This window comes from Pseudonocardia wallangbongensis (assembly GCF_054486945.1).
This window is the reverse complement of the sequence record NZ_JBRERS010000018.1, coordinates 1-55,509: the sequence shown is the minus strand read 5'-3', so window position 1 is coordinate 55,509 and position 55,509 is coordinate 1. Positions and strand designations below refer to the sequence as shown.

Annotated in this window: 56 protein-coding genes, 1 tRNA gene and 1 pseudogene (1 of these 58 only partly in view); 22 read left to right on the top strand and 36 right to left on the bottom strand. The window is 72.8% G+C overall.

Annotated elements, in window-relative coordinates; translation table 11 throughout:
• Together ACU436_RS38610 and ACU436_RS38605 are read right to left on the bottom strand one after the other, a co-directional pair.
• Window positions 1-741: the 5' portion of a carboxymuconolactone decarboxylase family protein gene (locus tag ACU436_RS38610; RefSeq protein ID WP_459032075.1), read on the bottom strand. 39 nt of this gene lie to the left of the window's left edge; the window shows 741 of its 780 coding nt (coding positions 1-741); the start codon lies at window positions 739-741; its stop codon lies off the left edge, out of view.
• A gap of 22 nt (window positions 742-763) precedes the next feature.
• Entirely contained in the window at window positions 764-1,558 is a 795-nt protein-coding gene (locus ACU436_RS38605; RefSeq protein WP_459032074.1) for an N-acyl homoserine lactonase family protein, read from the bottom strand.
• Between the two features lie 128 nt (window positions 1,559-1,686).
• Between ACU436_RS38605 and ACU436_RS38600 the strand changes: the two genes are divergently transcribed.
• The gene (locus ACU436_RS38600) at window positions 1,687-2,352 is read left to right on the top strand and encodes a GntR family transcriptional regulator (protein ID WP_459032073.1); all 666 of its coding nucleotides are present in this window, start codon (window positions 1,687-1,689) and stop codon (window positions 2,350-2,352) included.
• Here ACU436_RS38600 and ACU436_RS38595 read toward each other — a convergent pair whose 3' ends face one another.
• The 4 genes from ACU436_RS38595 to ACU436_RS38580 all read right to left on the bottom strand — a co-directional run bounded on the left by ACU436_RS38595 (window position 2,353) and on the right by ACU436_RS38580 (window position 5,605).
• On the bottom strand, window positions 2,353-3,609 hold the full coding sequence (locus ACU436_RS38595; RefSeq protein WP_459032072.1) for a GAF domain-containing protein: 1,257 nt from the start codon (window positions 3,607-3,609) through the stop codon (window positions 2,353-2,355). It abuts the gene before it with no gap.
• 21 nt (window positions 3,610-3,630) lie between these two features.
• A complete protein-coding gene (locus ACU436_RS38590; RefSeq protein ID WP_459032071.1) occupies window positions 3,631-4,533 on the bottom strand; it encodes an EamA family transporter in 903 nt (300 codons plus the stop codon).
• A 96-nt stretch (window positions 4,534-4,629) separates the two neighbouring features.
• A complete protein-coding gene (locus tag ACU436_RS38585) occupies window positions 4,630-5,019 on the bottom strand; it encodes a VOC family protein (RefSeq protein ID WP_459032070.1) in 390 nt (129 codons plus the stop codon).
• A 19-nt stretch (window positions 5,020-5,038) separates the two neighbouring features.
• Window positions 5,039-5,605: a TetR/AcrR family transcriptional regulator gene (locus ACU436_RS38580; protein ID WP_459032069.1), complete on the bottom strand. Its 567-nt coding sequence runs from the start codon at window positions 5,603-5,605 to the stop codon at window positions 5,039-5,041.
• On the opposite strand from ACU436_RS38580, the pseudogene ACU436_RS38575 reads away from it, so the two are divergent.
• Window positions 5,604-5,945: pseudogene (locus tag ACU436_RS38575) on the top strand (NmrA family NAD(P)-binding protein); the annotation flags it as partial. The gene ACU436_RS38580 and the pseudogene ACU436_RS38575 overlap by 2 nt on opposite strands.
• Window positions 5,946-6,019: 74 nt before the next feature.
• A complete protein-coding gene (locus ACU436_RS38570) occupies window positions 6,020-6,643 on the top strand; it encodes an NmrA family NAD(P)-binding protein (protein ID WP_459032068.1) in 624 nt (207 codons plus the stop codon).
• Window positions 6,644-6,823: 180 nt separating this feature from the next.
• Here ACU436_RS38570 and ACU436_RS38565 read toward each other — a convergent pair whose 3' ends face one another.
• The 3 genes from ACU436_RS38565 to uvrB all read right to left on the bottom strand — a co-directional run bounded on the left by ACU436_RS38565 (window position 6,824) and on the right by uvrB (window position 10,667).
• Window positions 6,824-7,033: a hypothetical protein gene (locus tag ACU436_RS38565; RefSeq protein WP_459032067.1), complete on the bottom strand. Its 210-nt coding sequence runs from the start codon at window positions 7,031-7,033 to the stop codon at window positions 6,824-6,826.
• On the bottom strand, window positions 7,030-8,307 hold the full coding sequence (locus ACU436_RS38560) for a glycosyltransferase 87 family protein (protein ID WP_459032066.1): 1,278 nt from the start codon (window positions 8,305-8,307) through the stop codon (window positions 7,030-7,032). Before ACU436_RS38560 ends, ACU436_RS38565 begins: the two co-directional genes overlap by 4 nt.
• A 176-nt stretch (window positions 8,308-8,483) precedes the next feature.
• Entirely contained in the window at window positions 8,484-10,667 is a 2,184-nt protein-coding gene (gene uvrB, locus ACU436_RS38555) for an excinuclease ABC subunit UvrB (protein WP_459032065.1), read from the bottom strand.
• Window positions 10,668-10,716: 49 nt separating this feature from the next.
• On the opposite strand from uvrB, the gene ACU436_RS38550 reads away from it, so the two are divergent.
• Window positions 10,717-11,250 (top strand): DUF402 domain-containing protein, encoded by a 534-nt coding sequence (locus ACU436_RS38550; protein WP_459032064.1) that lies wholly within the window; start codon window positions 10,717-10,719, stop codon window positions 11,248-11,250.
• A 424-nt stretch (window positions 11,251-11,674) separates the two neighbouring features.
• Here ACU436_RS38550 and ACU436_RS38545 read toward each other — a convergent pair whose 3' ends face one another.
• The 5 genes from ACU436_RS38545 to rpsA all read right to left on the bottom strand — a co-directional run bounded on the left by ACU436_RS38545 (window position 11,675) and on the right by rpsA (window position 16,651).
• A complete protein-coding gene (locus ACU436_RS38545) occupies window positions 11,675-12,343 on the bottom strand; it encodes a hypothetical protein (RefSeq protein ID WP_459032063.1) in 669 nt (222 codons plus the stop codon).
• Entirely contained in the window at window positions 12,340-13,023 is a 684-nt protein-coding gene (locus tag ACU436_RS38540) for an RNA polymerase sigma factor (protein ID WP_459032062.1), read from the bottom strand. The genes ACU436_RS38545 and ACU436_RS38540 overlap by 4 nt, the downstream gene beginning before the upstream one ends.
• Before the next feature lie 101 nt (window positions 13,024-13,124).
• Window positions 13,125-14,318 (bottom strand): dephospho-CoA kinase, encoded by a 1,194-nt coding sequence (gene coaE / locus ACU436_RS38535; protein ID WP_459032061.1) that lies wholly within the window; start codon window positions 14,316-14,318, stop codon window positions 13,125-13,127.
• Window positions 14,319-14,336: 18 nt separating this feature from the next.
• A complete protein-coding gene (locus tag ACU436_RS38530; protein ID WP_459032060.1) occupies window positions 14,337-15,032 on the bottom strand; it encodes a hypothetical protein in 696 nt (231 codons plus the stop codon).
• Between the two features lie 143 nt (window positions 15,033-15,175).
• Complete coding sequence (gene rpsA / locus ACU436_RS38525) at window positions 15,176-16,651, bottom strand: 30S ribosomal protein S1 (RefSeq protein WP_459032059.1); 1,476 nt, start codon at window positions 16,649-16,651, stop codon at window positions 15,176-15,178.
• Between the two features lie 335 nt (window positions 16,652-16,986).
• Between rpsA and ACU436_RS38520 the strand changes: the two genes are divergently transcribed.
• Entirely contained in the window at window positions 16,987-17,787 is an 801-nt protein-coding gene (locus ACU436_RS38520; protein WP_459032148.1) for a class I SAM-dependent methyltransferase, read from the top strand.
• A gap of 323 nt (window positions 17,788-18,110) precedes the next feature.
• A complete protein-coding gene (locus tag ACU436_RS38515; protein ID WP_459032058.1) occupies window positions 18,111-18,530 on the top strand; it encodes a hotdog fold thioesterase in 420 nt (139 codons plus the stop codon).
• A 10-nt stretch (window positions 18,531-18,540) separates the two neighbouring features.
• Here ACU436_RS38515 and ACU436_RS38510 read toward each other — a convergent pair whose 3' ends face one another.
• The 6 genes from ACU436_RS38510 to ACU436_RS38485 form a co-directional block, all read right to left on the bottom strand.
• Window positions 18,541-19,263 (bottom strand): ABC transporter ATP-binding protein, encoded by a 723-nt coding sequence (locus tag ACU436_RS38510; protein WP_459032057.1) that lies wholly within the window; start codon window positions 19,261-19,263, stop codon window positions 18,541-18,543.
• Window positions 19,250-20,107 carry an ABC transporter ATP-binding protein gene (locus tag ACU436_RS38505; protein WP_459032147.1) on the bottom strand — a complete coding sequence of 286 codons (858 nt, stop codon included), beginning with the start codon at window positions 20,105-20,107 and terminating at the stop codon, window positions 19,250-19,252. The genes ACU436_RS38510 and ACU436_RS38505 overlap by 14 nt, the downstream gene beginning before the upstream one ends.
• A gap of 74 nt (window positions 20,108-20,181) precedes the next feature.
• Complete coding sequence (locus tag ACU436_RS38500; protein WP_459032056.1) at window positions 20,182-21,324, bottom strand: branched-chain amino acid ABC transporter permease; 1,143 nt, start codon at window positions 21,322-21,324, stop codon at window positions 20,182-20,184.
• Window positions 21,321-22,322 (bottom strand): branched-chain amino acid ABC transporter permease, encoded by a 1,002-nt coding sequence (locus ACU436_RS38495; RefSeq protein WP_459032146.1) that lies wholly within the window; start codon window positions 22,320-22,322, stop codon window positions 21,321-21,323. Before ACU436_RS38495 ends, ACU436_RS38500 begins: the two co-directional genes overlap by 4 nt.
• A 94-nt stretch (window positions 22,323-22,416) precedes the next feature.
• Entirely contained in the window at window positions 22,417-23,643 is a 1,227-nt protein-coding gene (locus ACU436_RS38490; RefSeq protein WP_459032055.1) for a branched-chain amino acid ABC transporter substrate-binding protein, read from the bottom strand.
• Window positions 23,644-23,789: 146 nt separating this feature from the next.
• Window positions 23,790-24,422, bottom strand: coding sequence for an ANTAR domain-containing response regulator (locus ACU436_RS38485; protein ID WP_459032054.1), 633 nt, complete (start codon window positions 24,420-24,422; stop codon window positions 23,790-23,792).
• A gap of 139 nt (window positions 24,423-24,561) precedes the next feature.
• Between ACU436_RS38485 and ACU436_RS38480 the strand changes: the two genes are divergently transcribed.
• From ACU436_RS38480 to ACU436_RS38470, 3 genes are all read left to right on the top strand, one after another.
• Window positions 24,562-24,636, top strand: a tRNA-Leu gene (locus ACU436_RS38480).
• Between the two features lie 423 nt (window positions 24,637-25,059).
• Entirely contained in the window at window positions 25,060-25,437 is a 378-nt protein-coding gene (locus ACU436_RS38475; protein ID WP_459032053.1) for a hypothetical protein, read from the top strand.
• Between the two features lie 28 nt (window positions 25,438-25,465).
• Complete coding sequence (locus tag ACU436_RS38470; protein WP_459032052.1) at window positions 25,466-26,257, top strand: SDR family NAD(P)-dependent oxidoreductase; 792 nt, start codon at window positions 25,466-25,468, stop codon at window positions 26,255-26,257.
• 92 nt (window positions 26,258-26,349) lie between these two features.
• Here ACU436_RS38470 and ACU436_RS38465 read toward each other — a convergent pair whose 3' ends face one another.
• Together ACU436_RS38465 and ACU436_RS38460 are read right to left on the bottom strand one after the other, a co-directional pair.
• Entirely contained in the window at window positions 26,350-27,054 is a 705-nt protein-coding gene (locus ACU436_RS38465; RefSeq protein ID WP_459032051.1) for a DUF6319 family protein, read from the bottom strand.
• Between the two features lie 56 nt (window positions 27,055-27,110).
• Entirely contained in the window at window positions 27,111-27,938 is an 828-nt protein-coding gene (locus tag ACU436_RS38460; RefSeq protein ID WP_459032050.1) for an NAD(P)H-binding protein, read from the bottom strand.
• An 84-nt stretch (window positions 27,939-28,022) separates the two neighbouring features.
• Between ACU436_RS38460 and ACU436_RS38455 the strand changes: the two genes are divergently transcribed.
• The 5 genes from ACU436_RS38455 to ACU436_RS38435 all read left to right on the top strand — a co-directional run bounded on the left by ACU436_RS38455 (window position 28,023) and on the right by ACU436_RS38435 (window position 32,122).
• Complete coding sequence (locus ACU436_RS38455) at window positions 28,023-28,808, top strand: AraC family transcriptional regulator (RefSeq protein WP_459032049.1); 786 nt, start codon at window positions 28,023-28,025, stop codon at window positions 28,806-28,808.
• Window positions 28,809-28,877: 69 nt separating this feature from the next.
• Complete coding sequence (locus tag ACU436_RS38450; protein ID WP_459032145.1) at window positions 28,878-29,960, top strand: LLM class flavin-dependent oxidoreductase; 1,083 nt, start codon at window positions 28,878-28,880, stop codon at window positions 29,958-29,960.
• Window positions 29,957-30,568, top strand: a complete 612-nt coding sequence (locus ACU436_RS38445) for an FMN reductase (RefSeq protein ID WP_459032048.1) — start codon at window positions 29,957-29,959, stop codon at window positions 30,566-30,568. The genes ACU436_RS38450 and ACU436_RS38445 overlap by 4 nt, the downstream gene beginning before the upstream one ends.
• Window positions 30,565-31,578 carry a sigma-70 family RNA polymerase sigma factor gene (locus ACU436_RS38440; RefSeq protein ID WP_459032047.1) on the top strand — a complete coding sequence of 338 codons (1,014 nt, stop codon included), beginning with the start codon at window positions 30,565-30,567 and terminating at the stop codon, window positions 31,576-31,578. Before ACU436_RS38445 ends, ACU436_RS38440 begins: the two co-directional genes overlap by 4 nt.
• Before the next feature lies 1 nt (window position 31,579).
• Window positions 31,580-32,122 carry a dihydrofolate reductase family protein gene (locus ACU436_RS38435; RefSeq protein WP_459032046.1) on the top strand — a complete coding sequence of 181 codons (543 nt, stop codon included), beginning with the start codon at window positions 31,580-31,582 and terminating at the stop codon, window positions 32,120-32,122.
• Here the strand turns inward: ACU436_RS38435 and ACU436_RS38430 are convergent.
• Together ACU436_RS38430 and ACU436_RS38425 are read right to left on the bottom strand one after the other, a co-directional pair.
• The gene (locus tag ACU436_RS38430; RefSeq protein WP_459032045.1) at window positions 32,119-32,889 is read right to left on the bottom strand and encodes an SDR family NAD(P)-dependent oxidoreductase; all 771 of its coding nucleotides are present in this window, start codon (window positions 32,887-32,889) and stop codon (window positions 32,119-32,121) included. The two genes, ACU436_RS38435 and ACU436_RS38430, sit on opposite strands and share 4 nt — an antisense overlap.
• Window positions 32,886-34,079, bottom strand: a complete 1,194-nt coding sequence (locus ACU436_RS38425; RefSeq protein WP_459032044.1) for an MFS transporter — start codon at window positions 34,077-34,079, stop codon at window positions 32,886-32,888. Before ACU436_RS38425 ends, ACU436_RS38430 begins: the two co-directional genes overlap by 4 nt.
• Window positions 34,080-34,201: 122 nt before the next feature.
• Between ACU436_RS38425 and ACU436_RS38420 the strand changes: the two genes are divergently transcribed.
• Window positions 34,202-34,780 carry a TetR/AcrR family transcriptional regulator gene (locus tag ACU436_RS38420; RefSeq protein WP_459032043.1) on the top strand — a complete coding sequence of 193 codons (579 nt, stop codon included), beginning with the start codon at window positions 34,202-34,204 and terminating at the stop codon, window positions 34,778-34,780.
• Between the two features lie 23 nt (window positions 34,781-34,803).
• On the top strand, window positions 34,804-35,289 hold the full coding sequence (locus ACU436_RS38415) for a DUF309 domain-containing protein (protein ID WP_459032042.1): 486 nt from the start codon (window positions 34,804-34,806) through the stop codon (window positions 35,287-35,289).
• A 24-nt stretch (window positions 35,290-35,313) separates the two neighbouring features.
• Here the strand turns inward: ACU436_RS38415 and rnhA are convergent, their stop codons facing one another.
• Together rnhA and ACU436_RS38405 are read right to left on the bottom strand one after the other, a co-directional pair.
• Window positions 35,314-35,772 carry a ribonuclease HI gene (gene rnhA / locus ACU436_RS38410; protein WP_459032041.1) on the bottom strand — a complete coding sequence of 153 codons (459 nt, stop codon included), beginning with the start codon at window positions 35,770-35,772 and terminating at the stop codon, window positions 35,314-35,316.
• 188 nt (window positions 35,773-35,960) lie between these two features.
• Entirely contained in the window at window positions 35,961-36,800 is an 840-nt protein-coding gene (locus ACU436_RS38405) for an arylamine N-acetyltransferase family protein (protein WP_459032040.1), read from the bottom strand.
• 63 nt (window positions 36,801-36,863) lie between these two features.
• Between ACU436_RS38405 and ACU436_RS38400 the strand changes: the two genes are divergently transcribed.
• Window positions 36,864-37,979, top strand: a complete 1,116-nt coding sequence (locus ACU436_RS38400; protein ID WP_459032039.1) for a GNAT family N-acetyltransferase — start codon at window positions 36,864-36,866, stop codon at window positions 37,977-37,979.
• On the opposite strand, the gene ACU436_RS38395 is transcribed toward ACU436_RS38400, so the two are convergent.
• The 5 genes from ACU436_RS38395 to ACU436_RS38375 all read right to left on the bottom strand — a co-directional run bounded on the left by ACU436_RS38395 (window position 37,960) and on the right by ACU436_RS38375 (window position 42,467).
• On the bottom strand, window positions 37,960-39,099 hold the full coding sequence (locus tag ACU436_RS38395; protein ID WP_459032038.1) for an ABC transporter substrate-binding protein: 1,140 nt from the start codon (window positions 39,097-39,099) through the stop codon (window positions 37,960-37,962). The genes ACU436_RS38400 and ACU436_RS38395 overlap by 20 nt on opposite strands.
• A 16-nt stretch (window positions 39,100-39,115) precedes the next feature.
• Window positions 39,116-39,925, bottom strand: coding sequence for an ABC transporter permease (locus ACU436_RS38390; RefSeq protein WP_459032037.1), 810 nt, complete (start codon window positions 39,923-39,925; stop codon window positions 39,116-39,118).
• Complete coding sequence (locus ACU436_RS38385) at window positions 39,922-40,683, bottom strand: ABC transporter ATP-binding protein (protein ID WP_459032036.1); 762 nt, start codon at window positions 40,681-40,683, stop codon at window positions 39,922-39,924. Before ACU436_RS38385 ends, ACU436_RS38390 begins: the two co-directional genes overlap by 4 nt.
• Window positions 40,680-41,549, bottom strand: coding sequence for an ABC transporter permease (locus tag ACU436_RS38380; protein ID WP_459032035.1), 870 nt, complete (start codon window positions 41,547-41,549; stop codon window positions 40,680-40,682). Before ACU436_RS38380 ends, ACU436_RS38385 begins: the two co-directional genes overlap by 4 nt.
• A gap of 180 nt (window positions 41,550-41,729) precedes the next feature.
• Window positions 41,730-42,467 (bottom strand): SDR family NAD(P)-dependent oxidoreductase, encoded by a 738-nt coding sequence (locus ACU436_RS38375; RefSeq protein ID WP_459032034.1) that lies wholly within the window; start codon window positions 42,465-42,467, stop codon window positions 41,730-41,732.
• 42 nt (window positions 42,468-42,509) lie between these two features.
• Between ACU436_RS38375 and ACU436_RS38370 the strand changes: the two genes are divergently transcribed.
• Both ACU436_RS38370 and ACU436_RS38365 read left to right on the top strand, forming a co-directional pair.
• The gene (locus ACU436_RS38370; RefSeq protein ID WP_459032033.1) at window positions 42,510-43,331 is read left to right on the top strand and encodes a shikimate dehydrogenase; all 822 of its coding nucleotides are present in this window, start codon (window positions 42,510-42,512) and stop codon (window positions 43,329-43,331) included.
• A gap of 16 nt (window positions 43,332-43,347) precedes the next feature.
• Window positions 43,348-44,595: an ROK family transcriptional regulator gene (locus tag ACU436_RS38365; RefSeq protein WP_459032032.1), complete on the top strand. Its 1,248-nt coding sequence runs from the start codon at window positions 43,348-43,350 to the stop codon at window positions 44,593-44,595.
• Here the strand turns inward: ACU436_RS38365 and ACU436_RS38360 are convergent.
• Window positions 44,574-45,173, bottom strand: coding sequence for a class I SAM-dependent methyltransferase (locus ACU436_RS38360; protein ID WP_459032031.1), 600 nt, complete (start codon window positions 45,171-45,173; stop codon window positions 44,574-44,576). The genes ACU436_RS38365 and ACU436_RS38360 overlap by 22 nt on opposite strands.
• Between ACU436_RS38360 and ACU436_RS38355 the strand changes: the two genes are divergently transcribed.
• The gene (locus ACU436_RS38355; protein ID WP_459032030.1) at window positions 45,172-45,912 is read left to right on the top strand and encodes a DsbA family oxidoreductase; all 741 of its coding nucleotides are present in this window, start codon (window positions 45,172-45,174) and stop codon (window positions 45,910-45,912) included. The genes ACU436_RS38360 and ACU436_RS38355 overlap by 2 nt on opposite strands.
• Window positions 45,913-46,178: 266 nt before the next feature.
• Here the strand turns inward: ACU436_RS38355 and ACU436_RS38350 are convergent, their stop codons facing one another.
• The 4 genes from ACU436_RS38350 to ACU436_RS38335 form a co-directional block, all read right to left on the bottom strand.
• Window positions 46,179-47,534 (bottom strand): MFS transporter, encoded by a 1,356-nt coding sequence (locus ACU436_RS38350; protein ID WP_459032029.1) that lies wholly within the window; start codon window positions 47,532-47,534, stop codon window positions 46,179-46,181.
• 134 nt (window positions 47,535-47,668) lie between these two features.
• Window positions 47,669-49,405: a DEAD/DEAH box helicase gene (locus tag ACU436_RS38345; protein WP_459032028.1), complete on the bottom strand. Its 1,737-nt coding sequence runs from the start codon at window positions 49,403-49,405 to the stop codon at window positions 47,669-47,671.
• Between the two features lie 244 nt (window positions 49,406-49,649).
• Window positions 49,650-52,115 (bottom strand): Tex family protein, encoded by a 2,466-nt coding sequence (locus ACU436_RS38340; RefSeq protein ID WP_459032027.1) that lies wholly within the window; start codon window positions 52,113-52,115, stop codon window positions 49,650-49,652.
• A gap of 107 nt (window positions 52,116-52,222) precedes the next feature.
• Window positions 52,223-53,398, bottom strand: coding sequence for a macrolide family glycosyltransferase (locus ACU436_RS38335; protein ID WP_459032026.1), 1,176 nt, complete (start codon window positions 53,396-53,398; stop codon window positions 52,223-52,225).
• A 110-nt stretch (window positions 53,399-53,508) separates the two neighbouring features.
• Here ACU436_RS38335 and ACU436_RS38330 point away from each other — a divergent pair, with 110 nt between their 5' ends.
• Window positions 53,509-54,111 (top strand): TetR/AcrR family transcriptional regulator, encoded by a 603-nt coding sequence (locus ACU436_RS38330; RefSeq protein WP_459032025.1) that lies wholly within the window; start codon window positions 53,509-53,511, stop codon window positions 54,109-54,111.
• Window positions 54,112-54,120: 9 nt separating this feature from the next.
• Entirely contained in the window at window positions 54,121-55,320 is a 1,200-nt protein-coding gene (locus ACU436_RS38325; RefSeq protein ID WP_459032024.1) for an ROK family transcriptional regulator, read from the top strand.
• The last annotated feature ends 189 nt before the right edge of the window (window positions 55,321-55,509 follow it).

The following is a 55,509-nucleotide window of genomic DNA, read 5'->3' as shown; positions in this document are numbered from 1 at the left end:
GGCCTCCTCGAGCAGGATCGGCACCGCCGACGTCGCGGCGTGGATGCCGATCACCGATGCGATCTCCATGATCTCGAGGATCTCCTGGGGCGTGGCGCCGTAGCCGATCGCGTTCTCGATGTGCAGCTTCAGCCCCTTCACGTACAGGTGCGTCGCCGCCGTGTCGAAGGCGATGTAGACGAACTCCTTCACCTTCGGTTCGAGGGTGCCGCTCCGCCACGGGACGGAGCTGAACTCGGTGTAGGCGTCGAAGATCTCCGGGTCGAGCTCGAGCATCTCGTCCCAGAACGAGTGCCAGTAGCCGCGCGTCTTCGTGAACTCGGCCTTGAGCCGTTCCTGGTACTCGTCCAGGGCGGCCGGCCCGTCCCGCAGGCCCTTCTCCTCGAGCACCTCCACCAGGATCGGCACGCCGATGTTCATCGCGTGGATGCCCAGCGTGCTGGTCAGCTCGAGGACCTCCATGATCTCCTGCGGCGTCGCGCCGAACTTGAGCGCCGCCTTGATGTGCTGCCGGACGCCGGGCAGGTACATGTGGGTCGCCGCGGCGTCCACCGCGATGTACATGAACGCCTTGGTCTTGTCGTCGAGGTGGTTCTTGCGCCACGGGACGGCGGAGAACTCCAGGTAGGAGCGCAGGAACTCCGGATCCAGCCGGAGCATGCCCTCCCAGTGCTCGCCCCAGGTGCCGCGCACCTCGACGAACTCCTTCTTCAGCGCTTCCTGCTCCGCGGTCAGCGTCATCGGTCGTCTCCTCGTCGTCTGCTCAGCCGAGAACGGTGGCGATCTGCGCTGCCTCGCCGTCGACGGCGGGGAACCTGTCCCGCACCCGGCCGTCGTGACCCGGGACGACCGTCGCGCCGGTCTGGGCAGCGAGCTCGTTGATGAACGACAGCGCCGCGCGCATCTCCTGGAGGTCGGTGAACGCGAAGAACGGCCATTCGTTCTCGATCTGCTCGTAGAAGTGCGCCGCGTCCGCCGCCAGGATCAGCGGGCCGGAGCGGCCCCGGACCGTCGTCAGCAGCTCGCCCGGGCAGTGTCCGCCGACCGGGTACACGGTGATCCCGGGGTGGACGGCGGTCTCCTCGCCGATCAACCACAGCCGGCCCTCGTCCTCGGCGCGCTTCACCGGCTCGAGGTGCTCGGCGATGGTGAACTCGCCCTCGAGCTCGTCGCGCCGCCACTTGCCGAACCAGTAGTCGTACTCCGCCCGGCCGCTGACGACCCGCGCGTTGGTGAACAGCCCCAGGTAGCCGATGTGGTCGTAGTGGAAGTGGGACGTGATCACCATGGCCACGTCCGCCGGGTCGATGCCGAGCAGCGCCAGGCCGTCCGGGGTCGACACGACCGGGATCTCGCCGAGCCAGTCGCGCGCCGGGATGTCGTAGCCGGTGTCCAGCAGGATCACCGTCGGCCCGTCGCGGATGACCCAGAAGTTGTACTCCATGTGCAGCTCGGCGTCGGGCAGCCCGTACCGCGCGTAGTCGTGGAACACCACGCTGCGGTTGACCATCCGCTCGCCGTACTTGACCTGGACGACTTCGAGGCCGGCGTCGGACATCTGAAGCTCCCTCGGGTCGGCGGTGGCGCCCGACTGTAGGCTTGTCCGACAATCATCCGCAAGCGGGCATGGCCATCGGCCCGTTCGCGGATGGCTACGATCGTCGTCCACGCACGCCGGGAGGCTCCATGACGAACGCTCGGTCGTTGCGGGTGGAGCGCCACCCCGCGCCGGTGCGCACCCAGGTGCTCGAGAACCTGCGGCAGGCGATCCTCGACCGGCGGTTCGCCCCGGGCCAGCACCTGATCGAGCGCGAGCTCGTCGAGCTGACGGGCGTGTCGCGCACCAGCATCCGCGAGGCGCTGCGCGAGCTCGCCGCCGAGGGCCTGGTGACCACCGTCCCGAACAAGGGCACGGTCGTGGCGACGGTGAGCGCGGACGAGGCCCACCAGCTCTACCAGGTGCGGTCGGTGCTCGAAGGGCTGGCCGGCGAGCTGTTCGTGGAGAACGCCACGGAGGTCGACCGGCGCGCGCTGCAGAAGGCCATGACCACGATCGAGCGGCTCGCGGCCCGGGGCGCCTCGATCCTCGAGGCGAAGGACCGGTTCTACGAGATCCTGTTCGTCGGCGGCGGGAACGTCGCCCTCCAGCAGACCGCGAGCGGCCTGCACGCCCGGGTGCGCACGCTGCGCTCGCTCTCGCTGACGGTGCCGGGACGCACCGACGAGAGCGTCCAGGAGCTCCGCGAGATCATGGCCGGCATCGACGCGAACGACGCCGACCGGGCCGGACGCGCCTGCAAGCGCCACGTCGCGAACGCCGGCGCCACCGCGGCGAAGGCGCTCAGCGGCTGATCATCGACCCGCCACGAGACGGCGGACGCCCGGCGCCGTCGAGCGGTGCAGCAACGACGACGTGGCGGGGTCCGGCGCGGACACCTCGACGTCGGGGGCGATCCGGTAGGGCCGGGCGAGCAGCAGGCCGCCCAGCGACCGGCGCAGGCGAGACATCTCGGCGCGGACCGTGACGAGGTGGTCGCGGTCGCCGTAGAGCGCGACCGACAGCGCGCCGGCGTCCATGCCGGCGGTGCCGGCGGCGGCCAGCAGCACGAGCACCTCCACGTGCCGCGTGGACAATGGGTGCACCCAGCGGGACGACCCGGCCACGACGGCGCGGGGCGGGCGGGCGTCGAGGTCGAGGGTGAGCCGGATCCGGGCGGCGTCCTCCACGCGGAGCAGCCAGCCGCCGGGCACCGGCTCGGGCAGGAACACCCCGACCCCGTGCACCGAGATCGGCCGGTCCCCCCGCGGGGCGGCGACCCGTTCCACGCTCGGCATGCCGGTGACGGCCGCGACCCAGCCGTGCTCGTCCACGACGAGGCCCGCCCCCTGCAGGCGGGAGAGGACCGGCGCCGCGAGCCCGCGCAGCGTGTCGAGGCGGCCCTCGTGCTGACGCCACAGGCTCGCCTCGGCCAGCTTCACCGCGGTGCCGACGAGCGCCACCGTGGTGGGGTGCACGGTGTGCGCCGGCCCGCTGACGTCGACCACGCCCAGCAGCTCACCCGTGCGCGGGTCGTGCACGGGGCAGGCAGTGCAGGTCCAGACGTGGTGGGAGCGCACGAAGTGCTCGGCCGCGAACATCTGCACGGGCGCCGCCTCGGCGAGGGCGGTGCCGATCGCGTTGCTGCCGACGCTGCCCTCTGACCAGTCGGCGCCCTCGGTGAAGCCGAGCCGGTCGGCGCGGCGGCGCACCTGCACCGCACCCTCGCGCCAGAGCAACCTGCCGTCGGCGTCGGTGATGACCATGATGTGCGAGGCGTCGTCGGCCACCGACGTGAGCGCGGCGCGCAGCTCCGGCAGCACCCGCTGCAGCGGGCTCACCGATCGGCGCCGCTCCACCTCGGAGCCGGGCAACGGCCCGGCCGGGTGGCCCAGGTCGGGATCGACCCCGTGCGCCCGTACCCGCTCCCAGGACCGCGCGACGAGACGGCGCGGCGAGGCGGGCGGCCGATCACCCGAGAGCAGCGCGTCGTGGACGCGGGAGAGCATGCGGGCGTGGCGGCCGATGTCCGTGCCGGGCCGTACCGCGCAGACGCCTTCGTCCACCGTCATCCGCATCACCTGCGGACCAGACTAGGCAGCCACGGCACCCTTCGTCGATACGTCCGCCGGGGCCGGTCGCGGGGTGCCCAGCAGCACCCCGCCGACGATGACGGCCGCCGCCACCAGCTCCACCGGGCTCGGCCGCTCCCCCAGCAACAGGGCGGCCGACGTCATCCCGACCACCGGCGCGAGCAGCGAGTACGGCGCGACGATCCCGGCCGGGTAGCGGCGCATCAGACCGACCCACACCCCGGCGCCGACGAGGGTGGCGAGCACGGCGATGTAGCCGATCGCCACCACCCCCGGGAACCCGGCGAGGGTGAACGCGCCCCGCAGCGCGTCCCATCCGGCCGCGGGCCCCTCCCAGATCCACGACATCGTGAGCAGCGGCAGCGGCGGCACCACCGACATCCACAGCGTCAGGTGCAGCGGGTTGGGCGCGGCGGCGAGCCGGGTTGCGAGGTTGCCGACCGACCAGCCCAGCGCCCCGAGCAGGGTGAGCAGCACCGGGAGCACGGCCGCCACCTGCGCACGCGAGACCGCGATCGCGGCGAGGCCGACGAGCGCGACCCCGATCCCGAGCGCCTGCCGCAACGAGATCCGCTCCCGCAGGAGCAGCACGCCGAGCAGCACCGTGAACGGCGCCGAGGCCTGCAGCACGAGCGACGCGAGCCCGGTCGGCATCCCGATGTCCATCGCGATGAACAGGAACACGAACTGCGCGATCCCGAACCCGATCCCGTAGGTGAGCAGCCACCGCAGCGGCACCTGCGGGCGGGGCACGAGCAGCACGGTCGGCACCGCGAGCACGAGGAACCGCAGCGCGGCCATGAACAGCGGGGGGAAGTGCTCCAGCCCCACGTGGATGGCGATGAAGTTGCCGCCCCAGAGGGCGGCGACGAAGCAGGCGAGCAGGCGGTCGCGGGTGGTCACGTCGTACCAGTCTGCGGCCCGACGACCGCTCGGACCAGCGAATACTTCTGAAACGAGTGTTCAGGACGCCTTCATGGACGTGCAGCGGTCACATGGTCACTGCAGGCAGAATTCGTTCCCCTCCGGGTCGGTGAGCACGATCCACCAACCGCTCTCCTCCTGCATCTCCCGCACCACGGTGGCGCCCGCCGCCACGAGCTGCGACATGTGCGACCGGATGGCGGCCCGCCGGTCGATGGCGCCGTGCCCGGCGTTGACGTCGAGGTGCACGCGGTTCTTCAGCTTCTTCGGCTCGGGCACCCGCTGGAAGAGCATGCGCGGCCCGAACCCGGCGGGGTCGACGATCGCGGTGTAGTGCTCCTCACCACCGCCGACGAGGTATCCGGGCTGTGGCGGCTGCAGCACGTACCCGAGGACCACCGCCCAGAACGCGGCGAGGCGCCGGGGGTCGCGCGCGTCCACGGTGATCTGGAGGGGGATCGCCATGCCTGCATCCTGCCCCTTGTCACCCGTTGGGGCTCAGCCCCTCCACCGCCAGCCGGAACAGCCGGTGCGCCCGGGCGGCGTGGTCGGGATGCTGCTCGGTGGCCAGGACGACGCCGACGGCCAGCGTGACCAGGTCGGAGACAGTGACCTCCGCGGCCACGGCACCGTCCCGCGCGGCCCGGCGAAGCAGCGGGCCCGCCGCCTCTTCCAACGCCGCCGAGCAGGCGTTCTCGTGCACCGGATCGGATCCGGCACCGTCGTCGGCCAGCACGGCCGCCAGCCCCCGCGCCGAGACGCAGTAGGCGACGACCTCATCCAGCCATTCCAGGAGCGCGCCCCGGCTCTCGCCCGCACCGGCCAGCTCGTGGGCGCGGGCGGACAGCGCCTCGATCCGCTTCCGCGAGACGGCCTCCAACAGCGCGCGGCGGGTGGGGAAGTGCCGGCGCACGGTCGCCGAGCCGACTCCCGTGACACGGGCGATCTGTTCCAGGGAGGCGGCGGCGCCGTGGGTGGCGACCTCCTCCTCGGCCACGGCGAGGATCCGCGCGTAGTTGCGCCGGGCGTCCGCACGCTGGGGTGCGGGCATGGCGTCACCTCCAGGTTTGCCAAGTGGCGGGCCCCGCCATATCGTAGCCGAGCAGAAACGGCGGGCCCCGCCGTTTACTGGGAGGAGAACCATGTCCGCACACCCCGCGCCCGTCCTCGTCACCGGCGCCACCGGCCGGCAGGGCGGCGCCACCGCCCGCGCCCTGCTCACAGCGGGCATCCCGGTCCGCGCCCTGGTGCGCGACCCGGCCGGCGAGCGGGCGAAGGCCGTCGAAGCGCTCGGCGCCGAACTGGTCCCCGGCGACCTCCACGACCGCGACTCCGTCATCCGGGCCGCCGGCGGCGCCCGCGCGGTGTTCTCCGTGCAGATGCCCGGCATCACCGCCGGGGGGTTCGACTTCGCCGGGGAGGTGGCCCAGGGCGTCAACCTCGTCGAGGCACCAAGGCGGCCGGCGTGCCGCAGTTCGTGCACACCTCCGTCACCGGGGCCGGCCAGCACACCGAGCACCCCGCCTGGGCCGAGGGCCGCTGGGCGGTGGAACCCGGCTTGCGGGCCAAGAGCGCGATCCAGGACCGGGTCCGCGACGCCGGCTTCCCGCACTGGACGATCCTCAAGCCGGGCTTCTTCATGGAGAACTTCCTGCCGTCCATGGCGTTCCTGTTCCCCCGCGGAATCGAGGGAGGCCTGGTGAGCGTCCTGAACCCGGAGACCCGGCTGTCCCTCGTCGCGGTCGAGGACATCGGCCGGGCCGCCGCCGCGGCCATCGCCACGCCCCAGCGCTTCGACCGGGTCGAGCTGGAGCTGGCGAGCGACCACCTGTCGATGACGGAGATCGCCCAGGTCCTCTCCCGCGCCCTCGGCACGCGGCTCTCCGCACCGGACATGACCGAGGAGGACGCTCTCACCGCCGGCATGCCGGCGATGGGCGCCTCGCACGAGTGGCTGAACGTGGCCGGCCAGCCGGGCCGCCCTCGGTACGCGAGGGACCTCGGCATCCCGCTCACCAGCTTCGACGCATGGGCGCGGGAGCACATGCGGGGCCACGGCCCCGGAAGCACTGAACAACTCCGACCGTAGCGAGCGGCGTCCAGGTGGTGTCACCGCGAGGCGGACGATCGAGCCGACACCCCGGTCGCCGACGCGGCCTCGCCATACCCGTCGCGGGGGTCGCTGCCCGGGCGAGGCGGGACAAGACCACCTGGCCGGTCCCGCGGCTGGGTTCGCCCCCGCACGCAGCCGGCCCGGAGAGGGATGTGATCAGCGGATCCGTGACATGAACCGCACATCCGCGGTCCAAGTCACGATCGTGGCGATCAAGTCGCTCCCAGGGCCGCCGCGAGCAGCGATCCAGGCCCCCCAGGGGCGTAGCCGCTTCGGCAGCTTCGCGACGACGTCGCCCTTCCTGGACTCGTCCTCCGCGGCACCGGGCTTGGCCAGGCAGAAGGCGACGAGCTCGTCGTGGGTCACCGGGCGACGCTCGGCCAGGACCGGCGGGTGCACCACAGCAGGACGATCAGCAGCACCGTGAACCAGACGTAGGTGCCGTCGACGAACTGTTGCAGCGGTGTCCACGTCAGCTCCTGCTCACCGCCGCGCGGGTGGACGAACTGGTGGGGCGCGATCACGAACACCGCCCCCGTCGCGACCGTGACGGCGGTCCACACCGCCGACCGCTTCGCCCAGGCGGTGGCCGCGGCGACGAGCAGCGCGGGGGCGACCCACACCCAGTGGTGCGACCAGGACGTCGGGGAGACGAGCAGGCCGACGGCCGCGAGCGTCACCAGGGCCAGCGGGGCGGGCGCCCGCCGGATCGCGGGCACGGCGAGCGCGAACAGCGCGGCCGACAGCAGCAGCCAGACGACGGTGCGCGGCGTGCCGTCGACCCCGGCCCGGACGAGCATCGCCTCGAACGTCTGGTTGGTGTAGAACGGCGACCCGCTCACCCCGCCGGCCGGGTCGGACCAGAAATGCCAGGACTGCTCCGGGGCCACGACGAACCCGATCAGCGAGGCGACGGCCCCGGAGACCGCGGCCGTGGCGGCGGACCGGTAGTCCCTGCGCAGGAGGAAGAACAGCACGAAGACCGCGGGCGTCAGCTTGATCGCGGCGGCGATGCCGATCAGCGCGCCGCGCGGCCACTTCGGCTTGGCCACCAGGCAGTCGAGGGCGACCAGCGCCATCAGCACCAGGTTGATCTGCCCGAACTCGATGGTCTGCAGCACCGGTTCGAGCCCGAACGCCGGACGCCCTTCGATGGGATGGTCGAAGTTGATCGCCCGCCCGGGCTCCACCGCGAGCGCGAGCGGCAACGCGATCGAGGCCACCGACAGCGCCCCGCCGCGCCCGCCGGACGGCCACAGCCTCCGCGCGAACGCGTACAGCGTGGCGCCGAGCGCCAGCGCCGAGAGGCCCAGCAGACCCACCCACGCGACGACCCACGGCACCACCGCGAGCGGCACCATGACCAGCGCCGCGAACGGCGGGTAGATGAACGGCAGCGTGATGTGGTCCGAGGTCTCGGGCAGCGGCCCGTACAGGTCGCCGCCCGCCAGCCAGGCCTGCACCCCGAACCGGTAGACCTCCAGGTCGATGTGCCGACCGCCGGTGTGCACCACGACCGCGGCGAGAACCAGCGCCAGCAGCGGCAGCGCGACCGGCAGGACCCGCGACGGCGTACGGAGGACCTGGAGCAGCCGCGATGCGGCAGGCGTGGGTGCGGTCGATGCGCCGACAACCGCCACGCCGGCTCCCTCCCCTGTCGCCTCTCCCCTGCCACGGTAGCCCGGCCAGGGGCCTGCGCGACGCCCCACCCCTGTGGCCCCCTGATCTGCCGGACGAGCGGCACGTTCGTCCGATAGAGCTGGACGAGAGTGCCGTTCGTTCAACCCGAGGCCGCCGGCCTGCGATCGGAGGAGCCTCAGCGGATCCCCGCCGCGTCCATCCCCCGCAGCTCCTTCTTGAGATCGGCGATCTCGTCGCGGATGCGGGCGGCGAGTTCGAACTGCAGGTCACGGGCGGCACCGAGCATCTGGTCGGACAGCTGCTGGACGAGGTCGGCGAGCTCGGCGCGAGGCATGTTGGTGGTGTCGCGCCGCGCGACGATGCCCGAGCTCGCCGCGGCCGGGGCGCGGCCGGGCTCGCCGGCGGCCCGCTTGCCGCGGGACTGGTTGCGCCCGGACCCGCCGACCGGGACCTCCTCGGCCTCCCGGTAGACCTGGTCGAGGATGTCGGCGATCTTCTTGCGCAGCGGCTGCGGGTCGAGCCCGTTGGCCTCGTTGTAGGCGACCTGCTTGGCGCGGCGGCGGTCGGTCTCGTCGATGGCGTACTGCATCGACTCGGTGACCTTGTCGGCGTACATGTGCACCTCGCCCGAGACGTTGCGGGCGGCGCGGCCGATCGTCTGGATCAGCGAGGTGCCGGAGCGGAGGAAGCCCTCCTTGTCGGCGTCGAGGATGGCGACGAGCGACACCTCGGGCAGGTCGAGCCCCTCGCGGAGCAGGTTGATGCCGACCAGCACGTCGAACTCGCCGAGGCGCAGCTGCCGCAGCAGCTCCACCCGGCGCAGGGTGTCGACCTCGGAGTGCAGGTAGCGCACCCGGATACCCAGCTCGAGCAGGTAGTCGGTGAGATCCTCGGCCATCTTCTTGGTGAGCGTGGTGACCAGCACGCGCTCGTCGCGCTCGCTGCGCTCCCTGATCTCGTGGACGAGGTCGTCGATCTGGCCCTTGGTGGGCTTGACGACGACCTTCGGGTCGACCAGGCCGGTGGGCCGGATGACCTGCTCCACGAACTCGCCGCCCGTGCGGGACATCTCGTACGGGCCGGGCGTGGCCGACAGGTAGACCGTCTGGCCGATCCGGTCGGCGAACTCCTCCCACGTGAGCGGGCGGTTGTCGACCGCGGACGGCAGCCGGAACCCGAACTCGACGAGGTTGCGCTTGCGCGACATGTCGCCCTCGTACATGCCGCCGATCTGCGGGACGGTCTGGTGGGACTCGTCGATGACCAGCAGGAAGTCGTCGGGGAAGTAGTCGATGAGGGTGGCGGGCGCCGAGCCGGGGCCGCGGCCGTCGATGTGGCGCGAGTAGTTCTCGATGCCCGAGCAGAACCCGACCTGGCGGATCATCTCGAGGTCGTACTGGGTGCGCATGCGCAGCCGCTGCGCCTCGAGCATCTTGCCCTGCCGCTCGAACTCGGCGAGCCGCTCCTCCAGCTCGGCCTCGATGTCGCGGACCGCGCGCTCCATCCGGTCGGGGCCCGCCACGTAGTGGGTGGCCGGGAAGATGCGCACGTCGTCGACCTGGCGGATGACGTCGCCGGTGAGCGGATGCAGGTAGTAGAGCGCCTCGATCTCGTCGCCGAAGAACTCGATGCGGACCGCGAGCTCCTCGTAGGCGGGGATGATCTCGACCGTGTCGCCGCGGACCCGGAACGTGCCGCGGGCGAACGCGACGTCGTTGCGCGTGTACTGCACGTCGACCAGCGCGCGCAGCAGCGCGTCGCGCTCGACCGTGCCGCCCACCTCGAGCTTGACCGACCGGTCGAGGTAGGACTGCGGCGTGCCGAGACCGTAGATGCAGGACACCGAGGCGACCACGACGACGTCGCGCCGCGAGAGCAGGTTCATCGTGGCGGAGTGGCGCAGCCGCTCGACGTCCTGGTTGATCGAGGAGTCCTTCTCGATGTAGGTGTCGGTCTGCGCGATGTACGCCTCGGGCTGGTAGTAGTCGTAGTACGAGACGAAGTACTCGACCGCGTTGTTGGGCAGCATCTCGCGCAGCTCGTTGGCCAGTTGCGCCGCGAGCGTCTTGTTGGGCGCCATCACGAGCGTGGGCCGCTGGACGCGCTCGATCAGCCAGGCGGTGGTGGCCGACTTGCCGGTGCCGGTGGCGCCGAGCAGCACGACGTCCTGCTCACCGCCCCTGACCCGGCGCTCCAGCTCCTCGATCGCCGCAGGCTGGTCGCCCGCGGGCTGGTACGGGCTGACCACCTCGAAGTGGCCGCCGGTGCGGGGGATCTCCCCGACGGGGCGGAACTCCGAGTGCGCCACCGGAACGTCCGGGAGTGCCGCACTGCCGGGAACCTCAGTCGCGAATGCCACGCCGTCCAGGGTACGAGCCGCACCGACAGTCTCTGGGAGCATCGGGCGGGTGCACCCGCCGAAGACCGTGACCTTCGACGTACCGGCCCACGTCAACACCGACACCAAGGGCTTCCGACGCCCGGTCGACGAGTACCGCGAAGCGCCGTTCGGCCTCTACATGAGCCGCGCGATGGTCGACCGGCCCACGGCGAACTGGGTGGAGTCGTGGCTCCTCCCCGACCTGGGCCTGTGCGTCACCGACTGGTGGTGGAACCCGGGTCACGCGCGGGAGCAGGACTTCTACCTCGACGTCTGCGACATCGTCCGGGACGGCGGGCGCTGGGTGCTCACCGACCACTACCTGGACATCGTCGTGCGCACCGGGCACGACGCCACGGTGGTGGACGTGGACGAGTTCGTGGCGGCCGTCGCGCTCGGCCTGCTGGCCCCCGCTGCCGCCGAGTCGGCGATGCACGCCGCCTACCGCGCGGTCGACGGCCTCGCGAGCCACGGCCACGACCTGGACGCGTGGCTCGCCACCTTCGGGATCGCGCTCAGCTGGAAGGACCGCTCCGAGGGTCCCGAACGACTCCGGCCGTAGCGAGCGGCGTCCGGGCGGAGTCGCCGCCCGGCCGTCGCCGATCAAGGGCAGATGGCAGTCGATCGACCTCCGGGAGCGACCATCTGCCCTTGGTCACCAACCGGGAGCACGTCCACACCGCTCGGGCGAGCCGGGACAAGACCACCTGCCGGGTGCCGCGACTGGGTTCCCCCGCACCGAGCTCACGACGAGACCGCTTCGGCGCCGATCCTCGGGCGGCCGCCCTGCTTCGCCGAGAGCTGCTGATCAGCGGATCGGTGCATCCACGGCCACATACGGCCGCCGCAGCACCCAAGCCGCGATCATGCGAGCGAAACCGGCCTCCGGTGGCGCCGCGCGCCCCACCGGGCAGGCCCCGGCCCCATGGAGCAACTGGGCGATACAGGCGGAGGCGCAGTACGCCCGCGAGTTGGTCAGGGAGTTCCTAGGACGACGTCGGCGGGTCGTCGCCGTCGCCGGGCTTGGTGGGCCTCGTCGGCTCGTCGGGTTCCGTCGGCTCGGTGGGTTCCGACGACTCGGTGGGTTCGGTGGTGCGGGTCTTCGTCGTCGTGGGCCGGTCGGAGTGGTCGTCGTCATTGTTGTGGTCGTCGTCGTGACCACCCTCGTCGTTGTGGTCCGGCCGCTGCGAGGTGGTGGTGCGCTGCGGCGCCTCGGTGGTGGGGACCACGACGGGCGGTGGGGGGAGCGCGGGCGGCGGCGGTGCGGCCAGCCCGGGGTTGGGGGCCGGCGCGGGCGCCCGGACCGGCTCGTCGACCGGCGCCTCTTCCTCCGTGGTCGACTCGTCCGTCGAGGTGGGGACCTCCTCGACTACGGGCAGCGACGCGCCCGCCCCCACCCGGCTCGACGGCTCGGTGTCGGCGGAGACGGAGGCGGCCGGGTCGATGGCCTGGCTGGGCACGGTGAGCTGCGCGACCGCCGTGGTGGCGCCCAGGGCGCCGACCGTGAGGACGGCTGCGGCGGCCGCGGTGCTGGCCCGGTTGAGCGTGCTCGCGCGGCGGAGGACCGTGTCCACCGACGGCAGCGTGACCGCGGCCGACAGCTCGTCGTCGAGCCTGCGCAGCTCATCGGTGATGCGTTCGTAGCCGTCCGTCACCGACGGCCTCCCTCGTGGTCGTGGGCGTCGTCGAGCCCGTAGTCGTCGGAGTCCCCGGCACGGGAACCGTCGAGGCCGAAGCCCGGGGCGTAGCCGGTGGCGGCCGCGTCACCCAGTACGTCGGGGAGCACGTCGGCCATCCCCTCGGTGACGACGTGGCGGCCGCGGGTGAGCCGGGCGTGGACCAGCGCCTCGGACGCCTGCTCGATGGCCGCGATCTCCTCGATCGTGGCACCGGCCATGTGGAACAGCACGACCGCGCGCCGCTCCGCGGGCGACAGCCGGGCGAGGGACTTGAGAATGGCGCGCGTGCGCTCGTCGACACCGGCGCCGATCGCCCGCGGACGACCGACCCCGAAGCGGGCCAGCGCGCCCCGCCAGCTGCGGATGGTCGCCCGGACCGCCACCCGGCGGATCCACGCGCTCGGGTCCGGGGTGCGGCCGATCGCCACCCAGCTGCGCCACGCCCGCGAGTACGCGTCCTGCACGACGTCGTGCGCCTCGCCCGGATTGAGCGTGATGGCGTAGAGCTGCGCGACGAGGCGCTGGTAGTTGGCCTCGAGGTGGGCCCCGAAGTCGACGCGCAGCTCGGCAGGGGTGCTCAAGCCAGTGCGTTGCACCATTTGGGTGCCGTCCGACTCGTCGTCGAGATCGGCACGCCGGGAGACCGACGTGGTCACTCCTGGGTCCTCCCCGACAGCTCGACCTTCACCCGAATGGAGATCGCTCTGCCTCCTCCATCGCCGGACTACTCCGGTCTGTTACCGGCAGCATCGTCCGTTCAGTCCAACGACGGGACCCATGCGGAAGTTGCGGCCCATGCGTCAGCTCGGTCGGAAGCGGCGTCGAACCAGGGTTCCTTCACCTCGACGTACCGGTCGACGCCGGGATCGTCGGCGTAACGTTCAGCCGCCGTCCGCTTGATCCCCAAGTACTCCGCACGGACCGCCGCGTCGGCGCGGAGCCAGTCCCGGAAGAGCAGCGCGTAGCGCCATCCGGGCGAGCCGACCTCGCGGACGTGCAGGTTGACGACCCGGCCCGGGTCCGCACTGGCGTGGACCCGTTTGGGCCACACCGGGGAGCCGGGCGGTTTCGGGTTGTCGTGGTCGATGCCCGGGTGCCACGGGAAGCCCGCGTCCTGCAGGTCGTCGCGCACCGCGTCGGCGTCGGCGAGCGAGTCGACGCCGAGCTGCAGGTCGATGACGTCCTTGGCGGGGAGTCCCGGCACCGCGGTGGACCCGACGTGCGCCACCCCGCGACCGCGCTCCCCGACGGCCGCAGCGACGCGCGCCCGCAGGCGGGCGGCCGCGGCGGGCCACTCCGGGTCGGGGTCGACGAGCCGCGGCGCGCCGGCCGCGGACGGCCGCCGCTCCCGCAGGTTCGCCTCGAACGGGACGAGCCGGCGCTCCCACAGCGCGTCCACGGCCGCCTCGAGGTCGCGCTCCGTGCCGTCGTTGGGCAGCCAGACGTCGGCGGCCGCGCGCCGCGCCGCGTCGCTCGCCTGGGCGGCGATCCGTGCGCGGGCGTCCACCTCCGGCAGCCCGCGCAGCACGAGCCGCCGAACCCGCTCCTCCGCGTCCGCGTGCACCACGACCACCAGCGGGAAGAACGGCGCCATGTCGTTCTCGACCAGCAGCGGGATGTCCTGCACGACCACGGCGTCCGCGGGTGCCGCGGCGATCAGCTCGGCGGACCGCTCCCGCACCCGCGGGTGGATGATCGCGTTCAGCCGGCCACGCGCCTCCGGGTCGCCGAACACGACGGCCGCCAGCGCCGGCCGGTCCAGCCCACCCGAGGAGTCCAGCACCCCGGCACCGAACGCCCCGGCCACCTCCTCGAGCCCGCCGGTGCCGGGGGCGACGACCTCGCGGGCCAGCACGTCGGAGTCGACGAGGACCCCACCGCGGGCGACGAGGCGGCGCGCGACCGTCGACTTGCCCGATCCGATCCCCCCGGTCAGCCCCACCCGCAGCACGCGGGCGAGGCTACTGGATCAACCGGAGGCGCCCCCCGCCTGGGACTGCGGCCCGGGCTGTGGTGCCTGCTGCGGCGGGGCCGTGCTGCTCGGCATCACGGCGACGGCCGGGAGCACCCGCAGAGCGAGGTCGACCAGGGCGTCGGCGCGGCTCTTGTCGCCGGGCAGCGGCTGGTCCGGCAGCACGAGGGTGAGGTTGCTCGTGGCGTGGGCGACCATCAGCACGGCCTGACCGCGCTTCTCGAACAGCACGCCGGGCGCGCTGCCGAGCGGCATGTCGCGCCGGTCCCCGGACTCGGCCCGCACGTTCACCTCCCACTGCGCGGACGCCGCGGCGGCGTCGCGGTAGGCGGTGGCGTTGATGTCCAGCAGCGGCCGGCCTCCGCCGTCGCCGGCTCGGGTGTAGCGGCAGGTGACGCGCTCGGTGCGGCCCACGGCGGGCTGGGGAACCCCGATGGTGGTGCGCACGGCCACCGAGCCGAGCGGGAGCCCCATCACGGCCTCGAGGTCCGGGGTACCGAGGATACGACCGCAGTCGACGGGAATGACGCGGCCGTCGTCGGCGGGCGACGGGGCCGGCCCCGTCGCGTCGGCCGCCGGGAACGTGGGCACGCTCGTCGGATCGGCATTGGAGGTGCCGCACCCACCGACCGCCAGCGCGAGCGCGACGGCGACCAGCGCCCACGCGGCGCGCCCGCCTCCCGCCCTGCGCATGGTTCCACCGTAGATCGGAACTCCCGGGATATCACCCGACGCGCCCGCTCACTCACCGAACCGTGACAATGCTTCCCCCCGAACACGGGACGGCCCCGGTGACCGTTTGGTCACCGGGGCCGTCCCGTTCAGCTGGGTTGCGGTCAGGCGCCGCCGGACAGCTTCTCCCGCAGCGCGGCCAGCTGCTCGTCGCTGGCGAGCGAGCCACCGGACTCGGCCGGGGCACCCCCACCCTGGGACGAGTAGTTGGCGGCTCCGCCACCACCGCCGTCGGCGGCCGCCTCGGCCTCCGCCTCCGCGGTCTTGCGGATCTGCGCGATGTGCTGCTCGTAGCGGGTGTGGGCCTCGGCGTACTCCTTCTCCCACGCCTCGCGCTGCGTCTCGAAGCCTTCCTTCCACTCGCCGCTGTCGACGTCGAAGCCCTCGGGGTAGATGTAGTTCCCCTGGTCGTCGTACTCGGCAGCCATGCCGTAGCGGGTGGGGTCGAACTCCGTGTCGGCCGTCATGCCCTCGTTGGCCTGCTTGAGCGACAGCGAGATGCGGCGCCGGTCGAGGTCGATGTCGATGACCTTGACCATGGCATCGTCGCCGACCTGCACGACCTGCTCCGGGATCTCGACGTGGCGCTCGGCGAGCTCGGAGATGTGCACCAGGCCCTCGATGCCCTCCTCGACGCGCACGAACGCACCGAACGGGACGAGCTTGGTGACCTTGCCCGGCACGATCTGGCCGATCGCGTGGGTGCGGGCGTACAGGCGCCACGGGTCTTCCTGCGTGGCCTTGAGGGACAGCGAGACGCGCTCGCGGTCCATCTCCACGGACAGGACCTCGACCGTGACCTCCTGGCCGACCTCGACGACCTCGCTGGGGTGGTCGATGTGCTTCCAGGACAGCTCGGAGACGTGCACCAGGCCGTCGACCCCGCCCAGGTCGACGAACGCACCGAAGTTGACCACCGAGGAGACCACGCCCTTGCGGACCTGGCCCTGCTTGAGCTGGTTGAGGAACTCGCTGCGGACCTCGGACTGGGTCTGCTCCAGCCAGGCGCGGCGCGACAGGACCACGTTGTTGCGGTTCTTGTCGAGCTCGATGATCTTGGCCTCGATCTTGCGGCCGACGTACGGCTGCAGGTCGCGGACGCGGCGCATCTCGACCAGCGAGGCGGGCAGGAAGCCCCGGAGCCCGATGTCGAGGATCAGGCCACCCTTGACGACCTCGATGACGGTGCCCTCGACCGGCTCGTCGGCCTCCTTGAGGGCCTCGATCGTGCCCCAGGCGCGCTCGTACTGAGCGCGCTTCTTGGACAGGATGAGCCGGCCTTCCTTGTCCTCCTTCTGGAGAACGAGGGCCTCGACGTACTCACCGACCGACACAACCTCGGCAGGATCGACATCGTGCTTGATGGAGAGCTCGCGCGAGGGGATGACGCCCTCGGTCTTGTAGCCGATGTCGAGCAGGACCTCGTCACGGTCAACCTTGACGATGGTGCCTTCGACGATGTCGCCATCGTTGAAGTACTTGATCGTCTGGTCGATGGCGGCGAGGAAGTCCTCCTCCGACCCGATGTCGTTGACGGCGACCTGCGGTGTGGTCGGGGCGGCGGTGGTGTCGGTGGACATGTAGTGGGGTGCTCCGGTGGTGGATGGGCTGGTGGTGCGGTCTGTGTGGGGTACGTCTCGTGACGTGGTGCTGTCACCCTTACCTGTGGATCGTGGAGAACAACGCGATGTCTGGCCGGATCGAAGCGCGAGTCGTGCCCGCGACGTGGACCACACCGCGAGTATGATGCTACGCGCCGCCCGATCAGCTGGGCAATGCGGGTACCCCCTGCTCAACCCTCGACCTTCCTCGATGATTCCCAGGTGAGCGAGCGACAGCGAGCGAACCATCGGCACAGCGCCTGCGCGAAGCGCCGGCCGAGCGTCAGCGAGGCCGTGCGTTGAGCGCCGAGGAGATGTTGGGGACGGCCGGGGTGGCCCGCAGGGCCGCCGACGCGGCCGAGTCGGAGCGCGCCAGCCGGATGTGGTGGGACGCCGACGCCGACGACTACCTGGCAGAGCACGGCGGCGACATCGGCGACGCCGACTTCGTCTGGGGCCCGGAGGGCCTGCGGGAGGCCGACGCCGGGCTGCTCGGCGACGTGACCGGCCTGCGGGTGCTGGAGGTCGGGTGCGGGTCGGCGCCGTGCGCGCGCTGGCTCGCCGCCCACGGTGCGCACCCGGTGGCGCTGGACCTTTCCGCGTCGATGCTCCGCCACGCCGGCACCCTCGGCGTCGCCACCGGGCTCGCGGTGCCGCTCGTGCAGGCCGGCGCCGAGCACCTGCCGTTCGCCGACTCCTCGTTCGACGCCGCCTGCTCCGCGTTCGGCGCCGTGCCTTTCGTTGCCGAACCGCAACGCGTCATGCGCGAGGTCGCCCGGGTGCTGCGCCCCGGCGGGCGGTGGGTGTTCGCGGTCAACCACCCGATGCGCTGGATGTTCTCCGACGACCCGGGCCCCGACGGGCTCACCGTCCAGCAGTCGTACTTCGACCGCACCCCCTACGTCGAGGTCGATGCCGCGGGCCGCGCCACCTACGTGGAGCACCACCGCACGCTCGGAGACCGCATCCGCGACGTCGTGGCCGCCGGCCTGGCACTGGACGACCTGATCGAGCCGGAGTGGCCGGAGGACCGGGAGACGGTGTGGGGCCAGTGGTCCCCGCTGCGGGGCCGCTTGTTCCCCGGGACGGCGATCTTCGTGACGCACAAGGCGTAGCACGGCGGCTGTCGATCGCAAGATCGGCGATTCGCTGCACCCGCTGCTGCCCGGACGGCGATGAGCGCACCCGATCGGCGATCACCCGGTCATGATCGACGATTGGGCGCGTTCTCGTGTCGTTTCCGCCCGCTTTCGCGCCAAAGTATTGATCATGCCCGCGCACGGCGTCACCGGGGCGCAGATGCACGCGATCACCGTCCGCCCGTTCGCCCCGCTCCCCACGCCGGTCCGCGACGCAGCGCAGTAGCACGCGGCGCATTACCGCATCTTGCTGGGCGCCACCACCGTCCGCACCACCGGGACTGACATACAGTCCCGTGGTGCCGATCGACCCCGCTGACCTGACACTTCCCGACGCCCCCGAGCAGCTCCCCAAGCTGATGGGCATCGAGTTCGTCGCGCTGAGCCTCGACGAGGTGGTCGGCACGATGCCGGTGGCGGGCAACCGCCAGCCGTTCGGCCTGCTGCACGGCGGCGCCAACGCGGTGCTGGCCGAGACCCTCGGTTCCACGCTCTCGGCGCTGCACGCGCTCCCCGACCGGTTCCCGGTGGGCCTCGAGCTCGCCTGCACCCACCACCGCGCCGCCACCGAGGGCCTCGTCACCGGCGTGGCACGGCCGATCCACATCGGCCGCAGCACGTCGACCACCGAGATCGTGATCACCGACGCCGAGGGCAGGCGCACCTGCACGGCCAAGCTGACCTGCCTGCACCGCGACACCCGGCCGTCCGGGTTCTGACCCGGACGGCTCAGGCAACCCCGAGGTAGGCGTTGCGCACGGCCGGGTCCTCGAGCAGCTGACGGCCGGTGCCGTGCTGCACGACCCGGCCCGTCTCCAGCACGTACGCCCGGTGCGCCAGGGCCAGGGCCTGGCTCGCGTTCTGCTCCACCAGGAGCACCGTCGTGCCCTGCTCGGAGTTGATGTTCCTGATGATGCGGAAGATCTGCTGGATGATCTGCGGCGCCAGCCCCATGGACGGCTCGTCGAGCAGCAGCACCCGCGGCCGCGACATCAGCGCACGGCCGATGGCCACCATCTGCTGCTCGCCGCCGGACAGGGTGCCGCCCGCCTGGTCGCGCCGCTCCGCGAGGCGCGGGAACAGCTCGAACACCTGGTCCAGGTCCTCGCGGTACGCCGCCGTGCGCCGGTCCTTGCGGCTGTAGGCGCCCATGTCGAGGTTCTCCAGCACGCTGAGACCGGGGAACACGCCGCGCCCCTCGGGGGCCTGGCAGATCCCCCGCCGGACGCGCAGATCGGCCCGCAGGCGCGTGATGTCCTCACCCTCGAAGACCACCCGGCCCTCGCTCAGCGGGAGCAGCCCGGAGACCGCGCGCATCGTGGTGGTCTTGCCGGCGCCGTTCGCGCCGATCAGCGCCACGATCTCGCCGGCGTCCACGCTGACCGAGACACCGGCGAGCGCCTGGATGCGCCCGTAGTGCACGGCGATGCCGTCCAGCTCAAGCAGAGCCATCGTCGGGCACCCCCAGGTACGCCGCCACGACGGCGGGATCCTCGCGGATCGCGTCCGGCACGCCGTCCGCGATCTTCCGGCCGAACTCCAGGACGACGATGCGGTCGGTGACACCCATCACGACCCGCATGTCGTGCTCGATGACGAGCACGGTGTACCCGTCCTCCCTGATCTTGCGGATGAGGGCGACGAGATCGTCCTTCTCCGCGGGGTTGAAGCCCGCCGCGGGCTCGTCGAGGCACAGCAGCTTCGGCTCGGTGGACAGCGCACGCGCGATCTCCAGCCGGCGCTGGTAGCCGTAGGGCAGGTTGCGGGCCCGGTCGGCGGCGCGGTCGGCGATCCCGACGAACTCGAGCAGCGCCATCGACTTCTCGACGCCCGCCCGCTCCTCGGCGTAGTGCCGCGGGAAGCGGAGGAGCGCGCCCGGCACGCTCGTCCGGTGCCGGGCGTCGGTGCCCACCATGACGTTCTCGAGCGCCGTCATCTCGCCGAACAGCCGGATGTTCTGGAACGTCCGCGCGATCCCGAGCCGGGTGATGTCGAACCGCTTGCGACGGCTGATCGACTGCCCTTCCAGCAGGACGTCCCCCGACGTCGGGCGGAAGACCCCGGTCATCGCGTTGAAACAGGTGGTCTTCCCCGCGCCGTTCGGCCCGATCAGCCCGAGGATCTCGCCCCGGCGGATCGAGAACGACACGGCGTCGAGCGCGGTGAGGCCACCGAACCGCATCGTGAGGTCGCGCAGTTCGAGCAGCGTGTCGCCGACGCCGACGGTGATGTCCCGGTCGGTGGCGGCGGCCGCGGCCACCTGCTTCTCGTGCGCCGCCCGCTCCTGCGGTGTCATCCGCTGCAGCTCGGCGACCAGCCCGCCGTCCGGCGGGACGGCCCGGATCTCCTCGGTGGGCGGTTCCTGGGGGTTCACCGGACCACCCCGTCCGGATGGGTCTGCAGCGCGCTCTCGCTGCTGATCTGCTCCGGCTTGCCGATCAGGCGCTGGTAGGCCTGGCGCCCATAGGTCAGCAGCCGCTGGCGGGCGCCGAGCAGACCCTGCGGACGGAAGACCATCAGCACCATGATGGCGACACCGAAGATCAGGAACCGGTACTCGGCGATCACCTGGAACCGGTCCGGGATGTAGACGATGAGGAACGCACCCAACATCACCCCGACCTTGTTGCCCGACCCGCCGAGCACCACCGCCGCGAGGAACAGGATCGACGTGATGACGTCGAAACCCTGGCTGTTGATGAAGCCGACCTGCCCCGCGTAGATCGAGCCGGACAGCCCGCCGACGGCGGCGCCCATCGCGAAGGCCCACAGCTTGAACCGGAACGTCGGCACGCCCATGGCCTCGGCGGCGTCCTCGTCCTCCCGGATGGCCACCCAGGCCCGGCCCACCCGGCTGCGCTCCAGGTTCCCCACGAGCATCAGCACGACGATGATCACCGTGACGGTGAGCCAGTACCACGGGGTGCCGTCGGTGGAGTTGAACACCGCCGAGCCGTCCGCGCGGGTGGCCTCGGGTCCCGGAATGGCGGCGAAACCACGCTGACCGCGCAACGGGTCGAGGTTGTCGGCGAGCAGGCGGACGATCTCGCCGAACCCGAGCGTGACGATCGCGAGGTAGTCGCCGCGCAATCGAAGCGTTGGCGCCCCGAGTATCAGCCCGGAGACGGCGGTGACCGCCATGGCGATCGGGACGCAGATCAACCACGGGTAGCGCGAGTTCAGGAACGAGTCGGGGCTCGACAGCACCGCCGTGGTGTAGGCGCCCACGGCGAAGAACCCCACGTACCCGAGGTCGAGCAGACCCGCCTGGCCGACCACGATGTTCAGCCCGATCGCGATCAGCGCGATCCGGGCGGCGTTGAACAGCGTGATCTGGAAGTCCGTGCCCGGCTCGGTGGTGAGCAGCGGCGGGTTGAGCACCGGCAGCAGGTAGATCAGCACGACCGCGGGGATGATGACCGCCCACTGCTGCCAGCGGTCCAGCGATCCCCACCAGTCGCGCAGGCGGGTGCCGAACGGGACCTTCGTCATGGCGACGTCCGGGGCGCTCATGCGCGGGCCTTCGTGAGGGACTCGCCGAGGATGCCGGTCGGCCGGAACATCAGCACGATGATCAGCAGCACGAACGCGATGACGTCGCGCCATTCGCCACCGAAGAAGGACTGGCCGTAGTTCTCGACGACGCCCAGCAGCAACCCGCCGAGGAGCGCGCCACGCAGGTTCCCGATCCCGCCGAGCACCGCCGCCGTGAACGCCTTGATGCCGAGCAGGAAGCCGCCGTTGTAGATCGCGGCCGCCGGGATCGTCATCAGGTAGAACAGCGCCGCCGCACCGGCCAGCACGCCGCCGAGCAGGAACGTGAGCATGAAGACCCGTTCCCGGTTGACGCCCATCAGCGTGGCCGTGTCCGGGTCCTGCGACACCGCCCGGACACCCCTTCCGAGCCGGGTGCGGTTGACGAACGTCTCGGCGACGACCATCAGCAGGATCGCCGCGGCGAACGTCATGAGCTGGATGTTCGTGACCCGCGCGCCGAAGACCTCGAACACCTCGGTCGGCCGCAGCAACCGGATCGAGGGTTGCGCATTGCCGCCGAGGAAGATCAGGAAGATCTGCTGGATCGCGAACGAAGCCCCGATGGCCGTGATCAGGAAGACCAGTCGGGGGGCGCCGCGCTTGCGCAGCGGCCGGTAGGCGATCCGCTCCAGCAGCACCGCGGAGCCGCCCGACGCCACCATCGCCATCAACGCGGCGAGCAGCAGCGACCCGATCAGGGCGACGAGCCCCGGCTCGGCCGTCTCGCCGGGCGCGTAGCCGAGGCCGAGGAACGTGAAGTAGGCGGCGAAGATGCCGATGACGAAGATCTCGCTGTGGGCGAAGTTGATCAGCTTGAGGACGCCGTAGACCAGCGTGTAACCGATGGCCACCAGGGCGTAGATGGAGCCGTAGGACAGGCCGTCGATGGTGTTGTCCCAGAACCGGTCGATCAGCAACTCGAAGTTGAAGTCGACCAGCGGGTCCTGCGCGAGCACGCTCGTGACGTGGGTGATCACAGGGTGTTTCCCGTCTTCACGTGACAGAGGCGCGGTCCCGGGGCCTGGCCCGGGACCGCGCGTCCGCCACCACTTCCGTTGGTGCCTATTCCTAGTCGATCGGCGACAGCCGCTGGATCTGGCCGTCCTTCACGACGTAGCTCCACACCGGGGTCTCGCTCAGCTCACCGGTCTCGTTCCACTTGAAGTGCTTGGTCAGGCCCTGCCCGTCGTAGTTCTTCACGAAGTCGAGCAGCCCGGCGCGGTCGGCGATGCCCTGGTCGAGCCCGCGCAGCATGATCGTGGTGGAGTCGTAGGCCTCCGCCGAGTAGGTCTGCGGGTCGACGTTGAAACGCGCCTTGTAGGCGTCCGTGAACTCCGGGAACACGTCACCGGGCAGGCAGGGGCACGTCATGTAGACGCCCTCGGAGGCCTCTCCCGCGTTCTCGACGAAGATCGGGTCCTTGACCCCGTCCGGCACGACGAGGTCGGCCTCGACGCCCGCGTCGCGCAGCTGCTGCGTGAACGGGGCGCCCTCGGCGTAGTAGCCGGCGAAGAAGATCGCGTCGGGGGACGCCGACTCGATCGTGCCGATCGCGGCCGAGAACTCCGTCTGCCCGGTCTTGATCTCGTCGTCGCAGGTGGCCTTGTCACCGAGGGCCTTCGTCAGCTCGCTGGCCAGGCCCTGCCCGTAGGCGCTGTCGTCGCGGATGACGCAGACGCTCTGCGCGCCGAGGGTGTCGGTGATGAAGCGGGCGGCGGCCGGCCCCTGCACCGAGTCGTTGCCCAGGCCGCGGAAGAAGTGCTTCCAGCCCTTCGTCGAGAGGTCGGGGCGCGTCGCCGACGGGGTCACCCCGACGAGGCCCGCCTCGGACAGGGCCGGGCCGACGGCCTCGGACTCGCCGGAGAACGGCAGCCCGACGACCCCGAGGATCGACGGGTCGTTGATGGCGGCGACCGTGGGAGCGAGCGCGGTCTGCGGGGAGCCTGCGGTGTCGAACTCCTTGTAGGAGACCTGGCAACCGGCGTTGGCGTCGTTGTGCTCCTCGATGGCGAGCTCGACCGCCTGCTTGATCGCGATGCCCAGCCCCGCGTTCTGACCGGCGATCGTGCCGATGTACGCGATCGACGGGTCGCCGCTGCACTGCCCCTGACCGTCCCCGGCCGGGAGCTCGGCGTTCGCGGGCGGCGTGAACGGCGCCTGCGTCGGCTCTGCACGCTGCTCCTGTGTCGGGGCGGAACCACCGGTATCACCGCCACCGCCGCCGCCGCACGCCGAGAGCACCAGGGCTCCGGTCAGCGTCGCGGCGAGCGCGAGCACCTTCCGATTCCGACTCATGTCCATGTCCTTCCGTACCGCCCCCGGACTCCCCGCGGGACCGCTCCCCGTTCCGGGAGACGGGCGGACGTTAAGGGAAAGCGATGGACAGAGTCATCATCGGCGGCGCGTCCTTTACCGGACCGCAACGTTCATGGCTTGGGCCGTCAGGCCTTCGGAGCGGCCAGCCCGTCCACGATGGCCTCCGCCACCGCCTTCATCGTGGTCCTGCGGTCCATCGCCGTGCGCTGGATCCACCGGAACGCCTCGGGCTCGCTCATGCTCTGCCGCGTCATGAGCAGGCCCTTGGCCCGGTCGACGGTCTTGCGGGTCTCGAGCCGCTCGGTGAGCGTGGCCACCTCGTCCTCGAGCGCCCGCTTCTCCGCGAACCGGGACACCGCCAGCTCGATGGCCGGCACCAGCTCGTGCCGCGCGAACGGCTTGACCAGGTACGCCATCGCGCCCGCATCCCGCGCCTGCTCGATCAGGTCGCGCTGGCTGAACGCCGTGAGCATGACGACCGGCGCGATCTTCTCCTCGACGATCGACCCGGCGGCCGCGATGCCGTCCACCTTCGGCATCTTCACATCCATGATCACGAGGTCCGGCCGGAGCTCCCGGGCGAGCTCGACGGCCTGCTCGCCGTCACCGGCCTCACCCGCGATGACATAGCCTTCCTCGGTCAGCATCTCCGTGAGGTCGAGGCGGATCAGTGCCTCGTCCTCCACCACGAGCACGCGCAGACCGGCGGCCGGTCGGGCCTCGTCCGCGGACTGCTGCTCGGACACCTGCTGGCTCACAGGGCTGCTCTCCTTCGCCGGGGGGGTCGTGCCGGAAGGATTCAGAATACCGGCTGGTCGCGGTGCCGAACTGTGATCCCGCCGATCGTCACGGGTCGGCAGGCGACCGCAAACCCATCCACGATAGAGTTCGCCGACCGCCCCCGTAGCCCAATCGGCAGCAGGCAGCGCTCTCAAACAGCGTCCAGTGTGGGTTCGAATCCCACCGGGGGCACGGTGCGCGACCGAAATCGTCGGTGGCGGACGGGACACTGCCTACGTGTACGACGCCGAGGTGCGCCGAGCCGCACTGGCGGCCGTCCGCTCCGGCCAGAGCCTCTCCGCTGTGAGCAGAGCCACCGGGATCAGCCGCTCGGCGATGCGCAGCTGGCGCGACGGACTGCAGGGAACCCGGGCATCGGAGTGCCCACGCTGCGACCCGGCCAGGGAGAAGCCTGGTCCGGGTTCGGCATACGCGTACCTCCTCGGTCAGTACCTGGGTGACGGCACGCTCAGCCAGGGCCGAGGGAACGTGTGGTCCTTGCGAATCGCGTGCGCCGACGCGTGGCCCGCGATCATGGCGGAATGCACGCAGGCGATCCGCGCGCTTCGGCCGAACAACACGGTGAGTCACCTGCACCGACAGGGATGCACCTACGTGACCGCACGCTGGAAGCACTGGCCCTGCCTCTTCCCCCAGCACGGTCCGGGCATGAAGCACACCCGGTCCATCGTGCTGGAACCTTGGCAGGACGAGCTCGTCGATCAGCACACCGGGGCGTTCCTGCGCGGTCTGTTCCACTCCGACGGATGCCGGATCACGAACTGGGCACCCCGCAAGTCGGCCGGGGACGCGCGGCGCTACGAGTACCCCCGCTACTTCTTCACCAACAAGTCCGAGGACATCCTCGCCCTCTGCAGCGTTTCCCTCGACCTGCTCGGCGTCGCCCACCGCTTCCCGCGGCCCGACACGATCTCGGTGGCCCGCCGGGAGGCCGTGGCCGCGCTGGACGTGGTCGTGGGCCCGAAGAGCTGACCCGATCGGGCTCGCTAGCCTCCGGGGCATGCCTACTGCCCTCGTGACCGGTGCCAGCCGCGGGCTCGGATCCGCCTTCGCCGGACGGCTCGCCCGCGACGGCCACGACCTCGTGCTGGTGGACCGCGACCAGACCGGGCTGGAGCGCGTCGCGACGTTCATCCGCGGGACGGGGCGGTCGGTCGACGTCCTGGTGGCCGACCTGAGCAGCGAGAAGGGCCTGGCCGCGGTGCAGGCCCGGCTCGAGGACCGGGAGCGGCCGGTCGACCTGCTCGTGAACAACGCGGGCGTCAGCGGCGAGACCGAGTTCACCGTGGCCGACGTCGCGAAGCTGCAGGCCGAGATCGACATCAACATCACCGCGCTGATGCAGCTGACCCGCTCCGCGCTGCCCGGCATGATCGACCGGAACCGGGGGGCGGTGATCAACGTGTCGAGCTTCGCCGGGTACCTCGCCGGCCGGGGTGACGCGTACGCCGCGAGCAAGGCGTGGGTGCTGACGTTCAGCGACACGGTGGCGGCGTCGCTGGAGGGCACCGGCGTCCGCATGATCGCGCTCGTGGCGGGGCAGCTGCAGAATGCGATGTTCCCCGCGCCGGCGGACGCGTCGCGCAACGGGCTGGACCCGGCCGGCGTGGTGGACACCTGCCTCTCCGACCTCGCGAAGGGCCGCACCCTGTCGGTGCCGGGATGGCGCTACCGGGCCGTGGTGGACGTGCTCGAGCTGCCGCGCCGCACCCTGCGCACCGCGGCCAAGCTGGCCGGCAAGGGCCGCGCCCAGGCGGGCGTCCTGCGCAAGCCGGTGGGCCCGCACTCCTGAGCTCCGCGCTCACACACCAACTTCGGCGCTCACACACCAACTGCAGTTGGTGTGCCGGCACCACGGTTGGTGTGTGAGCGGCGGGGCGGGCGTCAGTTCGACAGGTCCTGCAGGGCCTGCTGCGCGGCGTCCAGCTCGGCGCGCAACCGCTCCACGCGCTCGATCTGCCGCTGCCGCGCCGCCGCGAGGGACGACTCGATCGCCGCCGCCACGGCGCCGGGCAGTGACCGGGCGGCCTTCGCGACCTCGGCGGGTTGCACGGGCGTGGGGCGCACGGTGCGCTTGCGGCCGGTGACGACCTCGACCGTCCACTCGCCGTCGGCGGTGCTGTTCAACGTGACGGTGACCTCGACCGGGCGGGCGGCGGGACGGGCCCGCGCCGGCTTCTTCTCCTCAGCGGGCGGCGCCGAGCCGTTGCGCGCCGGCACCTCCCGCGGCGGGGCCGGGGTCTCCCGGCGGGCCGGCGCAGGCGGCGGCACCGGCCGGGCGGCCGGTGGAGGGGCAGCCGGTGCAGGGACAGCGGCCTGCGCCGGGGCCTGCTTCGCCCGCCGCCGCGGCGGGCGCGTGCGGGTGAGCTCGTTGGGTGAGCAGAACACCGTGTCCTTGGTGCCGGTTGGCCGGATCTCGACGAAGTCGCCCTCGGCGGGCTCGCCGATCGACACGATCTTCGCCGAGCCCCCCACCGGGACACCGACGGCGGCGGCCGTGAACCACACCGGGAACGACCGGTCCTCCGCCAGCTCGGCGCGTGCCGCTGCCAGGTCCTGCTCCGACAGCGCTGCCGGTGCCTCCGCCATCCGTGGGCTCCCCTCACTCGATCGGTGCGCATCATGCCTGGACGCACCGACAGGGATCAGCCCGCCCACGCCCCCGTGGGTGCGATGTGCGCCACCCAGTCGGCGAACGAGCGCGGCGGGCGGCCCAGCACGTCCTCGACTCCGCTGGTGGGAGCGGCGAGGTGCCCGTCCCGGAGGACCTCGAACATGCCACCCAGCTCGGCGACCCACTCGTCCGGGAGCCCGGAGGCGCGCAGCTCGTCCGCGTAGGCGGCCGGGGTGAGCTCCTCGTAGCGGATCGGCCGGCCCGCGGCGGCGGCGATGGCAGCCACCGCGTCGGCGAAGGTGGGGGCGGTGGGCCCGGTGAGCTCGAGCGTCCGCCCCGCGTAGCCGTCGGCGACCAGCAACCGGGCCGCGACGGCAGCCACGTCGTCGACGTCGACGAACGGCTCGGGCACCCCGCCGGTGGGCAGGGCGAGCCGGCCGGCGAGCAACGATCCGTGCCACAGGTCCTCGGTGAAGTTCTGCATGAAGTTGCTGGCTCCCAGGATCGTCCAGCTCAGGCCGCTGCCGCGGACGACGTCCTCGGCCGCGGCCATGGCGTGCCCGAAACGGCCGTACCACACCTCGCTCGCCCGGCCCGAGAGCAGCACGACCCGCTCGACGCCGGCCTCCTGCACGAGGTCGACGAACGACGGGAGCGGGGTGGGGTCCTCCGGGGGGACGAGGTACAGCGCGCCGGCCCCGTCGGCCACGGCGGGCCAGGTGCGCGGGTCCGTCCAGTCGAACCGGACCTCCGCGGACCGGGACGCGGCCCGCACCTGGTGCCCGGTGGCGCGCAGCGCCGTGACCACGCGCCGGCCCGTCTTGCCGCTCGCGGCCAGCACCGAGATGTCTGGGTTCATGCCGCCCAGTGGATCTCGCGGCCACCGGCAGCGGCCATGTTCGCGCGTCCGCGGGGGATGTGGGGACGTCTATGCTCCGCAGGTGTGACGGTCCTGGAGACCCTGCTCCGTGGGATCCGGACCCACGAGGGTGCGGTGGTCCGCGCCCGGCTCGGCCCCGGGGAGGGGTACGCCGTTCCCGTGGATTCGCCGCTCGTGCTGTGCGGCGTGGTGGCCGGCGAGGTCACGGTGGCGGACGAGCCGCTCCCCGCCGGTGGCGTCGCGATGATCCAGCCGGGCGCCGCCGTCACGGTCCTGGCCGGTGACGCGGGTGCCTCCCTGCTCGTCTGCGGGTACCGGTCGCGCGCCGGTGGTGTCCGGCTGACGAGCGCGCTGCCGCCGTCCGCCGTCGTCCCGCCCGACGAGCCGGACTGCATCACGCTGCTCGAGCTGCTCGACCGCGGTTGCGACGGTCCGTCCGTGGTCCGGGACCGGCTGCTGGACTGGCTCCTCACCTGCACGCTGCACGCCTGGTTCGCCACGCGCGCGCCCGGGCGGCCGGGGTGGTTCGCCGCGCTGGCCGACCCGGTGGTCGGGCCCGCCCTCGAGGCCCTGCACGCCGAGCCGGCCCGCCGCTGGACGGTGGAGGAGCTCGCGGCGCGGGGCGGGGCCGGGCGGGCGGCCTTCGCGAAGAGGTTCCGCGAGCTCGTCGGGGACGCGCCGCTGTCCTACCTGCGGAGCTGGCGGATGACGCTCGCCGCCGAGTACCTGGCTGACCCGGACGTCACGGTCGGGGCGGTGGCGCGCCGCGTCGGGTACTCGGACGCCTTCACGTTCAGCGCGGCGTTCAAGCGGGAGCGGGGTGTGGCACCGAGCACGGTGCGGGCATGAACTCGGCGTCCCGCGCGTTGGGGCGGGTGATTGCAGACGCAACTACCGGAGGCAGGGATCGAGATGGGGATGCAGATCGGCGTCTTCTCCGTCGGCGACGTCACGCCCGACCCGACGAACGCCCGCACGCCCACCGAGGCCGAGCGGATCAAGGCGATGGTCGCCGTCGCGCTGAAGACGGAGGAGGTGGGCATGGACGTCTTCGCGACCGGCGAGCACCACAACCCGCCGTTCGTGCCCTCCTCACCCACCACGATGCTCGGCTACATCGCCGCGCGCACGAAGCGGCTGCAGCTGTCGACGGCCACCACGCTGATCACCACCAACGACCCGGTGAAGATCGCCGAGGACTACGCGATGCTGCAGCACCTGTCCGACGGGCGCGTCGACCTGATGCTCGGCCGCGGCAACACCGGACCGGTCTACCCGTGGTTCGGCAAGGACATCCGCGACGGCATCCCCCTTGCGGTCGAGAACTACGCGCTGCTGCGCAGGCTGTGGCGCGAGGACGTCGTCGACTGGGAGGGCAGGTTCCGGACGCCGCTGCAGGGCTTCACGTCCGTACCGCGGCCACTGGACGGGGTGCCGCCGTTCGTCTGGCACGCCTCGATCCGCAGCCCGGAGATCGCGGAGCAGGCCGCCTTCTACGGTGACGGCTTCTTCCACAACAACATCTTCTGGGACGCGGGGCACGTCCGGCGGATGGTGCAGCTGTACCGGCGCCGGTTCGAGCACTACGGCCACGGCTCGGCCGACCAGGCGATCGTCGGGCTCGGCGGGCAGGTGTTCATGCGGAGGAACTCCCAGGACGCCGTGCGCGAGTTCCGGCCGTACTTCGACAACGCGCCGGTCTACGGCCACGGCCCGTCGCTCGAGGACTTCTCCGAGCTCACCGCCCTCACGGTCGGCAGCCCGCAGCAGGTCATCGACAAGACGCTGACGTTCCGCGAGCTGGCGGGCGACTACCAGCGCCAGCTGTTCCTGATGGACCACGCCGGCCTGCCCCTGAAGACCGTCCTCGAGCAGCTCGACATGCTGGGCGAGGAGGTCGTGCCGGTGCTGCGCAAGGAGTTCGCGGCGCGCCGGGCGGCGGGCGTCCCGGACGCGCCGACCCACGAGAGCCTGAAGGCGGAGCAGGAGGTGGCGGTATGACCACGCTGACCGTCGTGAGCGCGGGCGTCGGCGTCCCGTCGTCCACGCGGCTGCTCGCCGACCGGCTCGCGGCCGCCACCACCGCGGCGCTGGCCGAGCACGGCGTGCACGCCGCGATCGAGGTCGTGGAGCTGCGCGAGCACGCGCACGAGCTGGTGGACGCCGTGCTCACCGGCTTCGTCGCGCCGGGCCTGCGCCCGGTCGTGGACGCGGTGGTGGGCGCCGACGGGCTGATCGCCGTCACGCCGACGTTCTCGGCGTCCTACAACGGCCTGTTCAAGCTGCTCTTCGACGCCCTCGAGGACGGCGTGCTCGACGGCAAGCCGACCTTGATCGCGGCGACCGGCGGCAGCGGCCGGCACTCCCTCGCCCTGGAACACGCGGTGCGCCCGCTGCTCGCGTACCTGCACGCGGTGGTCGTGCCCACCGCGGTGTTCGCGGCCCCGGAGGACTGGGCGGGCGGGGCCGCGGGTGTGCCGGCGCTGGACCGGCGCATCGCGCGGGCCGCGGGTGAGCTCGCCGACCTCGTCGCCGCCCGGCCCGGCACCGCCGCGCCCGACCCGTTCGAGGACCCGGTCCCCTTCGAGCAGCTGCTGCGCGGCGAGTGAACATCGAGCACGACTCGTTCGCGGCGATGGTGGAGACCCATCGCCGCGAGCTGCGCGTGCACTGCTACCGGATGCTCGGCTCGTTCGACGAGGCCGAGGACCTGGTGCAGGAGACCTTCCTGCGTGCCTGGAAGGGCATCGGCACGTTCGAGGGCCGCTCCGGCCTGCGCGCCTGGCTGTACCGGATCGCCACGAACGCCTGCCTCGACGCGCTCGGCGGCCGGGCGCGCCGGGTGCTGCCGCAGGATCTGCGGCCACCGTCGGACGCGGGCGTCGCGTTGGCGGCGCGCACCGACATCCCGTGGCTGCAGCCGTTCCTGGACCGGCTCGCACCCGACGACACGGAGCCGGGCGCCGCGGCCGTCGCGCGGGAGACGATCGAGCTGGCCTTCCTGGTGGCCATCCAGCACCTGCCGCCGCGGCAGCGGGCGGCGTTGCTGCTGCGGGACGTGCTCGGCTGGCGGCCGGGCGAGATCGCGACCGTGCTGGAGGGCAGTGTCGCCTCGGTCAACAGCGCGTTGCAGCGGGCGCGGGCGGCGCTGCGCGAACACCTCCCCGCTCGCCGGGCCGACTGGACGCCCTCCGCCCGGCCGACCGCGGAGGAGCGTTCGGTGCTGCGCCGCTACATGGCCGCGATGGAGAGCGCCGACCCCGACGCGCTGGCCGCGCTGCTCGCCGAGGACGTGCGCACGGCGATGCCCCCGTGGCCGATGTGGTTCCGCGGCCGCGACGCGATGGTCGCGGCGCTCCGCGCGAGCTGGGCCGCGGACGGGCTGGGCTACCGCTTCCGGATGCTGCCCGCCAGGGCGAACGGGCAGCCCGCCGTGGCGACGTACCTGCGGACGGGGGAAGACCCCGACCACCGCGCGTTCGCGATCTCGGTGCTGCGCATCGAGGACGGACTCGTCACCGAGGCCATCGCGTTCCACGACACGCACCTGTTCCCGGCGTTCGGGCTGCCGCTGCTCCTGCCCGCCGATGACGTTCCCGGCGCCGCGCCGTCTCCATGACATGGCAAAGCTCCTGTACTCGGCCACCATGTCGCTCGACGGGTTCATCGCGGGCCCGGGCGGGGACATGTCCTGGCTCACCCCCTACCTCGAACCGAACCCGGTCGTCGACGAGCTGATCACCCGAGTCGGGGCGGTCCTCGCCGGCGGCCGCACGTTCCGCGGTGACGACCCGCACGCCGGCACCGAGGCGGCGGGCGAGGTGTTCGGCGGCGGCTGGGAGGGCCCGCAGTTCGTGCTCACCCGCAAGCCCCCGCCGGACCCGGTTCCCGGCGTGACGTTCGTGACCGACGTCGGGGATGCGGTCGCCGCCGCGCGGGCCGCGGCGGGCGACGGCTACGTCGACGTGCTCGGCGCCGAGACGGCGCGCTCGTGCCTGGATGCGGGCGAGCTCGACGAGGTGCTGACGTTCGTCGCCCCGGTGCTGCTCGGCGACGGCGTGCGGCTCTTCGACCGTCCCGGGGGCACCCACGTCCGGCTGGAGCGGATCGACGTCGGCACCGCCCCGCTGTCGACGCACATGTGGTTCCGGGTGAGTTGCTAGGACGTTGCCGGCGGGCCGAGCAGCAACCCGCCGTTGACCTCCAGCGTCTGACCGGTCACCCACCGGCCGTCGTCGGAGGCGAAGAACGCCACGGCGTCGGCGATGTCGGCGGGCTGCCCGTGCCGGCCGAGCGCGACGATGTTCGCGACGCCGCGAGCGGCCTCCGGGCTCTCGGTCAGCCAGGCGTTCATGTCCGTCTCCGTGATGCCCGGCGAGACCGTGTTGACGGTGATCCCCCGCCGGCCCTCGGTCTGCGCGAGCGAGCGGGTGAGCACGTTCAGCGCACCCTTGCTCATGCTGTAGACGAGGTCGGGCGTGGCGAACCACGTCACGCCGGACGAGACGTTCACGATCCGGCCGCCGTCCGGCATCAGGGGCAGCGCCCGCTGGACGACGAAGAGCGGCGCGCGGACGTTCACCGCGAACAGCCGGTCGAAGGCGTCCGGGGTGGCGTCCTCGATCGTCCCCGAGGGGTCGATGACCGCCGCGTTGTTGACCAGGATGTCGAGCGGGCGCCCGGCGAGGCCGTCCCGCAGGGCGCTGAACAGGGTCTCCGGCCCGGCGGTCTCAGCCAGGTCTGCGCGCAGCGAGAAGGCGTGCCCGCCGGCCTCCTCGATCGCGGCCACCGTCCGCGCGGCGGCCGTCTCGTTGCTGGCGTAGTGCACGGCGACGAGCGCGCCGTCGGCGGCCAGCCGCTCGGCGATCGCGCGGCCGATGCCGCGGGAGGCGCCGGTGACGAGGGCGGTCCGTCCGGTCAGGTCGGTCATGCCGAGGCTCCTTCGGTCTGCGTGGCGGGGGTGGGACGGAGTGCCGCGGTGGCCCACGCGGCCGGCAGCGCCAGGGCGGTGACCACGAGTCCGGTGATCACGGGACCGCCCGCGCCGTAGGCGTCGAGCGTCCAGCCGCCGGCGAGGGCGCCGAGCGCGATCCCGGCGTTGAGGGCGGACGCGGGCAACGTGGCGGCGAGGTCGCGGCCGGGTCCGGCGAGCTCGAGGACGCGGTACTGCAGGGAGGGCACGAGCCCGATCCCGACGACCCCCCAGGCGACCAGCACGATCACGACGAGCACCGGGATCGCCGCGACGAAGTGCAGCAGCGCGAGCGCGACCACCAGGGCGGCGTTGCCGAACACGAGGGCCCGGGTGGCACTGCGGTCGGCCGCCCACCCACCGGCGAAGACCCCGATGGCCGTGGCCACGCCGTAGGCGAGCAGGAACGCGCTCACCGCGCCGCTGGAGACGCCGGTGCGCTCCTGCAGGAACGGCGTGATGTACGTGAGCACGGCGTACTGGCCACCGAGGATCAGCAGCCCGGTCCCGAGCACGGCCAGCACCCGGGGTGCGAAGGCGTACCGGGCCTGCACGGACGCGCGTCCGCCACCGGTCGCGGCCACCGCCGGGATGATGCGCAGCAGCGCGAGCAGCGCGCCCAGTCCGAGCACGGCGACCCCGACGAAACCGGCCCGCCAGCCCATCCCCTGCCCGACCAGCGTGCCCAGCGGGACGCCCACGGCCGTCGACACCGAGATCCCGCCGAGCACGATCCCGATCGCGCGCCCCGTGCGCTCCGGTGGCACCAGCGCGCCCGCGACGGCGAACGCGACGCCGATGAACAGGCCGTGCAGCGAGCCGGCGGCGAACCGGGCCGTGAGGAAGACCGCGGCGCTCGACGTGGCGAGCGGAGCGGCGGTGGCGACGACGTACCCGGCGAGCGCCCAGGCGAGCACCGCACGCCGGTTCGAGCGGATGGTCAGGGCCGTCAGGATCGGCCCGCCGATTGCGATGCCGAGTGCGTACGCGGTGACCGCCGCTCCCGCGGTGCTCACCGGCACCTCGAGGTCGGCGGCGATCAGGTCGATCACCCCGACGACGAGCAGCTCGGCGCTGCCCATCACGAACGCCGCCGCGAAGAGCGCGGCGAGGGCCGGGCCGGATCTGGTGTTCCCCGGGTCGTTCATGACCCCGCCTCCAATGTTAGGGATCGTTCCCTATCGGGAAGCTAGGCCGGTGTCCACAGCGGCGGCAAGGAGGTGTGACGCAGAACGCTAGGGAACGATCCCTAACAGGGTAGGGTGGTGCCATGGCCCGAGCGGGAACGGCGACGCGACGCAGCTCCGCGGAGACGCGCGAGCACGTCCTGGAGGTGGCGCACGACCTCTTCTACTGGCAGGGCATCCGCGCCATCGGAGTCGACCGGATCGCGGCGGAGGCCGGGGTGGCCCCCACCACCCTCTACCGGCTCTGGGCCTCGAAGGACGACCTCGTCGCGGCGTACGTCGAGCGGGCCGACCACGCCTACCGCGAGTGGTTCGACGCCGCGCTCGGCGACGGGAGCCCGCGGGAGCGGATCCTCTCGCTGTTCGACGAGCTCGCCGTGCAGACGCAGCCCGACCGCTGCCGGGGCTGCCCCTTCCAGATGGCGCTGACCGAGTTCCCCGCCCCCGAGGTGGCCGCACACCGCAACGCCGCCGCCAACAAGGCCTGGGTGCGCGGGCGGCTCGGTGAGGTCACCGCGGAGCTGCCCGACGGCGCGGCGCTCGCCGATCAGCTCGCGCTCCTCATGGAGGGGGTCTACGCGTCCGCGCAGGCCCTCGGGGCCGAGGGGCCCGCGCGGAACGCCCGGGCGCTCGCCGAGGCCATGCTGCCGCCCGAGTCCTGAGCGGTCGTGGCACGGTGTTCCTCGTGGACACCACGCGCGACCGCGACCCGTCCGGACGCCCCCGCAACTCCCGACCCCGCGACGCGGCGGGGCGGCCGCTCCCCCGCGGCGCCGAGGGCGTCGAGCGGGTGCCCGAGGACCTCGTGCTCAGCGCCGACGAGAGCGTCACCGAGGCGCAGCGCCTGCTCGACGCCGGGCTGCCGTTCCCGGCCCACGACGTGCTGGAGGCCGCGTGGAAGGCCGCGTCGGACGAGGAGCGGGAGCTCTGGCGCGGGCTCGCCCAGCTCGCGGTCGGGCTGACGCACGCGCAGCGGGGCAACGTGCGCGGCGCGGCGTCGCTGCTCGACCGCGCCGCGTACCGGATCGGCTGCTGGGCCGCACCCGCACCCGCCGGCCTGGACATCGCAGGCCTCCAGGCGCACGCCGAGGCCCTGGCCCGGAAGATCGAGCGGGACGGGCTGGGCGGCCTCTCCGACGCCGACCTTCGGCCCCGCCTGCGCGGCGCCTGACCCCCGGGCGCGGGAGAGCCGCGCTCAACCCGGCACGCGGCCGGCGGCCTCCGCCACGCCGCGCACGGCGAGCCGGTCGGCGCGCTCGTTCTCCGGGTGCCCGGCGTGGCCCTTCACCCAGTGCCACTCGACCTCGTGGCGCGCCGCGGCCTCGTCGAGCCTGCGCCAGAGGTCGGCGTTCTTCACCGGGGTCCTGGCCGACGTCGTCCAGCCGTTCGCCTTCCACCTGGGCAGCCAGCCGAGGATCCCGTTGCGCACGTAGGTGCTGTCGGTGTAGACGCGAACCGCGACGGGCCGGGTGAGGGTCTCGAGCGCCCGGATGGGGGCCATCAGCTCCATCCGGTTGTTGGTCGTCGGCCCGGCGTCACCGCCGTGGAGCTCCTTCTCGACGGTTCCGTAGCGCAGCACCGCACCCCAGCCGCCGGGACCGGGATTGCCGCTGCACGCGCCGTCGGTGTAGATCTCGACGACGCGGTCCGGCACCGGCACACGATATCGGCCTCGGCCAGGAGGGTCCTGAACGGCTCCGGCCGTAGCGAGCGGCGTCCAGGTGGTGTCATCGTAAGGCGGACGTTCGCGCCGATACCGCTGTTGTATCGGTGCGGACGTCCAACGCGGCGAGGGCGCCGCCTGGGCGTCGCGCAGTAGGCCCGAGTTGTTCAGGGCGCTCCTTAGGGCCCCTCGAAGAGCCGCCCGACCGCGGTCTCCAGGTCGGGGAGGCCGGACGTGTCGATCAGGAACGTCTCCTCGAGGACCTTGCGGATCTCGGCGGGCGACTCCAGCTCGCGACGCTCGGTGGGGCCGCCGAGGTGGTGCACGGCGAGGCTCGTGTTGCCGAGGGCGTACCGGCGGTCGGGCTCCGGCCGGGCGCTCATGATCCCGCTCAGGAAGTGCGACCGCGGGTGGTGGCACAGGTACCAGTTCGAGACCTCGTAGTCGGCGAGGAGCTGCTCGGTGAGGTCGAACCAGTACAGCGGCCGCCACTCGCCGCCCACCCGCGCCTGCATGACGTAGCCCGCCCGCTCGGCCGCCACCAGCCGGAACGGCTCGTGCGGGGTGTCCTGCTCGACGTCCGGTTCCAGCGCGAGCACGCCGGTGAGCGTCAGCCCGCCGAAGCCGACGTCGACGAGGTGGGGTCCCTCCGGCAGGTCGACGCGCACCAGCATGTGGCTGCGCGGTGTCGGCGGCGCGTCGACCGGGCGGCTCCACAGCACCCGGGCGGCGAGGCACGTTGTGGCGTAGCCGAGCGCGTCGAGGGCCCTGCTGAGCAGCAGGTTCTGCTCGAAGCACCACCCGCCGCGGCGGCCGTGCACGAGCTTCGCGGTGAGCGGGTCCGGGTCGAGGGCCACCTCGCGGCCGGTGAACGCGTCGAGGTTCTCGAACGGGATCGACCGCGTGTGCCCGGCGATGACGCGCCGCAGCGTCGGGAGGTCCGGGCTGGTGGCGACGGCGACGCCGATCCGGTCGAGGTACGCGGCGAGGCCGGTGTCGGTCACGGCAGCGGTGGTCATCCCCCCATCCTCCCGGCGCGGAAGTCGGTGTGCGAGCGCGGCCGCGTCGGCGATCATTGGTGGGTGCGAGCACCGACCCTGACCGACGGAGTGGTGACACTGCGGGCCCACACCGCCGCCGACCTGGACGGCCTGCTGGCGCTCGCCCGCGACCCGGAGACCGTCCGCTGGACGCGCATCCCGCACCCGTACGGCCCGGCCGACGCGCGCCGGTGGATCGAGGAGACGGTTCCCGCGGGATGGAGCGACGGCACGGCGGCGCGGTGGGTGGTGGAGGCGGGCGGGCGGTTCGCCGGCAACGTGGACGTCCACCCGGGATCGCCCCCGTTCGTCGGCTTCGGGCTCGCTCCGGAGGCACGCGGGCGCGGGCTGATGTCCCGGGCGTTGCGGCTGGCGGCGCGCTGGGCGTTCGCGGAGGCCGGGCTTCCGGTGCTGCACTGGTGGGCGGAGGTGGGCAACTTCGCGTCCTGGCGGGTGGCCCACGCGTGCGGCTTCACGTTCGAAGGCACCCGCCGGCTGACCCTGCCGCGCCGCGACGGCCTCGCCGACGGCTGGTTCGCCTCGCTCACCCCGGGCGAGGACATGACGCCACGCACCACGTGGTGGCCGCCGGCCGAGCTGCGGGGACAGCGGGTGCGGCTGCGCCCGCACACCGAGGCCGACCTGCCGCGGATCGCCGAGGCGTGCTCGGATCCGCGCAGCCGCCACTGGCTGCCGACGCTCCCGCACCCCTACCCGGTCGAGTCGGCCCGTGCGTTCGTCCTCGGCTGCCGGCTCGGCGAGTCCCTCGGGCAGAAGGTGACGTGGGCGGTGGCCGACCGGGACGACGACCGGCTGCTCGCGAACGTCTCCGTCTTCCGGCTCGACGACACGATGAACCCCACCGCCGGCGAGATCGGCTACTGGGCCCACCCGGACGCCCGCGGCCGTGGCGTCGTCGGCGAGGCGGTCGACCTCGTCGTCGCGCACGCCTTCGCGCCCCGCGAGGAGGGCGGGCTGGGCCGCCACCGGTTGCAGATCGGCGCCTCGCGGGACAACGGGGCCAGCCGGCACGTCGCCGAGCAGGCCGGCTTCACCCTGGTCGGTGAGGTGCACCAGGACGCCGTCGTCGGCGTCGGCGAGGACCGAACGCTCGACGACGGCGTCTGGTACGAGCTGCTCAGGCGCCACCCGGGTTGAGCGTCACCTGGGTGGGCTCGTAGTCCGACCCGACGGTGTCGACGCCCTCGGCCTTCAGCACGTCGAGGGCCTGCTGCACGTAGGTGTTGGTGTGGGCCTCGGCGTCGGGGTCGCGGGTGAGCACGGTCTGCCCGTCGGCGTTGACGGCGGTGCGCGCCACCTGCACCGTCTGGGCCCAGGCGGCATCGTCGATCACGCCGGCGCCGGCGGGTGCCGGCCAGATCAGCTTGTTCACCTCGTTGACCTGCCACAGCTGGTGGCTGGCGCCGAGGGTGGAGCCGGCGGCCACCACCATGTCCCGGCAGGACTCGACGTTGTCCCGGCAGTAGGCCCAGCCCTTGATCGACCCGGCGATGAACTTGCTGGTGAGCTCCTGGTAGGCCGGGTCCTGCAGGCGGTCGGTGCTCGCCCAGATCGCGTCCTGCAGCATGGCGGTGCCGGCCTCGTTCCAGTCGATGATCGAGAAGTCGGTCGGCTGGTAGAGCCGGCCGGTGGCGGGGTTGGTGGCCTCCAGCACCTGCGCGTACTCGTTGTAGGACATGGCCTGCGCGGCGTCGATCTCGCCGGAGAGCAGCGCCTGCATGTCGAACTGCTGCTGCACCAGCGTGACGTCCGAGGCGGGGGTGAGCCCGGCGCTCGTCATGCCGGCGAACAGCTCGAACTCGTTGCCGAAGCCCCAGTTGCCGACCTTCTTGCCCTTGAGGTCCGCGGACGTCCTGATCCCCTTGTCCGCGAAGGACACCTGGTAGGTGCCGGAGCGCTGGAAGATCTGGGCGACGTCGGTGATCCCCGCGCCCTGCTCCCGCGAGGCGAGGGCCTTCGGCACCCAGGCGATCGCGAAGTCGGCCTGGCCCTGCGCGAGCACGGTCTGCGGGACGATGTCGACCCCGCCCTCCAGGATCTGCACGTCCAGGCCGCGCTCGGAGTAGAAGCCCTGTTCGACGGCGGCGATGTAGCCGGCGAACTGGCCCTGGGTGAACCACTGCAGCTGCAGCTTGACCTGCTGCGGCCCGTCGCCTGCCGGGGCCGTGCCGCCGCCCTCGGGCGTGACGCTGCAGGCGGTGGCCGCCAGGAGGAACGCGGCCGCCAATGCGAGGCGGTGGATGGCGGAACGGGGCATCGGGACCTCCGGCGTTTCAGGCGGTGCGACCGCGGGTCACCAGGCGCTCGACGAGCACCCCGGCCAGGTGGAACAGCAGCCCCAGTGCGATCGAGGCGGCGACGAAGGCCCACGCGCGGGCGTAGGCGGTGTTGGCGGCGGCCGCGGTGATCCGGCTGCCCAGCCCGTTCTGCAGGCCGCCGAAGTACTCGGCGACGATCGACGCGATCACCGCCGCGGGGGCGGCGAGCCGCAGCCCGGTCATGATGTAGGGCACGGCGCCGGGCAGCCGCACGAAGCGCGCGTGCTGCCACGGCGTGGCGGCGAGCGCCGTCATGAGCTCGGCGTGCACCGGCTGGACCTGCCGCAGCCCGCGTGCGGTCGCGACGAAGACCGGCACCGTGACCACGACCGTCACGACGAGCTGGCGCGGGATCTCGGTGGCCGAGCCGAACATCGTGGTGAACACCGGTGCCAGCGCGACGATCGGGACGGCGCTCGCGGCCAGCACGACCGGGGTGGCCAGCTCGCCGAAGATCCGCGACCCGGCGGCGAGCAGCGCCAGCGCGACGCCGGCGACGAACCCCGCCACCAGCCCGACGAGGGCGTTGCCGCCGGTCACCGCGGCCGTCGAGAGGATCACCGTGAACTGGGCGCCGATCTGCTCGCCGATCGCGCTCGGCGTCGGCAGCAGGAAGGCCGGCACGCCGGCGACCCGGACCACCAGCTCCCACAACGCCAGCAACCCGACGCCGAACGCGACCGGAGGCCACACGTTCCCGAACCCGCGCGGGCCGCGCCGCGGGCCGGCCTCGACCCCGGACGCGCCCGGCACCGCCCGCGTCACGGGTGCCCCTTCCGCAGCGCCTCGCGGACGGTCGTGATCGCCGTGAAGAACGCGCTCGACTCGCGCACGTCGTCGACGTCCTGGTCGGCGCCGGGCCGTTCCCCCTTGACCACCTCGGTGATGCGGCCGGGCCGCGGCGACATCACGACCACGCGGTCGGACAGCACCACCGCCTCGGGTATCGAGTGCGTGACGAACAGGACGGCGGCCTCGGTCTCGCCCGCGATGCGCAGCAGCTCGGCCTGCATCCGCTCGCGGGTCATCTCGTCGAGCGCGCCGAACGGCTCGTCCATCAGCAGCAGCCGCGGGCTGGGCGCGAGAGCCCGGGCGATCGCCACGCGCTGCTGCATGCCCCCGGACAGCTCGCTCGGCCGCGCCGCCGCGAACTCGTCCAGCCCCACCAGCTCCAGCAGCTCGGTGGCCCGGGCCCGCCGTCCGGCCTTGTCGACCCCGTGGACGTGCAGCGGGAGCTCGACGTTCTCGACCACGCTGCGCCACTCCAGGAGGCCGGCCTGCTGGAAGGCGATCCCGTAGTCCTGGTCCTGCCGGGCCTGGCGCGGGGTCTTCCCACCGACCAGCACGCGGCCCGACGTGGGCTGCTCCAGGTCGGCCACCACGCGCAGCAGGGTGGACTTCCCGCACCCGGAGGGCCCGATGAGCGAGACGAACTCGCCGGCCGCGAGCTCGAGGTCGATGCCGTCCAGGGCGTGGACGTCACCGAAGCGCTTCTGCACGCCGGACAGCAGCACGGCGGTCATCGCACGCTCCCCCGGTAGCGGCGCAGGCCGAGGTCCAGCAGGCTCACCACACCGGCCGCGACGAGCCCGAGCACGGCGGCGCCGAGGATCGCGGTGTAGAGGCGGGACGGGTCGCCGGTGGCCGACCGCGCGTACTCGATGATCAGGCGGCCGATTCCCCCGCGGGTGCCGGTGGAGATCTCCGCGACGATCGCCCCGACCACCGCCGCCGCTGCCGCCAGCCGCACCGCGGGCAGCAGGAACGGCACGGAGGAGGGCAGCCGCAGCCGCAGCACCGTGGTCCACCAGCCGGCGGCCATCGTCCGGAACAGCTCGACGTCCGCCTTCACGGGCGAGTTCAGGCCCCGCAGCATCCCGACCGCGATCGGGAAGAACGCCAGGTAGGACGAGATCACCATGACGCTCGCCCACGGCTGCCACGCCCAGCCCATGATCGCGATCTTGCCGCCCCACCCCACGACGAGCGGGGCGATCGCGATCAGCGGCACCGTCTGCGAGGCGACGACGTACGGCAGCGCCGCCCGCTCCAGCAACCCGAACCGCTGCATCGCCAGCGCCAGCAACATCCCGAGCACACCGCCGAGCACGAGCCCGCCCAGTGCGAGGCCGAGGGTGAACAGCGCCCCGGACGCGACGGCCGCCCCGACCGTGCGCGCGTCCGCCGCACCGGACACCTCGGGCTCGAAGAGCCGCCCCAGCACCGTCCAGACGTGCGGCATCGCCGAGTCGTCGGTGCGGGGCAGGATGCGGGTGTCGCCGACCAGCACGCCGTCTCCGGGCAGCAGGAGCTTGGCCAGCTCCCACAGCGCCACCAGAATCGCGAACGCCACCACGGCGGCGACGACCGCGCGCGCCCGACCGACCATCCCGCGCTCCCCTCAGACCGGGTGATCCTCTGAGCAGGGCATGACCGTAGCGTCACGGAGGCTTTCCCCATAGGGCTCGAACTCCCGAACCCTGCGGTCGCACACCAACACGGGTGCTCACACACCAACTGCAGTTCGTGTGCCGGCGCCACAGTTGGTGTGTGAGCGCATCTCGGCGGGCTACCGCGGCATCCGGCGCCACAGCGCGCGGGGGGCGTGGCGCAGCACGGCGAACACCGGCCGCAGGACCTTCGGCACCCACACCTCGCCGCGCCCCGCGCGCAGGGCGGCGACGGTGGCGTCGGCGACCTGGTCCGGCGTGGACGAGAAGGGGGCCGGGGTCATGCCCTCGGTCATCCGGCCGATCACGAACCCCGGCCGGACCAGGAGCAGCCGGACGCCGGTGCCGTGCAGGGAGTCGGCCAGCCCGCTCGCGAACCCGTCGAGGCCCGCCTTGGCCGAGCCGTACACGAAGTTGGCGCGGCGCACCCGCGCCCCGGCGACCGAGGAGAACACGACCAGCGTGCCGGCAGCCTGCTCGCGCAGGATCGTGGCGAGGTGCAGGAGCACGGCCACGTGCGCGACGTAGTCGGTGTGCACGATCTCCACGGCGTGCGCCGGGTCGCGCTCGGCCTGCGCCTGGTCGCCGAGGATCCCGAACGCGACCACGACGACGTCGAGGCGGCCGTGCCGGCGAACGACGTCCAGCAGCACGCCGCGGTGGTTGTCGAGGGCGTCGGCGTCGAACTCGACGCGGTCGACCGCCGCCGCCCCGGCATCGCGCAGGATCTTCTCCTCGGCGTCGAGGTCGGCGCTGCGCCGGGCCGCGAGCACCACGGTGTTCCCCGCCGCGATCCGCTGCGCCACCGCCAGCCCGATCTCGCTGCGTCCGCCGAGCACGAGGATGGTCTCCGCCATCCGGCGAGCCTGGCACACGCCCCGCCGGAGATACTGGTCGCCATGCGTGCTGCAGTGCTGGGGAGTCCGGTCGCACATTCGCTGTCGCCGGTGCTGCACTCCGCGGCGTACACGGCGCTCGGGCTCGACGACTGGCACTACGACGCGCACGAGTGCGACGAGGGCGGCCTGGATGGGTTCGTCGCCGGGCTGGGACCGGAGTGGGCCGGCCTGTCGCTGACGATGCCGCTGAAGCGGGTGGCCCTCGACGTCGCGCGGGAGGTCTCCCCGCTGGTCGTCGCCACCGGAGCGGCCAACACCCTCGTGCTCACCGGCGGCCGGTGCTACGCCGACAACACCGACGTCGCGGGCCTGGTCGCGGCCCTGCGCGGCGCCGGCGCGCCGCCGGCGGGGCGCGCGGTCGTGCTCGGCGCGGGCGGCACCGCACAGGCCACGCTCGCGGCGCTGCCCCGCCTCGGGATCGGCGACGTCGACGTGCTGGTGCGCTCCACGGCGCGGGCCGGCGAGCTGCGCGCCGCCGCCGAACGGCTCGGCGTGACGCCGGACATCACCGACGGCCTGCTCGACCCCGCCCGCACGCGGGCCGCCCTCGCCCGGGCCGACGTGGTGGTGTCCACGCTCCCGAAGGGTGCCGCCGACCAGCTCACCGGCGTGCGGCCCGGCGCAGTCGTGCTCGACGTCGTCTACGCGCCGTGGCCCACCGCGTTCGCGGCGGCCGCCGAGGCCGCCGGGGCGCGCGTCGTCAGCGGGCTGGAGATGCTGCTGCACCAGGCGGTGGCGCAGGTGGAGCTGATGACCGGCCTGACGCCGCCGGTCCCGGCGATGCGCGACGCCCTCGACGCTGCGGTCGTGGCCCGCGCCTGAGGCTACGATCCGGCCCATGGAGGGCAGGCGGGGCACCAACCTGCCGCGCATCGCCGACTTCAACCAGGCCGTGATCCTCGACGCCGTCCGGCACGCCCCCGACGGCCTGTCCCGGGTGGAGCTCGCCGAGCTCACCGGCCTCTCGGCGCAGGCCGTCTCCAACATCACGCGGCGGCTGCTGGACCGCGAGCTCATCAGGGAGGCGGGCACGCTCCCGGGCGGCCGCGGCAAGCCGCGCACGCTGCTGCAGCTGCACCCCACCGGGCACTTCGCGATCGGCGTGCACGTCGACCCGACGGTCACCACGGTCGCCCTGCTCGACCTCGTGGGCGACGTCGTCGCGTCGGTCCGGACGCTGCCGGCGTCGGCGACGTCCCCGCCGGAACTGGTCGCCGCGATCACGGCGGCCGCCGCCGGGCTGGTCACGTCCACCGGCGTCGACGCGGGCCGGGTGCTGGGCATGGGCATCGCCGCGCCCGGCCCGCTCGACCCGGGCAGCGGTGTGGTGCTGGAGCCGCCGCTGCTGCCCGACTGGACCCGCGTCGGGCTGCGCGAGCTGCTGCACGAGGCCACCGGCTACCCGGTGGTGCTGCACAAGGACGCGGCGGCCGCGGCACTGGCGGAGCTGTGGCGCGGGTCGGCCACCGCATTGACGGACTTCGTGTTCGTCTACCTGGGCACCGGGCTCGGCGCGGGCCTCGTGATCGGCGGCGAGCTGCTCGGCGGGAGCACGAACAACGCGGGCGAGATCGGCCACCTGATCGTCGACGCCGACGGGCCGCCCTGCCGCTGCGGCCAGCGCGGCTGCGTCGGCGTCTCCTGCATGCCGCGCACGCTGGTGGCCGAGGCCGCCGGGGCCGGCCTGCTCCCCCGGCCGGCCCCGGACGCGGGGGACCGCGAGATCGACGAGCTCTTCACCGGGATGTGCGGCCGGGCCGCGGCCCGGCCCATCCTGGAGGGGAGCGCATCGCGGCTGGCCCGCGGCGCGGCCACCATCTCCAACCTGCTCGACGTCCGGGCCGTCGTGTTCGGCGGGCCGATCTGGGACCGGATCAGCGCCGTCTTCCTCCCGATCCTGCGCGACACGCTGCTCACCACCACCGAGGCCCGCCACGTGCACCCGGTCGCGGCGCTGGGCAGCACGCTCGGCCCCGACGTCGGCGCGATCGGCGCCGGGTGCCTCGTGCTCGAACACTCCTTCTCCACCCGGCCGTCCACGCTGCTGCTCGAACCGCGCGACGATCAGGTGGCCGCCGTCCCCTGACCCCGCCGGTGCACCGCCACCAGGTAGTCCCCGCCGTCGTAGGGCGCACCCTCCCAGGTGGCGAACCGGTCGACCGGTTCCGCTCCGGCCGCGCCGCACCACCGGTCGTAGTCGTCCGGCGTGGGCCACCCGGGCCGTAGCCGGAAGCCGGCGACGAGCCGGCCGCCGGGCGCGAGGTGCGCCACGCACGCCGCCACCGCCCGCGCGCGCTGCTCGGGCGGCACGTACGGCACGACGTTGCCGGCGAGCACGACCACGTCGAACCGGTGCGGGAGGTCGAGGTCGGCGAGGTCTGCCGTGAGCCACTCCAGCTCGGGCGCCTTTGCGCGGGCGGCGGCGATCATGTCGGGGTCGGCGTCCACGCCGAGCACGGCGATCCCCCGCCGGGCCAGCTCGATCGCGACGCGCCCGGTGCCGCACCCGCCGTCGAGAACCGTGGCGGGTGTGTAGGAGGCGACGAGGTCGGCCTCGCCGTGCGGGTTCTGCCCCGCCTCGGCGAGGCGCCGGAAGCGCTCGTCGTAGCTCTCGAGGTCTTCTTGCCGGCGCCAGCTGCGCCAGTCGTCGGGAAGGTCGGACATGGGGAACATGCTCCCCGCACCGGAGGTTGACCCGGTCGTGAAGGTGGAGATCTGGTCCGACGTCGTGTGTCCGTGGTGCGCGGTCGGCAAGCACCGCTTCGAGAAGGCGCTCTCGGGTTTCGCCCACCGCGACCAGGTCGAGGTGAGCTTCCACAGCTTCGAGCTGGACCCGGAGGCGCCGCACGAGCAGGAGGGCGACCTCCACGACCACCTCGCCACGAAGTACGGCATGTCCCGCGGCGAGGCCGAGGCCAAGCACCGGCAGATGACCGAGATGGCCGCCGCCGACGGCTGGGACTTCCACTTCGAGCGCGCCCGCCGCGGCAACACCTTCGACGCCCACCGGCTCCTGCACCTGGCCGCGGAACGCGACGTGCAGGACGCGGTGAAGGAGCGCCTGTTCCGCGGCTACTTCACCGACGGCGAGCACATCGCCGACCACGCCACGCTCGCGCGGCTCGGCGTCGAGGCCGGCCGCGACGCCGACGAGGCCCGCGCGGTCCGCGCCTCGGACCGCTACGCCGACGCCGTGCGCGCCGACGAGCAGCAGGCCCAGGCGTACGGGATCACGGGCGTGCCGTTCTTCGTGGTCGACCGCAAGTACGGCGTGGCGGGCGCCCAGCCGCCCGAGGCGCTCCTCCAGGTGCTGGACACGGCGTGGGCGGAGGCCCACCCGCTGCAGGTCCTCACCCCGGCCGGCGACGCGGACGGCTGCGCGGACGGCTCCTGCAGCGTCTGACCCCACGTAATGCGGTTCACCAGGGCGTCCCAGGCCCGTGATCGGCGATTCGGCGCCTTCTCGGGTCGGATTCGCCCGTTCTTGCGCCGAAGCCATGATCATGCCCGGGAAGGGCCGCAGAGGCTCGCCCGTCCAGGGGCGCGCAGCGCTCGCGAAGCGACACCGCAGGCGCGGCTGACAGGTGAGGGGTGGCCCACCGGAGGCCCACCGAACCGGCCGGCGGTCCGCTCGCGCCTCTCACCTGCTGCGGGGCCGGAGGTCCGTCGTCATCGGTGCTCCTCGGGGGCGGCGCCGAGCACGGCCCGCCCCTCCTCCCGCTCCTGCCTCCGCCCGACGACCAGGACCATGATCCCCGCCATCACCATGAACGCCGCCACCACGAACATGCCGGCCCGGTTGCTGCCGGTGAGATCGCGCAACCACCCGGTCATGTACGGCCCGGCGAAGCCGCCGATGTTGCCGAACGAGTTGATCATCGCGATGCCCGCGGCGGCGCCGAACCCGGTGAGGAACGTGCTGGGCAGCTGCCAGAACACCGGGATCGCGGTGTTGACGCCTGCGGCGCAGAGCGTCATCGCGGCGATGACGAGGAAGGGCGAGTCCATGAACAGCGCCGACGCGACGCCCACGGCCCCGATGAACACCGGGACCGCGACGTGCAGCCTGCGCTCGCCGGTGCGGTCCGAGTGCCGCGCATTGAAGATCATCGTGAAGCACGTGATCACGTACGGGATCGCGGTGATCAGGCCGATCTCCGCGAGCGAGTACTCGACCCCGAACCGCTCCTGCAGGTCCGAGATGACCTGCGGCAGGAAGAACGCCAGCGTGTAGTTGCCGAACACGATCCCGAAGTAGATGAGCGACAACCCGACGACGCGGGAGTCACGCAGCCCCTCGCGGATGCCGGTGGTGTGCGGCACCTGCGCGCCGTCCTCGTCGGCGATCTTCTGCGTGAGCGCCTCCTGCTCGTCGCCGCTGAGCCAGCGCGCCTTGTGCGGCCGGTCGGGCAGGAGCAGGAGCACCACGAACCCGACCAGGATCGAGGGCAGGCCCTCGACGAAGAACATGAACCGCCAGCCGGCGTCGAAGCCCAGCGCGCCGCCGCCGTACTGGATCAGGAGCGTGGAGATCGGCGCACCCACCACGGAGGAGATCGGCACGGCCAGGAAGAACAGCGCGACCACCTTCGCGCGCTGCACGCGGGGGAACCAGTACGTCAGGTACAGGATGATCCCGGGGAAGAAGCCGGCCTCGGCCACGCCCAGCAGGAACCGCACGATGTAGAAGCTGATCTCACCCTGCACGAACGCGGTGGCCGAGGCGATGATCCCCCAGGTCACCATGATCCGGGCGATCCAGAGCCGGGCGCCGACCTTGTGCAGGATGACGTTGCTCGGCACCTCGAAGAAGAAGTAGCCGACGAAGAACAGCCCGGCGCCGAGGCCGTACGCCGCGGCCGACAACCCGAGGTCGGCGTTCATCGTGAGCGCGGCGAAGCCGACGTTGGTCCGGTCGACGTAGTTCAGGAGATAGCAGAACCCGAGGAACGGCAGCAGCCGCCACATGGCCTTGCGTACGGCCCCCTGTACCACCCCGCCCTGCGCGGCTCCAGCCTCGGCCATCGCTCCTCCTCGAGCTCATCAGAGGACTACACCTAACCGCCCGACCAGCTCGAGATCAACACCGAATCCCGCGTACGACGAACGGCCCCCTCGTCCCACAGGCTCGGACAGGAGGGCCGTTCGTGCAGGGTGGGTCAGTCGCGACGCCCGCGACCTGCGGTGGCGAGGCCCCGGTCCCGGCGGATGTTGGTGCGGCGGCCCTTCAACGTGGTGCCACCCCTGAGGCTGCGCAGCACGTCGTCGGCCGCATGCTCGGGGATCTCCACCAGCGCGTGCCGCTCGTGGATCTGGATCGCGCCGATGTCGCGGCCGGACAGGCTCGACTCGTTGGCGAGCGCGCCCACGATGTCCTGGGGACGCACGCCGCTCGCGCGGCCCGCGTTGACGAAGAGGCGCGTGGTGCCGGCCCTCGGGGGCCGGGTGCCGGCGGCACCGCCCCGACCCCGGCTCTCGCGGCGCTCGCCGGCACGCGAGGGCGTGACGACCGGGATGTCCTCGGCGTCGTCGGGCGCACCGGTGGCCGCCTGCAGGAGCCGGACCGCCGCCGCGGCGACGTCGGCGGGGTCGAACTCGGCCGTGAGCCCGGAGATCATCGCCGCGACGCCGTCGCCGGAGGTGTCGGACTCGGTCTCCAGGAGGTCGGCGACGAGCCGCTCGCGCAGGGCGACGGACGTGCGCTCCAGCCGGGCGGCGCGCAGGTCGGCGGCCGTCGGCACCGGGGCGAACTCGATCGGCTGGCCGGTGAGCCGCTCGACGGCGCGCATCGCGTGCACCTTCGCCGGCGGCACGAGCGTGATGGCCACGCCCTCGCGCCCGGCCCGGCCGACCCGGCCGATCCGGTGCACGTACGCCTCCGACGACTGCGGCACGTCGTGGTTGACCACGTGCGTGAGCAGGTCGATGTCCAGGCCGCGGGCCGCCACGTCGGTGGCGACGAGCAGCTCGGTGCGCCCGCTGCGCAGCCGCTCGACCACGCGGGTGCGGTGCTCCTGGTCCATGCCGCCGTGCAGCGCCTCGGCCCGCAGGCCGCGGGCGGTGAGCGTCTCCGTGACGGCGTCCACGTCCAGGCGGGTGCGGCAGAAGACGATCGCCGCCGTCGGCCGCTCCGCCTCCAGCACGCGGCCGAGCGCGGCCGTGGTGTGGCTGCGCGGAACCAGGTAGGCGGTCTGGCGCACCTTCGGGGCCTCGCCCTCGGGCACGGCCTCGCGCCGGATCCGGACCGTGACCGGCTCCCGCAGGTACTTCTGGGCCAGCGTCTCGATGCGCCGCGGCATCGTGGCCGAGAACAGGACGGCCTGCCGGGTGTCCGGGGTGGCGTCGAGCAGGGTCTCGATGTCCTCGACGAAACCCATGTCGAGCATCTCGTCGGCCTCGTCGAGCACGACGGTCTCGAGCCCGTCGAGCCGCAGCGCGCCACGGTTCAGCAGGTCGATCGCGCGGCCGGGCGTGGCCACGACGATGTCGACACCCTGCTGCAGGGCCCGCCACTGCGGGCCGACGGGCGCGCCGCCGTACACGGTGACGACGCGCGCGCCCAGACCACGGCCGTAGCGGGTGACCGCCTCGGACACCTGCAGGGCGAGCTCGCGGGTGGGGGTGAGGACGAGCCCGAACGGCGCGTCCCCCCTCGCCTGTTCCGGTCGCTGCCCCGCGAGCCGCTCGAGCATCGGGAGCGCGAAGGCGGCGGTCTTGCCGGTGCCGGTGGCGGCCTGGCCGAGCAGGTCACGGCCCTCGACCAGCGGCGCGATCGACTGCGCCTGGATGGGGCTGGGGTGCTGATAGCCCAGCTCCTCGACCTCGCTCAGCAGCTCGTGGCGCAGCGGGAGGTCGGAGAAGCGGGGCAGGTCGAGCGCGTGCTCGTTCTCGATCAAGAATCGTCTTCCGTCGCAGGGACGGGAGCACCGACGGCGCTCCCACGGGATGAGCCCGCGGGGCCATCGGCACTACTACTACCCGGCCGGTGCGGTCTCAGGTGGTCCAACACACCACCGACCACACATAGTCCCAGGTGATCGCGGTCACGCACGCACCGGGGCCCTGGGAAGTTGCAGCAAAGCCACCTTCATGCCATGTCATTGCATGAGAGTGGCTTTGCTGCAATGGGGGCGGCGAAGCTCAGCGCTTGTCGCCTCCGGTCAGGCCCGCGCGACGCATGGCGTCGGCCATCGCGCTGTTCTGCGGGGCGCCGCCACCCTGGCGGCCGCCGCCGCGCCGGTCGTCGCTGCCCCGGCGCTGGTCCCGGCGGTCGCCGCCCTTCTGGCCGCGCTGCCCGGCCTTCTGGTCCCGGGGCCCACCCTTCTGGTCGCGCCCGCCGCCGCGGTTCTGCTCGCGCGGCCCACCGCGGGCCTGCCGCGCGCCGGCCTCGTCCTCGAGCCGGAGCGTGAGCGAGATGCGTTTCCGGGCCTCGTCGACCTCGAGGACCTTGACGCGCACGACGTCACCGGACTTCACGACGTCGCGCGGGTCGGACACGAACTGGTTCGACATCGCCGAGACGTGCACGAGCCCGTCCTGGTGCACGCCGACGTCGACGAACGCGCCGAACGCGGCCACGTTGGTGACCACGCCCTCCAGCAGCATCCCCGGCTTCAGGTCGGCGATCTTGTGGACGCCCTCGGCGAACGTGGCGGTGCGGAACGCCGGGCGCGGGTCCCGGCCCGGCTTCTCCAGCTCGGCGAGGATGTCGGTGACGGTCGGCAGCCCGAACTGCGCGTCGACGAAGTCCGTCGGCTTCAGCGACTTGACCTTCTGGGCGTTGCCGATCAGCGCGGCGATGTCGGTCTTCGCGCGCTCCAGGATCCGGCGCACCACCGGGTAGGACTCGGGGTGCACGCCGGAGACGTCGAGCGGGTTCTCGCCGTCCCGGATGCGCAGGAAGCCCGCGCACTGCTCGAACGCCTTCGGGCCGAGCCGCGGAACGTCCGCGAGGGCGGTGCGGGTGCGGAACGGGCCGTTCGTGTCGCGGTGCTGCACGATCTGCGCGGCCAGGCCCTCGGTGATCCCGGAGACCCGGCGCAGCAGCGGCACCGACGCGGTGTTGACGTCGACACCGACCGCGTTCACGCAGTCCTCGACCACCGCGTCGAGCGAGCGGGACAGCGCCGACTCGGCGAGGTCGTGCTGGTACTGGCCGACACCGATCGACTTCGGGTCGATCTTCACCAGCTCGGCGAGCGGGTCCTGCAGCCGCCGCGCGATCGAGACGGCGCCGCGCAGCGACACGTCGAGGTCGGGCAGCTCGGCCGAGGCGAAGGCCGATGCGGAGTACACCGACGCCCCGGCTTCGCTGACCATCACCTTCGTGAGCTTGAGCCCGGGGTTGTGCGCAACGAGCTCAGCGGCGAGCTTGTCCGTCTCGCGGGACGCCGTGCCGTTGCCGATCGCGATCAGGTCGACGGAGTGCGCGTCGGCCAGCTTCGTGAGCTTCGCCAGCGCGCCGTTCCAGTCGTTGCGCGGGGCGTGCGGGTAGATCGTGTCGGTGGCCACGACCTTGCCGGTGGCGTCCACGATCGCGACCTTCACACCGGTGCGCAGGCCCGGGTCGAGCCCCATCGTCGCGCGGCTGCCCGCGGGAGCGGCGAGCAGCAGGTCACGCAGGTTCGTCGCGAAGACGCCGATGGCGCCCTCCTCCGCCACGGTGCGCAGCCGCACCCGGATGTCGATCGAGAGGTGCAGCAGGATGCGGGTGCGCCAGGCCCACCGGACGGCGTCGGAGAGCCACTTGTCGGCGGGGCGGCCCTCGTCGGCGATGCGGAACGCCGCGGCGATCGTGCGTTCGTAGTCGGTGACGACGCCCGGCTCGGCGGGCTCGGCGTCGGGTTCGAGGGCGACGTCGAGCACCTCCTCCTTCTCCCCGCGGAAGGCCGCGAGGATCCGGTGCGAGGGCAGCTTCGTGAACGGCTCGGAGAAGTCGAAGTAGTCGGCGAATTTCGACGCTGCGACATCGTTGGGCGCCGACTTCCCCTCCCGGACCTTGGTGACGAGCGTGCCGCGCGTCCACATCCGCTCGCGAAGGCCGCCGATGAGGTCGGCGTCCTCACCGAAGCGCTCGACGAGGATGGCGCGGGCACCCTCCAGCGCGGCCGCGGCGTCCGCGACCTGCTCGTTCAGGTAGCCCTCGGCGAGCGTGTTCGGGTCCTGGGTCGGGTCGTCGAGCAGCGTGTCGGCGAGCGGCTCGAGGCCGTTCTCCCGCGCGATCATCGCCTTGGTGCGGCGCTTCGGCTTGTACGGCAGGTAGATGTCCTCCAGCCGTGCCTTCGACTCCGCGGCCATGATCCGCGCCTCGAGGGCCTCGTCCAGCTTGCCCTGCTTGCGGATCTCGTCGAGGACGACGGTGCGCCGCTCCTCCAGCTCGCGCAGGTACCGCAGGCGCTCCTCCAGGGTGCGCAGCTGCGCGTCGTCGAGCGCGCCGGTGGCCTCCTTGCGGTAGCGGGCGACGAACGGGACGGTCGAGCCGTCGTCGAGCAGGCCGACGGCGGCGGCCACCTGATTGGCCCGGACGCCCAGCTCATCGGCGATGCGCTGCTCGATCGACTGAGGCGACTTCGGGTGCTGCTGGGTCGGGAGCGACGTGCTGGTCACCGCATCATCGTCCCGGTCGCCCCGGAGCGCCGCACCGAGGGGGCCCGGTTCCCGCGACGAGCGGCACGTTCGTCCGATAGGGCAGGACGAACGTGCCGCTCGTACGGTCAGCGGCGCGGCGCGAGCTCCTGCTCGATCAGCTCCGCCGTGTGCGCCGTGCCGCCCCCTTCCCGCAGCTCCGTCCGGATCGCGGCACTGCGCTCGGCCACCTCAGCCGAGCCGGTGAGCTCCAGCAGCGCCGCGCGCAGCTCGTCGGCCGTGACCGAGTCCGAGTCGACCCGGCGCGCCACCCCGGCAGCGACGAGGGCGTCGGCATTCTCGAACTGGTCGACGGCCTGCGGTGCGGCGATCATCGGCGTGCCGCTCCACAGTCCCTCGACGGAGCCACCCATCCCGGCGTGGGTGAGGAACGCGTCGGCCTGCTCCAGGATGGCCAGCTGCGGCACCCAGGAGTGCACCTCGACCGAGGCCGGGACCTCGCCGAGCACCGCCGGGTCGACGCGCGACCCGATCTGCAGGACGACGTGCCAGCCGGGCAGGTCGCCGAATGCGGCGATGCAGCGGCGGTAGAACTCCGGGTGGTCGGTGAACGCGGAGCCCAGCGACACCAGCAGGACCTTCTCCGCGTCCGCCGGCCGGGCCCACTCCCCCTGCGTCGGGCGCGGGGCGAGGCACGGGCCGACGAAGGTGAACTCCGGGCCAACACGGTCGGCGTTCGGCTGCAGCACCCGCGGGATCAGCACGAGCCCGCGCTCGGGGCGCCCCATCCACGACTCGTCGGCCGGCATCCCGTTCTCGGTCAGCCAGTCCAGGGCGGTGCGGTAGTGGTCCGCACCGCGCGGGTCCGCCTTCCACATGTCGGTGGTCTCCCGCATGTCCTCCTCGTAGCCCTTCCAGGCCACGTACGTGGGCGACAGCTGGACCGCCGGGATCCCCCACTGGACGCCCAGGATCCGGGCCGGGCCGCCCGCGATGTCGTAGAGGAACAGGTCCGGCCGGTCGTCCTCGTACGCGGTGCGGAGCTGCGGGAGCATCGCCATCGCGTCGTCGAGGAAGAGCCGCAGCGCGTCGATCGCGTCGCCGTTCCAGCCGTCCTCGCGGTGGAACGGCAGCGTCGACCGGTACGGGACGAGCTCGGCGCCGGCGTCGCGCACGGTCTCGGCCCAGGCGACGTCGTTGGCGTACGTGACCCGGTGCCCGCGCCGCACGAGCTCCCGGATGACCTCGAGGCTCGGGTTTACGTGCCCGGGCGCCGGGATGCTGACCATGGCGATGTGCGCCATCGGACTCCTTCCGCTGAACGAGACGGTCCGTCTCGCCACTCGAGGATGCGGGGAGTCCGCGCTTTTGTCAAGACGATGCGTCTCGTCTCGTTGAAGACTATGCTCGGCCCGTGCCCCCCGATCCCTCCCGGCGCAGCGAGCGCTCCCGCCACGCGATCCTCACCGCGGCCACCGAGCTGATGCACGAGGTGGGTTACCGGAAGCTGACGATCGAGGCGATCGCGGCCCGTGCGGGCGTCGGCAAGCAGACGATCTACCGGTGGTGGCCGTCGAAGGGCGCCGTGGTGCTCGACGGCTTCCTCGCCGCGGTCAACGAGAACCCGGACGACCTCTCGCTGCCCGACACCGGCGACGTCGCCGCCGACCTGCGTGGCGTCGTGCGCGCGATCGTCGCCGAGCTCGCCGACCCGAAGCTGTCGGGCACCTCGCGCGCCCTGATGATCGAGATGCAGGAGGACGTCGAGCTCGCCGACACCATGCTCGAGAGGCTCCTCGGGCCGCAGCTGCAGGCGATCGCCGACCGGTTGCGCACCGCCCAGCACGCCGGGCAGCTGCGCGCCGACCTCGACCTGACCGTGGCCGTCGAGATGCTCATCGGGCCGCCCTACCACCGGTGGCTGCTGCGCACGGCCCCGCTCACCGAGGCCTACGCGGACACCGTCACCGATCTCGCCCTGCGCGCGCTCGGGAGCTCGTCGCGGCCCCGAACCTAAGCTGAACGGGTGGAGCCGGAGCGGACGAGCGCGCCGTCCTCGCGGATGGTGCGCGAGGCGACCGCCCGGCTCGTGCTCGACAACATGTGGCTGGCATCGCCGGTGACGGGTACCGATCTCATGGCCGCCACGGGGCTCTCCCGCGCCACCGTCCACGGCGTCTGCGAGGAGCTCATCGCGCGCGGCTGGGTGCGCGAGGTGGCCAACCAGCGCGAGCACGGCGGCTACCACAAGGGGCGCCCCGCCCGGCGGTACGCGTTCGACCCCCTCGCCGGCCTCGTCGTCGGGGTGGACGCGGGCCAGCACCGCGTGGACGCGATCGTCGCCGACCTGCGGGGCGCCGAACTGGGGAGGCACCAGGGCCTGCCCCGCGCCGGGTTCGCCGACGCCGCCGAGCGGCTCACCGCGGTGGGGGACGCCGTCACCGCGGCGCTCGCGGACGCCGGCGCGCCGGCCGAACGCGTGCTGGCCGTCACGGTGGGCGTCCCCGCGCCCGTGGACGCAGCCGGCCGCACCACCTTCCGCGGCAACCCGTACTGGGAGCTGATGAACCCGGATCTCGCCGAGCGGCTGCACGCGAGGCACGGGCGGCCTGCCGTCGTCGACAACGACGCGAACCTCGCCGCGCTCGCCGAGGGCTGGCGCGGCCACGGCCGCGGCGTGCGGCACTTCGTCGCGTTGCTGGCGGGCGAGCGGCTCGGCGCCGGCATCGTCGAGGACGGGCGGCTGGTCCGGGGCGCGCGCGGCGGTGCGGGCGAGATGCGCTTCCTCGGGCTCGTGAGCGGCGTCGGTTCGGCCGACGGCATCGCGAAGATCGCCCGGGAGCGGGCGCGGGAGGCGCTCGCCGAACCGGGGGCGCGCTCCGTGCTGCCCCCCGACGCCGATGCGGAGTCCGTGTTCGCCGCGGCCGCCGCCGGCGACCGGCTCGCAGCCGGCGTCGTCGATGCGATCGCCGACCGGATGGCCCGGGTGATCGCGACGCTCGCCAGCCTGGTCGACACCGAGCGGGTGATCATCGCCGGGCGGGTGGCCGTGTCCTGCGGCCCGCTGCTCGCGACCCTGGAGGACCGGCTCGCCCGCCACGGCGACCCGCCGCCGCGCGTGCTCGCCTCGGCGCTCGGCGGCGACGCCGTGATGCTCGGCGCGGTCAAGCGGAGCCTCGACCACGTCCGCGAGCACGCACTGGATATCGCGCCCGCCGGTCGTTAGATGCTCTAGTGTCCCGAACCGAAAGTCCACCACATAACTCGACGGCCCAGCTTCCCGCTGGCCGCCCCGGCGAACCGTCCGAGTACGCCCGGTACGAGGCCGGCCCGCCGGCGCACCCAGCGGAAACCTGGATCCGCCGATTCATGCACCGGACTTCCGGTTCGGGACACTAGTGTCCTGAGTCGTTAG

Bases quoted from the DNA above. Each gene is read 5' to 3' on its own strand.
- ACU436_RS38605 (WP_459032074.1), bottom strand. From the start codon at position 1,558: ATGTCCGACGCCGGCCTCGAAGTCGTCCAGGTCAAGTACGGCGAGCGG.
- ACU436_RS38600 (WP_459032073.1), top strand. From the start codon at position 1,687: ATGACGAACGCTCGGTCGTTGCGGGTGGAGCGCCACCCCGCGCCGGTG.
- ACU436_RS38595 (WP_459032072.1), bottom strand. From the start codon at position 3,609: ATGACGGTGGACGAAGGCGTCTGCGCGGTACGGCCCGGCACGGACATC.
- ACU436_RS38585 (WP_459032070.1), bottom strand. From the start codon at position 5,019: ATGGCGATCCCCCTCCAGATCACCGTGGACGCGCGCGACCCCCGGCGC.
- ACU436_RS38580 (WP_459032069.1), bottom strand. From the start codon at position 5,605: ATGCCCGCACCCCAGCGTGCGGACGCCCGGCGCAACTACGCGCGGATC.
- ACU436_RS38530 (WP_459032060.1), bottom strand. From the start codon at position 15,032: ATGCGCAGGGCGGGAGGCGGGCGCGCCGCGTGGGCGCTGGTCGCCGTC.
- rpsA (WP_459032059.1), bottom strand. From the start codon at position 16,651: ATGTCCACCGACACCACCGCCGCCCCGACCACACCGCAGGTCGCCGTC.
- ACU436_RS38520 (WP_459032148.1), top strand. From the start codon at position 16,987: ATGTTGGGGACGGCCGGGGTGGCCCGCAGGGCCGCCGACGCGGCCGAG.
- ACU436_RS38510 (WP_459032057.1), bottom strand. From the start codon at position 19,263: ATGGCTCTGCTTGAGCTGGACGGCATCGCCGTGCACTACGGGCGCATC.
- ACU436_RS38505 (WP_459032147.1), bottom strand. From the start codon at position 20,107: ATGACACCGCAGGAGCGGGCGGCGCACGAGAAGCAGGTGGCCGCGGCC.
- ACU436_RS38500 (WP_459032056.1), bottom strand. From the start codon at position 21,324: ATGAGCGCCCCGGACGTCGCCATGACGAAGGTCCCGTTCGGCACCCGC.
- ACU436_RS38490 (WP_459032055.1), bottom strand. From the start codon at position 23,643: ATGAGTCGGAATCGGAAGGTGCTCGCGCTCGCCGCGACGCTGACCGGA.
- ACU436_RS38470 (WP_459032052.1), top strand. From the start codon at position 25,466: ATGCCTACTGCCCTCGTGACCGGTGCCAGCCGCGGGCTCGGATCCGCC.
- ACU436_RS38465 (WP_459032051.1), bottom strand. From the start codon at position 27,054: ATGGCGGAGGCACCGGCAGCGCTGTCGGAGCAGGACCTGGCAGCGGCA.
- ACU436_RS38460 (WP_459032050.1), bottom strand. From the start codon at position 27,938: ATGAACCCAGACATCTCGGTGCTGGCCGCGAGCGGCAAGACGGGCCGG.
- ACU436_RS38450 (WP_459032145.1), top strand. From the start codon at position 28,878: ATGCAGATCGGCGTCTTCTCCGTCGGCGACGTCACGCCCGACCCGACG.
- ACU436_RS38445 (WP_459032048.1), top strand. From the start codon at position 29,957: ATGACCACGCTGACCGTCGTGAGCGCGGGCGTCGGCGTCCCGTCGTCC.
- ACU436_RS38435 (WP_459032046.1), top strand. From the start codon at position 31,580: ATGGCAAAGCTCCTGTACTCGGCCACCATGTCGCTCGACGGGTTCATC.
- ACU436_RS38430 (WP_459032045.1), bottom strand. From the start codon at position 32,889: ATGACCGACCTGACCGGACGGACCGCCCTCGTCACCGGCGCCTCCCGC.
- ACU436_RS38425 (WP_459032044.1), bottom strand. From the start codon at position 34,079: ATGAACGACCCGGGGAACACCAGATCCGGCCCGGCCCTCGCCGCGCTC.
- ACU436_RS38420 (WP_459032043.1), top strand. From the start codon at position 34,202: ATGGCCCGAGCGGGAACGGCGACGCGACGCAGCTCCGCGGAGACGCGC.
- ACU436_RS38405 (WP_459032040.1), bottom strand. From the start codon at position 36,800: ATGACCACCGCTGCCGTGACCGACACCGGCCTCGCCGCGTACCTCGAC.
- ACU436_RS38395 (WP_459032038.1), bottom strand. From the start codon at position 39,099: ATGCCCCGTTCCGCCATCCACCGCCTCGCATTGGCGGCCGCGTTCCTC.
- ACU436_RS38385 (WP_459032036.1), bottom strand. From the start codon at position 40,683: ATGACCGCCGTGCTGCTGTCCGGCGTGCAGAAGCGCTTCGGTGACGTC.
- ACU436_RS38380 (WP_459032035.1), bottom strand. From the start codon at position 41,549: ATGGTCGGTCGGGCGCGCGCGGTCGTCGCCGCCGTGGTGGCGTTCGCG.
- ACU436_RS38375 (WP_459032034.1), bottom strand. From the start codon at position 42,467: ATGGCGGAGACCATCCTCGTGCTCGGCGGACGCAGCGAGATCGGGCTG.
- ACU436_RS38370 (WP_459032033.1), top strand. From the start codon at position 42,510: ATGCGTGCTGCAGTGCTGGGGAGTCCGGTCGCACATTCGCTGTCGCCG.
- ACU436_RS38365 (WP_459032032.1), top strand. From the start codon at position 43,348: ATGGAGGGCAGGCGGGGCACCAACCTGCCGCGCATCGCCGACTTCAAC.
- ACU436_RS38355 (WP_459032030.1), top strand. From the start codon at position 45,172: ATGGGGAACATGCTCCCCGCACCGGAGGTTGACCCGGTCGTGAAGGTG.
- ACU436_RS38360 (WP_459032031.1), bottom strand. From the start codon at position 45,173: ATGTCCGACCTTCCCGACGACTGGCGCAGCTGGCGCCGGCAAGAAGAC.
- ACU436_RS38350 (WP_459032029.1), bottom strand. From the start codon at position 47,534: ATGGCCGAGGCTGGAGCCGCGCAGGGCGGGGTGGTACAGGGGGCCGTA.
- ACU436_RS38335 (WP_459032026.1), bottom strand. From the start codon at position 53,398: ATGGCGCACATCGCCATGGTCAGCATCCCGGCGCCCGGGCACGTAAAC.